Origin of the sequence: Caulobacter sp. UNC279MFTsu5.1 (genome assembly GCF_900114015.1) — a bacterium.
GTDB lineage: Bacteria > Pseudomonadota > Alphaproteobacteria > Caulobacterales > Caulobacteraceae > Caulobacter.
In genome coordinates this window covers 1-45359 of record NZ_FORN01000048.1, presented here as the reverse complement: position 1 = coordinate 45359, position 45359 = coordinate 1, and the positions used below count along the sequence as shown (strand labels likewise).

Sequence of the window (45359 nt, the reverse complement as noted above, 5' to 3'; positions counted from 1 at the left end):
TGGGAAGGGTGCGAAGCGCCCGGGCCTCGCCCGGATGGTTTGCAGTTGTAAGTACCGTTTCGACGAAGTCAGGCGCTTCGCGTGGAGCCGTTATCCGGAAGCCTTCGGATCGCGGATTTTTAACCCGCTCCGATGGAGGCCCCCGACGGGCGGGGTGTTGGCGCGCCCCGGACCGCTTGGGCGATTTCAGCCCAGGCCTGCTGGCTCGATCCGCCTATCCCGGCGCCGGAGTTTCGTCGCGACCAAGGCGAACCTGCTCCGAACCGACCTGGGACGTCTCCGCGGAGACATGACGGACAAGCCTTCCCGCTCGTCCACCCCCGAAGGCCGCATCGGTCGCCGTACGTGCGCCCTCCCCGTGCCTTCAGGTGCAAGCAGTATGCGGCCGGTCTGAGAGGGTGAGGACAGATCGGGGTCGAGAAAGTTCAAGCCTCTGAAATTGCTGAACTCTGTTGGCTATCCGCCGAGGATGGACGCCCAACCGGGGACGCGCACTCATGGACCGCCCTGCAAATCGGCTGACGCGCGGGCGTGAGCGCGCGTCCTCGGCTTCACCCCTCCAGCGTCGTCTTCATCGCCGCGCAGCCCAGGTCCATGAAGCCCGCCACCCGCTCGGCGGCGTCGTGCGGCAGGATGTCGGCGGTCCAGACGATGCGGCCGCCCTGCCCTTGCGCCAGCACCTGCATCGCGCCGTTGTGGTGGGTCAGCAGCGCGCTGCCGACCACCGACCAGACCAGGCGGCGGGTCCCGTCGTCGACGGTGACGATCAGCTCGCGGGCGACCAGGCCATTGGCGAAGGTGACGGTCCGCGCCCCCTCCTCCACCTGGCAATCGGTCAGGACCCCGGGGCAAAGCCGCTGGTGGACGTGGCCCCAGTCGCGCACGGCGTCCCAGACCGGACCCGGCGCCAGGGCGACATCGACGGACTTGGTGATCGTGGCCATGGGAAATCTCCTCTCGCGGTTTCCCCGATCCTGGCAAGTTCGCGCCGGCCTGGCTGGCGGGATCCGGACCCGGTCATCGCAGCCGCGACCGCGCCGTGGGCGCCAGGCGCAGGCGCTGGATCACCCCGCGCTTCGACGCCAGGCCGAAGCCGTCGCCCAGGCCCGCCCGCTCGGCGCGGACCAGGTGCTCGGCGTGGGCCTCGGCGTCGGCGAAGCGGCCGATCCATACCAGCACAGGCTCGCCCTCGCGCACCGGCAGCCGGGGAAAGCTGTTCTCGGCGGCCTCGGTGACCATCCAGCCCAGGACCGCGGCGCCGGCCGCCTCGAGGGCGGGCCGGACCTCGCCTTCGAACCGGGCGGCGAGGTCGGCGGGCGGCGGACCGTCCAGGGCCTGGATCGCCAGGCCGATCAGGGAGGCCGGCCCCAGGTCCGCGCCGTCGGGCCGGCGCGGCGGCAGGTCGAGGCGCGCGGCGGCGACCGGCGGCTTCAGCAGCAGGACGTCGTCATTGTCGTCCAGCGTGGCGTTGGCGGCCTGGCGATGGGCCTGCCAGACCGGCCCGCCATAGAACCCCTCCAGCGCCGCCTTGCGCGCGGGCATGCTCTCGAAGCCGCGCATCCAGACGAAGTGGCCGGGCGCGTCCAGGTCGCGGAACTGGCCCAGCAGGCTCATGCCATGGGCCTCCTGGCTCTCGACGAACTCGCGCTCGAAAAGGGCGATCAGGTCGTCGCGGCGGCCCGGTTTCATCCGGTACTGGCGCAGCTCGATCACGGTCTGGGCGGTCATGGCGGTCCCCTTCGCTGTGGCGGCGAGGATCTAAGGTCAGCCTGCTGACATCCGCTGTCAGCTACCGCCAGACCAGCCCTGGGATCACGCCGCCTTGGCCAGCGTCACCAGCTGGGCCAGGATCTTCTCGGCCGCGTCCAGCCGCTGGGCCGGGGTGTCCCACTCGCCCTTGACCACCACCTTCTGGTCGGGGCGCACCTTCCAGACGACGTTGTTCTTGGCCACGAACTGCATCAGGGCCAGGGGGTTGGCGTAGACGTCGTTGCGGAAGCTGGCCACCGCGCCCTTGGGGCCGACGTCGATCTTGGCGACATTGGCCTCGCGGCACAGGCCCTTGATGGCCACCACCTTGAGCAGGCTGTCGGTCTCGGGCGGCAGCGGGCCGAAGCGGTCGATCAGCTCGGCGGCCAGGGCCTCGCGGTCGGCGGCTTTCTCAGCCTCGGACAGGCGGCGGTAGAGGGACAAGCGCACGTTCAGGTCAGGCACGTAGTCGTCGGGGATCATCACGGCCGCGCCGGTGTTGATCTGCGGCGACCAGCCCCGGTCCTCCAGCAGGGCCTCGGCCCCCTGGCGTTCGCGCAGCTCGGCGACGGCGTCCTCTAGCATCTGCTGGTAGAGCTCCACGCCGATCTCCTTGATGTGGCCGCTCTGCTCGTCGCCCAGCAGGTTGCCGCCGCCGCGCTGGTCCAGGTCGTGGCTGGCCAGCTGGAAGCCGGCGCCGAGACTGTCCAGCGACTGCAGCACCTTCAGGCGCTTCTCGGCCGACAGGGTGATCTGCTTCTCGGCCGGCGTGGTCAGATAGGCGTAGGCCCGGGCCTTGGACCGGCCCACCCGGCCGCGGATCTGGTAAAGCTGGGCCAGGCCGAACATGTCGGCGCGGTGGACGACCAGGGTGTTGGCCGAGGGGATGTCCAGCCCGCTTTCCACGATCGTGGTCGCAAGAAGCACGTCGTACTGGCCCTCGTAGAAGGCGGTCATCACGTCTTCCAGCTGGGTCGGGGCCATCTGCCCATGCCCGACCACGTACTTGACCTCGGGCACCTGGGTGCGGAGGAACTTCTCGATGTCCTCCAGGTCCTTGATGCGCGGCACCACGTAATAGGCCTGGCCGCCGCGATACTTCTCGCGCAGCAGGGCCTCGCGCAGGGACACCGGATCGAACGGGCTGATGTAGGTGCGCACCGCCAGGCGGTCGACCGGCGGGGTGGCGATGATCGACATCTCCCGGATGCCGCTGAGCGCCATCTGCAGGGTGCGCGGGATCGGCGTGGCGGTCAGGGTCAGCATGTGCACGTCGGCGCGAAGCTCCTTCAGCTTCTCCTTGTGCTTGACCCCGAAGTGCTGCTCCTCGTCGACGATGACCAGGCCCAGGTCCTTGAACGACACCTGCTTGGACAGGATGGCGTGGGTGCCGACCACGATCTCGAACTGGCCGTTGGCCAGGCCCTCGCGGGTCTCGGCCGCCTCCTTGCCGGTGACCAGGCGCGACAGGCGGGTGACCTTGACCGGCCAGCCCTGGAAGCGGTCCTTGAAGGTCTTGTAGTGCTGGCGGGCCAGCAGCGTGGTCGGGCAGACCACGGCCACCTGCTTGCCGCTCATCGCCACCACGAAGGCGGCGCGCAGGGCCACCTCGGTCTTGCCGAAGCCGACGTCGCCGCAGATCAGCCGGTCCATCGGCTTGCCCGAGGAGAGGTCCTCCAGCACGTCGGCGATGGCCGACAGCTGGTCGTCGGTCTCCTCGTAGGGGAAGCGGGCGCAGAACTCGTCGAACACCCCGTGCGGCGGGTCGGTCTCCTCCACCGACTTCAGCTGGCGGGCGGCGGCGATCTGGATCAGGCCCTCGGCCATGACCCGCAGCCGCTCCTTCGCCTTGGCCTTGCGCCCCTGCCAGGCCGCGCCGCCCAGCTTGTCCAGCTGGACGTTCTCGCCGTCGGTCCCGTAGCGGGTCAACAGGTCGATGTTCTCGACCGGCAGGTACAGCTTGGCCTCGCCGCCGTACAGCAGGTCCAGGCAGTCGTGCGGCGCGCCCTGGACGTCCAGGGTCTTGAGGCCCTCGTAGCGGCCGATGCCGTGGTCGATATGGACGACCAGGTCGCCCGGCGTCAGGGCGCTGGCCTCGGCCAGGAAGTTGGCGGCGCGGCGCTTCTTGCGCGGCCGGGCCAGGCGGTCGCCCAGGATGTCGGTCTCGGAAATGACCGCCAGGTTCTCGGTCTCGAAACCGTGGTCCAGCGGCAGGACCACCCGCTGCGGGGTCTTGGGATCGTTGGCCTTGGCCGCCTGCCAGTAGGCGGCGTAGGGGATCTTCTTCAGGCCGTGGTCGGCCAGCATGGTCCCCAGGCGCTCGGACGAGCCCTCCGACCACGAGGCGAACAGCACGCGTTTCCCCTGCTCGGCCAGCGTCCGGGCGTGGTCGGCGGTGGCTTCGAACAGGTTGACGCTGTCCTGGGCTCGCTCGGCGGCGAAGGCGCGGCCCAGCTTGGCGCCCAGGTCGACCACGTCCAGCCCCTGCGGCTGGAACGGCGTGAACTTGCGGTTGGGACGGTCCTCGACCGCCTGGTCCCATTCCCGGGCGGTCAGGTACAGGGCGTCGGGCGCCAGCGGGCGGTAGGCCGACTTGCGGTCGGCCGAGGCGCGGGCGTCGTAGGCGTCGGCGATCATCGCCAGGCGCTCGTCGCGGCTTTCCGTGACCTGGTGATCGACGCCCAGCAGGGCGCCGTCCGGCAAATAGTCGAACAGGGTCGCCATCCGCTCGTAGAACAGCGGCAGCCAATGCTCCAGGCCGGCGCGGCGGCCGCCCTCGCTGACCGTGGCGTACAGCGGATCATCGCCGGGCGCCCCGAACTGGCGGATGTAGCCCGCGCGGAACCGCGAGACGCCGTCCTTGTCGAGCAGGGCTTCGCTGACCGGCAGCAGCTGGATCTCGCGCAGCTGCCGGGTCGAGCGCTGGGTCTCGGGATCGAAGGCGCGGATGCTCTCCAGGGTGTCGCCGAACAGGTCCAGGCGCACCGGCTCCTCGGCGGCCGGCGGGAAGACGTCGATGACGCCGCCGCGGATGGCGAACTCGCCCCGCTCGGACACCGTCGACGCGCGGCTGTAGCCGTTGATCGCGAAATAACGCTCCAGGTCCGCCACATCGACGCTGTTGCCGACCTTGGCTGAATAGCTGGCGCGCAGCAGGACCGACTTCTCCGGCACGCGCTGCAGCAGGGCCGGCGCGGCGGTGACCAGCATGGCCGGCTTGTCCTGGCCCAGGCCCTCGGCCAGGCGGTGCAGGGTGGCCATGCGGACGGCCGCCACTCCGGCCGACGGGCCGATGCGGTCGTAGGGCAGGCAGTCCCAGGACGGGAACAGCACCGCCTCGATCTCGGGCGCGAAGAACTTCAGGGCGTCGATGAAGGCGCTGGCCCGGGCGGTGTCGCGGGCGACGAAGGCGGTCAGGCCGCCGCGCGCGCGGGCGATGTCGGCCATGACCAGGGCGTCGAAGCCCTCCGGCGCGCCGGCCAGGGTCAGGCCTCCCGAGGCCTTGGCGATCTGTTTGGCGTCGTAGGCCATGGAAACTCTTCAAGGACAGGTCAGCGACAACGCCGCCGGTGTTGATGCTGTTGCTCAGGACAAGGTCCTGGGTCTCGATCGTTTTCTAGTTCCGCTCATCCCGGCGAACGCCGGGACCCAGATGGAATGACGGTGTGGCTGACGCCAAAAGCGCTGAGCCTGTCCAATCAGCCACCCAGCTTTGGGATCTGGGTCCCGGCGTTCGCCGGGATGAGCGGATTTTATGTGGCGTATCTCAGGCCCCATCCCCCACCGGCCGCGACGCATGAGCTTCGTAGCGGAAGGTCTTGATCAGGTTCAGGACATCGGTGTCGAACCGGGCCGGAGTCGGCTCCTGGCCGACGATCCAGGCGTAGATCTCGCGATCGGACTCCTCCATCAGCGTTTCGAAGGTATCGAGCTGTTCGGGAGTCAGGTTCGGGCCATGGGTGTCCGCGAACGGCCCCAGAATGAGGTCCGCTTCTCGAAATCCGCGATGCCAGGCCCGGAACTTCAGCCGCCGGAGGCGGGAGTCGTGATCGATGGTCATGTGACCGGGGATATAGAGCGCCCGGCCCCGGCGCGCTACCCGTGGATGATCGACCGGCCGTCCCGTCGAACCGGCGTCCTTCACGCCGATCGGGCTCGGGCGCGATGCGCGCCCGAGCCGACAGGGTTTCGCTCGTAAGCGGCCTTCAGCGCCAGGCGCCCGCCGCCTCGGCGGCATAGTCGGCGAACGGCCGCGCCGGACGCCCGGCCAGGCGTTGGACGGTGTCGGCGACGGCCGCGGCCGCGCCGTCGCGGATCGCCTCCTGGTCGCGCAGCAACATGGCGGCGTAGTCGGACGGAACGCCGGCCCCTTCCAGCATCGCCAGGAACTGGGGCGAGGTGGTCGGGCGGACGGCCACCGGACGGCCGGCTTCCTCGGTAATGACCCCTGCGATCTCGGCGAAGCTGATCGGCGACGGACCGGTCACGTCATGGACCTGCCCGGCGTGGCGCGCGCCGTCCGTCAGCACCGCCGCGGCGACCGCCGCGATGTCGATGGCGTCCACCATCGCCGCCTTGCCGTCGCCGGCCGGATTGGGGATCGCGCCGCCGCGCACGGCCGGCAGCAGGAACCCCTCGGAGAAGTTCTGCATGAAGCTCGACGGACGCAGGATCGTCCATCCCAGGCCGCTGTCGGCGACCAGGGCCTCCAGTTTGCGGCGCCCGCTTCCAGGCGGCTCGGAGGGAAAGCCAGCACCCATCGAGGAGACCAACACCACCCCGCGCACGCCTGCGCGGCGGGCGGCGGCGAGGAACGGCGCCACGAGGGGCGCGGGATCCTCGACCATCGCCGGAGGGACGAGATAGATGGCGTCGACGCCCTCCACCGCCGCCGCATGGGTCGACGGGTCCTGCCAATCGAAAACGAGGTGGTCCGCGGACGGGCGCCGGCTGGCGGCGCGGACATCGACGTTCTTTTCCTTCAAGGCCGCCGCCAGCCGCCGCCCTGTTTTGCCGGTCGCCCCCGTGACCAGGATAGTGTCGCTCATGATCGATCCCATATCTGTTGCATGACGCCGATATCGACCGCCCGCCCCGTCCCCTCAACGCACCGCGAGGTAACCGCATGACCGACCTGGCCATCGTTGCGGGGCCTCGTGACCCGCGGTTCGGCGTGCCCGATGCGGCCCGGGATTGTCCGCTGGAGCAGGCGATCCACACCGTCAGCGGGCGATGGAAGATGCTGCTGCTGCGCGCCCTCTTCCTGGGGGGCGAGCAGCGCTTCAACGCCCTGCTGCGCGCGGCGCCCGGGATCAGCGCCAAGGAACTGACCCGCAACCTGCGCGAACTGGAGCAATCCGGCCTGGTCGTCCGCGCTTTCGACAAGGGCGGAGCGACCTATGGGCTGTCGCCGCTGGGCGAGACCATGCTGCCGGTGTTTCGCGAGCTCGGCGCGTTCGGCGCGCGGCTGCGGGCGCGCCAGGATGAGGCGCGACGGGTTTCGCGAGCGATCGAGGCCTGAGCCACGCCGCGCATTGACCCCGGCGGGCCAGCCCTATAGGCGCGGGCCATGGCGTCGCTGATGATCCAGGGCTGCGGTTCCGACGTGGGCAAGTCGACCCTGGTGGCGGGCCTGTGCCGGCTGTTCGCCAATCGGGGACTGATCGTGCGGCCGTTCAAGCCGCAGAACATGTCCAACAACGCCGCGGTCACCGCCGACGGCGGCGAGATCGGCCGGGCCCAGGCCCTGCAGGCCATTGCCTGCCGCACGCCGCCGACGGTCCACATGAACCCGGTGCTGCTCAAGCCCCAGAGCGACGTCGGGGCCCAGGTGGTGGTGCGGGGCAAGGTGGTCGGGGCCTACAAGGCCCGGGCGTTCCAGGGTCTCAAGCCCGACCTGCTGGCGACCACGGTCGAGAGCTATCGCCTGCTGGCCGCCGAGGCCGACCTAGTGCTGGTCGAGGGGGCCGGCAGTCCGGCCGAGACCAATCTGCGGGCCGGCGACATCGCCAATATGGGTTTCGCCCACGCCGCCGACGTGCCCGTCGCCCTGGTCGGCGACATCGACCGCGGCCACGTGATCGCCGCCCTGGCCGGGGCGCACCTGGTGCTGGACTTAGGTGATCGCGACCGCATCAAGGGCTTCATCATCAACAAGTTCCGCGGCGATCCTTCGCTGTTCGACGACGGTCGCCGCGAGATCGTCGCCCGCACCGGCTGGCCGGACCTGGGCATGGCGCCGTGGCTGGCCCCGGCCCGCGCCCTGCCCGCCGAGGACGCCGTGGTGCTGGAGCGTCCGACCCGCGCCGACGGCGACAGGCGAGTGCGGATTGTCGCGCCGATGCTGTCGCGGATCGCCAATTTCGACGAGTTCGACCCGCTGCGGGCCGATCCGGACATCGACTTCGCCTTCCTGCCGCCCGGGACGCCCGTACCCGGCGACGCCGACCTGGTGATCCTGCCTGGGACCAAGGCCACCTTGGCGGATCTCGCCTTCCTGCGCGCCCAGGGCTGGGACATCGACATCCTGGCCCATGTGCGGCGCGGCGGCCGGGTGCTGGGCGTCTGCGGCGGCTACCAGATGCTGGGGCGCGTGGTGTCGGACCCGGAAGGGATCGAGGGCGCGCCGGGTTCGGCGCCGGGCCTGGGCCTGCTGGACGTCGAGACCGTGCTGCTGGGCGACAAGGTGCTGCGGGCCGTGTCGGGGCGGCTGCTGGACGGCGACGCGGCCTTCGCCGGCTACGAGATGCACATCGGCCGCACGACCGGACCCGGCGCGGCGCGGCCGATGCTGGCGCTGGACGGCGGGCCAGTCGACGGCGCGGTCTCGGCCGACGGCCGGGTGGCCGGGGCCTATGTCCACGGTCTGTTCGAGCGCGGCGAGGCGCGCGCGGCCCTGCTGGCCCCGCTGGGCCTGGCGATCACGCCGCGCGACCACGCGGCGACGGTCGACGCGGCGCTGGACGAGATCGCCGCCATGCTGGAGCGCTCGCTGGACATCGGAGCGATCGCGCGGATCGCCGGCCTATGAGCGGGACGGTTCGCCTGCGTTCCTGGCGCGCCGAGGATCGCGCGCTTGGCGAGGCGCTGTTCGACAGCAATACGCCCCGCTACTTCGCCGTGGTCGAGAAGGCCGATTTCCTGGCCTTCGTGGACGACCTGCCCGGCCCCTACTTCGTGCTGGAGACGCTGGACGGCGAGGCGCTGGGCTGCGGCGGCTACGCCCGCAAGCTCGACGCCCCGTCCGTCGCCGCCCTCTGCTGGGGCATGGTCCGCGGCGACCTGCACGGCCGCCGGCTGGGCGAACGCCTGCTGGCCGAGCGCCTGGACCGGATCGCCGCCGATCCGGTGTTCCAGACCGTGGAGATCAAGACCACCCAGCACAGCCGGGGGTTCTTCGCGCGCTACGGCTTCGTCGAGACCGCCCATACGCCGGACGGCTTCGCGCCGGGCATGGACCTGGTGGTGATGACGTCGCCGCTGGACGCTTGGCGCGCCCGCCGGGAACGCGGTTGAGATCGGGTTTCGCTGGCGCCGGGCGTTGAGCCGGTCAAGATGCGCCAGACGATTCCATCGCAAGGCCCAGCCGCATGACGACCGCCCGCCCCCGGCCGCTCTCCGCCATCCGCGACTTCCTGCGCAGCGAATCCGCCGGCGGGTTGCTGCTGATGGGCTCGGCCGCCCTGGCGCTGGTCGTCGCCAATTCGCCGCTGGCGGACGGCTACTTCCATATCCTGCACATCTACGTCGCCGGCCTCAGCATCGCCCATTGGGTCAATGACGGCCTGATGGCGGTGTTCTTCCTGCTGGTCGGGCTGGAGATCAAGCGCGAGACGGTCGACGGCGAGCTGTCCAGCTGGTCGCGGCGCGTGCTGCCCGGCGTGGCGGCCCTGGGCGGGATGATCGTCCCGGCCCTGATCTATGTGGCGGTCAATCTGCAGGCCCCGGCCAACCTGCGCGGCTGGGCCATTCCGGCGGCCACCGACATCGCCTTCGCCCTGGGCGTGCTGTCGCTGCTGGGGTCGCGCGTGCCCGGCTCGCTGAAGATCTTCCTGGCCGCCCTGGCGATCATCGACGACCTGGGCGCGATCCTGATCATCGCCGTCTTCTACACCGATCACCTGACCCTCTGGGCGCTGGGCGGCGCGGCCGTGACCCTGGCCGTCCTGGTGGCGATGAATCGCCTGAAGGTGATGAAGATCTGGCCCTATCTGCTTGTCGGTGCTGGACTTTGGTTCTTCTTCCTGAAGTCCGGCGTGCACGCCACCCTGGCGGGGGTGATCCTGGCCATGACCATTCCGATCACCAAGTCGCCCGCGCGCCCCGACGACGAGCATTCGCCGCTGCACAGGCTGGAGCACGGGCTTAATCCCTGGGTGGCCTATCTGGTCGTTCCGGTGTTCGGCTTCGCCAACGCCGGCGTCGCCCTGGGCCGGGTGGGCCTGGCCCAGCTGGTCGCGCCCGCCACCCTGGGCGCGACCCTGGGCCTGTTCCTGGGCAAGCCGATCGGCGTGGGGCTGTTCTGCCTGGCGGCGATCAAGCTGGGCTGGGCCCAGCGGCCCGGCGGCGCGTCGTGGACCCAACTGTTCGGCGTTTCGGCCCTGTGCGGCATCGGCTTCACCATGAGCCTGTTCATCAACAACCTGGCCTTCGACGCGCCCCTCCTGCAGGACGAGACCAAGATCGGCGTGCTGGCCGGCTCGCTGCTATCGGCGCTGCTGGGCTGGCTGGCCTTCAGCCTGGCGTCGCGCCAGCGGGATCCCCACATTCCAAGCCAAGCCTGATCCGGGAGCCCATCATGCGCGCCGCTCTTGTCTCCACCGTCTCCGCCCTCCTCCTGCTGGGTGCGGCCCAGTCCGCCCTCGCCGCCCCGGCCGTTTCGGAGGTCAAGGTCTCCATCGGCCCGAAACTGGCCGAGAAGGCCGACGACCTGGGCCAGCGGGACCTCGACATCCTGTCCAGCGAGCTGCAGCGCGCGGTCGAACGCCGGCTGCCGCCCAGGCCGGGCGGCGGGACTCTCGAACTGGTGATCGAGGAGGCCAAGCCCAACCACCCGACGCCGCAGCAGCTGGGCAATACGCCGGGCCTGTCCTATCAAAGCTTCGGGGTGGGCGGGGCGCGGATCAGCGGCCGCTATGTCGATCCGACCGGCAAGAGCACGCCGATCGCCTACGCCTGGTGGGAAACCGACATCCGCTGGGCCCGCTACGGCTCGACCTGGCATGACGCGGAGGACGCCTTCGACCGCCTCGCCGATCGTCTGGTCAAGGACCAGTTCAGCGACAAGCGCTGAAACCCGCGTTTCCGACGGCCCTTGCCAGCCGCCGCGACACGGCGTCTGATCACCGTTCATGAAGGCGGGGACAACCCGCGCTCGGCGAGGAACGCATGACCGGACGGCGCTCATCCTGGACCCTGGCGGCCTTCGCCGCGCCCTGCCTGCCCCTGGCGGCGCTGGGCCTGCCGCTGGTGGTCTATCTGCCGGAATACTATGTCAGCGACCTGGGCCTTTCCCTGTCGGTGGTGGGCGCGGCCTTCCTGCTGGTGCGGCTGGCCGACATCGTCCTGGACCCGATCCTGGGCGGGGTCATGGACCGCACCCGCACCCGGCTCGGCCGGTTCAGGCCCTGGCTGGCGGCCGCCGCCCCGGTGCTGATGATCGCCGCCTACGCCCTGTTCATGGCCCGCCCCGGGGTCAGTCCCGTCTATCTTTGGGCCGCGCTCGTCGTCTGCTACGCCGGCTATTCCATGGCTGTGCTGTCGCACACGGCCTGGGGCGCGGTGCTGTCGCCGGACTACCAGCAGCGCTCGCGGATCTACGGCTGGTGGCAGGCGGGCAACGTGGTCGGCATGATCCTGGTGCTGCTGCTGCCGCCGCTCCTGTCGATCGTCTTCAAGGGCGACCACGCCGCCGGCATCCACGCCATGGGCTGGTTCATCATCGTCCTGCTGCCGCTGACCTTCCTGCTGGCCATCGGCGTGGTCGGCGAGACCAATGTGCCCCCGGTCAGACACGAGGCGGGCCTCAAGCAGTATCTGGGCCTGATCCAGCGGCCCTCGGTGCAGAAGCTCCTGATCGCCGACCTGTTGATGGGCCTGGCGCCGGGCGTCGCCGGGGCGCTGTTCTTCTTCTTCTTCGAGCGCATCAAGGGCTTCGACAAGGCCTCGGCCGGCGTCCTGCTGCTGGTCTATTTCGTCGCCGCCCTGCTGGGGTCGCCGGTCTGGCCGGCCCTGGCCCGGAAGGTCGGCAAGCACAAGGCCCTGGCCATCGCCTCGGTGGTCTATGCGGCCGTCCAGATCGCCTCGGTCTTCACCCCCGGCAACCAGGGCGGATTCGGCTTCAACGCGCCGACCGTCGTCGGCATGGGCATACTGGTCCTGGCCGGCCTGCCCTATTCGGCCGCCCCGCTGCTGGTGCGCTCGATGATGGCCGACATCGGCGACGAGGAGCGGCTGGCCAGCGGCGTCGACCGCACCGGTCTGCTGTACGCCGTCGTCAACGGCACGGTGAAGCTGGGCTACGCCCTGGCGATCGGCGTCTTCCTGCTGCTGTCCTGGCTGGGGTTCGATCCCAAGGTCCCCAGCGTCCAGGGCGACACCGCCCTGATCGCCATGTACGCCGTGGCCCCGGCGGTGCTGGGCCTGCTGGTGTGCGCGGTCATCCTGCGCTATCCGCTGGACGCGACCGCCCATGCCGAGATCCGCCGTCAGCTCGACGAACGGGACGCGGCCGAGCCCCTCCCCAGCCCGACCCCGGAACCGCATGTCGCCCCCCTCGCCGCTCCAAACCCCGCCGCTGAATGATCCTCGCGAGAAGGATCAGCATCCGCTCTTCACCCTGATCGACATCATGGCCAGGTTGCGCGATCCCGACGGCGGCTGCCCGTGGGACCTGGAGCAGACCTTCGCCACCGTCGCGCCCTACACCGTCGAGGAGGCCTACGAGGTCGCCGACGCCATCGAGCGGGGCGATCTCGCGGACCTGAAGGAGGAACTGGGCGACCTGCTGCTGCAGGTGGTGTTCCATTCGCGCATGGCGGAGGAACGCGGCGTGTTCGACCTGGCCGGCGTGGCCTCGGCGATCAACGACAAGATGGTCCGCCGCCACCCGCATGTGTTCGGCGACCATTCTTACGAGAACCAGGACGCCCAGACCGCCGGCTGGGAGGCGCTGAAGGCCCAGGAGCGCCAGGCCAAGAAGAAGGGCGGCGTGCTGGACGACGTGCCCGCTGGCCTTCCGGCCATGACCCGCGCCGTCAAGCTGACCAAGCGCGCCGCCCGGGTCGGCTTCGACTGGCCCTCGACCGACGAGGTGCTGGACAAGCTGGCCGAGGAGGTCGCCGAGCTGAAGGTCGAGATCGCCGCCGGCGACAAGGCCAAGGCCCGCGAGGAGCTGGGCGACCTGCTGTTCGTGGTCGCCAACCTGGCCCGCAAGCTGGACGTCGAGCCCGAGGACGCCCTGCGCGCCACCAACGCCAAGTTCGTGCGCCGCTTCGCCTTCATCGAGGCCGAGCTGGCCAAGGACGGCCGCACGCCCGACCAATCGGACCTGGCCGAGATGGACGGCCTGTGGAACGCGGCCAAGGCGGCCGAGAAGACCGCCTAGAGCGCCTCGACCAGCGCCCTCACCCTAGCGGCGTCCTCCGCCGTCGCCGGATTGTAGACGATCATGCCCAGGTCGGGTCGGCCGTCGACCGCGAAGGCCGAATATTCGAACGCCAGCGGCCCGGCCGTCGGATGGCGCAGGCGCTTGAGGCCCTCGCCGTAGTGGCTGACGTCGTTGTCGGCCCACAGGCGCGAGAATTCCGGACTGCGGGCCCGCAGCTCCTCGACCAGGGCCGCGACCGCCGGATCGCCGTCGGCGCCGGCGCGGGCCACGTCGGCGCGGAACGCCGCCGTCACGAAGCGCGCCACGCCGTCCCAGTCGGGGTTGGCGGCGCGCACCGCCGGATCCAGGAAGATCCGCCGCAGGATGTTGCGCTCCTCCAGCGGCAAGGCGGCGTAGTCGGCCAGCACCACCGTGGCCGCGCGATTCCAGGCCACCACGTCCCATGTGGCGGTCTTGATCATGGCGGGGATCGGGTCGAGCGCGTCCAGCACCCGCTGCAGCCGAGGCGTCACGCCCTCCGACCGCCGGTAGCGGACCTCGGGCGGCCGCCCCAGGCCCAGCAGGAACAGGTGTTCGCGCTCGATGTCGGTCAGCAGCAGGGCTCGGGCGATGCGGTCCAGCACGTCGCCGGACGGCGCCCCGCCCCGCCCCTGCTCCAGCCAAGTGTACCACGTGGCGCTGATATTGGCCCGCTGGGCCACCTCCTCGCGGCGCAGGCCGGGCGTGCGGCGACGCGGCCCGCCAAAGCCCAGGGCCGAGGCGTCCAGCCGGCCGCGGCGGTCACGAAGGTAGGCGCCGAGACGCGCCTCGGCGGGCGGCGTGAGGGAGGTAGTCATTATACCGGTATAAGGTCCCAACTTTAACAGGATAACTCTAGACGCTGAAATGGGCCGATCAAAGTCCTGGAGTGTTTCCATGCGTGTTTTCGTCACCGGCGCGACCGGCTTCGTCGGATCGGCCGTCGTTCAGGAATTGGTCGCCCATGGCCATCAGGTGCTGGGATTGGTTCGGTCGCGGAGCGGCGCCCAGGCGCTGGAGGCGGCGGGCGCCCAGGCCGTGCACGGCGACCTGGAGGACCAGGACGGCCTGGCTCGCGCCGCCGCTTCGGCCGACGCGGTGATCCACACCGCCTTCAACCACGACTTCTCGCGCTTCGCCGAGAACTGCGATCTGGATCGCCGGGCCATAGAGGCCCTGGGCGCGGGGCTGGAAGGTTCGAGCAAGTCGTTGCTGGTCACCTCGGGCACGGCGCGGCTGGCGCCCGGCCGGCTGGCGCTGGAGACCGACCTGCCCAAGGAAGGCGTTGACGGCTATCCCCGCGTCTCGGAAGCGACCGCCGCGGGCCTTCTGGACAGGGGCGTCCGCGCCTCGGTCGTGCGGCTGGCGCCGTCCACCCACGGCGCGGGCGATCATGGCTTCGTGCCGCTGCTGATCGACATCGCCCGCCGGACGGGCGTGTCGGCCTATCCGGGCGACGGCCAGAACCGCTGGTCGGGCGTCCATCGCCGCGACGCCGCCAAGGTCTATCGCCTGGCCGTCGAGCGCGGAGCCGGCGGCGAGCGCTACCACGCCGTGGCCGAGGAAGGCGTGCCGTTCAGGGAGATCGCCGCCGCCATCGGCCGTGGGCTCGGCCTGCCGGTCGAAAGCCGGCCGCCCGAACACTTCGGCTGGTTCGCGATGTTCGCCGGCATGGACGCGGCCACCTCCAGCGCCTGGACGCGCCAGGTCCTGGGCTGGGAGCCCGTCGAGGCCGGCCTGATCGCCGATATCGAAGGGGCCGGCTATTTCGACCCGCCGGGCGCGGGCTAGAACGCCGGCCAGTCGTCCAGGCTGTCGATCTCGCGCCACGCCCGGACGCAGGCGTTGACCGGGTCCTTGCCGATGAAGATCGCCGCCTCGGCCCAGCGGCGGCGCAGCAGGCCGACCAGCGGCTTGCCGCCCTGGTTGATCCAGCGGCGCATCTCGTCGGGCACGGCGGTCTTCTCGCCGGCGTTCAGCTTGCGCAGCATCGTCGAGGCGCGCAGCGCCCCGTCGCCGAGATTGTAGGTCCACGAGATCAGGGCCGCGGCCTCGTGGACCAGCAACGGGGTGCGGACGCGGGTGTGCACGTCCTGGGCCGCGCGCTTCATGTCGCGCATCAGCAGCTTGACCGCCTGGGCCTCGGTGATGGCCGGGGTCGACGGAGTCACGGGCTTGCCGGCCGCGTCGCGGATCGTGCCGTAGCCGATGGTCCAGGTGCCGCCCGGCAACGCCCCGTTGTCGTCGTAGGGATGGGCGAAGAAGCCCTCCACCCGCTTGACGACGGTGGTCGCGGCGGTCGGCACCGTCGCGCCGTCCCAGAGATCGTTGGCCATGCTCGCGCTCCGCTTGTGTGGAGCAGAGTTCATCGAAAGCGCGAAGCCAGCAAGCCCGAGGATCGGTGGCGAACTCGAAAAGGCTCCACCGTTCTTCGGTTGTCATCCCGGAAGCGCGGAGCGCTGTCCGGGATCCAGGTGAGGCGCACCGCTTCTGCCCAGTCCCCTGGATCCCGGACAGCCCCGGCGGGGCTTCCGGGATGACAACGGGAGTTGAACGTAGCTTTTAGTCCCCCGTCGCCATCACCCAGACGTCGGGAAACTGCCGCTCGAACCGGCCCAGGGCCTGGGCGTCGAGGCGGGCGATCAGGCGCACGCCGCCCTCGGCCTCGTCCTCGCGGGTCTCGACCCGGCCGTTGCGATAGATCCAGGCCAGGGCCTCGCCGTCCGAGGCCGCCAGGCGCACGGCGACCGGCGGCGTGTCGTCGATCAGGCCGCCGACCCGCTTGAGCAGTTCGGCGCAGCCCTCGCCGGTGACGGCCGAGACCACTGACGCGCCCAGGCGGCGGGCCTGGCCTTCGAGGATCTCGCGGGCCTCGCCCTCGACCAGGTCGATCTTGTTCCAGACCTCGATCATCGTCTTGCCGTCGGTCTCCTCGCCGTCTTCGGAGAGGACCTTCAGCTCGGTCAGCACCTTCTGGACGTCGCGGGCCTGGGAATCGGTGTCGGGATTGGCCACGTCGCGCACGTGCAGCACCACGTCGGCCTCCTGCACCTCCTCCAAGGTGGCGCGGAAGGCCTCGACCAGCTCGTGCGGCAGGTCGGAGATGAAGCCGACGGTGTCGGACAGGATCGCCGGCCGGCCGTCGGGCAGCTTCACCGTGCGCAGGGTCGGGTCCAGCGTCGCGAACAGCATGTCCTGGGCCACGACCGTGGCGTTGGTCAGGCGGTTGAACAGGGTCGACTTGCCGGCGTTGGTGTAGCCCACCAGGGCCACGGTCGGATACGGGACCTTCTTGCGGGCGCTGCGGTGCAGGGTGCGGGTGCGCCGCACCTCCTCCAGCTCGCGCTTGAGCTTGCCGATCGTGCCGGCGATCAGGCGGCGGTCCAGTTCGATCTGGGTTTCGCCGGGACCGCCCGTATTGCCCGTGCCGCCGCGCTGGCGCTCCAAGTGGGTCCAGGTGCGGACCAGGCGCGAGCGCTCGTAGTCCAGCCGCGCCAGCTCGACCTGCAGCTTGCCCTCGCGGGTGCGGGCCCGGCGGGCGAAGATCTCCAGGATCAGCCCCGTGCGGTCGACGACCTTGACGTTCAGGGCCCGTTCCAGGTTGCGCTGCTGGACCGGGGTCAGCTGGTCGTCGAACACCGCGACGTCGATCTTCTCGACCTCGCAGAGGGCGGCGAACTCCTCGATCTTGCCCTTGCCGAACAGGGTGGCGGGCGCGACCACGCGCAGGGGCGCGATCGTGGTCTCGACGACTTCGAGATCGAGGGCCACGGCCAGGCCGACGGCCTCCTCGAGGCGCGCCTTGGGATCACGCGCCTCAAGGGCCGACTGGCCGCGCGTCGGGCGCACGGGATGGATCACGAACGCCCTGAAGATCGGCGCGGCGTGGTCGATGGACTTGGAAGTGGATTTGGTCAAACGCTAGGAATCAATCGTCTTGATCAGCGCTCGGCTCGTACAGCTGCACGGGCTGAGCCGGCATGATCGTCGAAATGGCGTGCTTGTAGACCAGCTGGGACTGGCCGTCGCGGCGGAGCAGGACGCAGAAATTGTCGAACCAGCTGACAACGCCCTGCAGCTTCACGCCGTTCACCAGGAAGATGGTCAGCGGCGTCTTCGACTTGCGCACGCTGTTCAGGAAGGTGTCCTGAAGGTTTTGTTTTTTCTCGGTCGACATGGGGATTCCCCTCTTATTGTTTCGGAGGGCCACACGCCCCCCACACAAACAAGTTCAGACTAAAGCATTTTTCGCCGGTTGGTATGACCAATCGGCAAAGAAACTGCGCCAATCTTCCGAAAGCCGGTCTTCCGACCTAGATCGCGGCGGCCTTGGCGCGCTCGATATAGAGACGCCGGAGCCGTGTCGCCACCGGTCCGGGCTTTCCATCGCCGATTTGCGCGCCGTCGACGCTGACGATCGGCAGGACCAGCGTGCCGGCGCCGGTGATGAAGGCCTCTTTCGCGGCCTTGGCCTCCTCGACCGTGAACGGCTGCTCGGCCACGGGAAGTCCGGCCTGCGCGATCACCTCCAGCAGGGACGAGCGCGTGATGCCGCGCAGGATGTTGGCCTGGGTGTCGCGGGTGCGCAGGCGGCCTTCGGCGTCGACGATCCAGGCGTTGGACGAGGCGCCTTCGGTGACCAGGCCCATCTCGTCGACGAACCAGGCCTCGACCGCGCCGCGCTCGCGGGCGATCTGCTTGGCCAGGGCGTTGGGCAGCAGGCCGATCGACTTGATGTCGCAGCGGCCCCAGCGGGTCTCCGGCACGGTGACCACGGCCTGGCCCTTGGCGGCCTTGGCCTCGGCGGCGGCCCGGTCCACCGACTTGGCGGTGATCACCACGGCGGGCGGCACGGCGGGATTGGGAAAGGCGTGGTCGCGCGGGGCGACGCCGCGGGAGACCTGCAGATAGACCAGGCCCTCGCGCACCCGGTTGCGACGGATGGCCTCGCGCAGCACCACGGTCAGGGCCTTCTCGCCCATCGGATGGGCGATCTTCAGCTCGTCCAGGCTGCGCCACAGGCGGGTGAAGTGGCCTTGCGCATCGGCCAGCTTGCCGCCGAACACCGCCCACACCTCGTACACTCCGTCGGCCAGCTGATAGCCCCGGTCCTCGATATGCACGGCGGCCTCGCCGTGGCGCACGAACCGGCCGTTGACGTAGGCGAAACGCGACATTGTTCAGATCCTCTGCGCGGTCTCTCGCGCTCTCAGTTTGATCCGCTCATCCCGGCGAACGCCGGGACCCAGATGGAATGGCTTTGAGGCTGACGCCAAGAGCGCCGAGCTCCTCCAATCAGCCACACCGCTATCGGATCTGGGTCCCGGCGTTCGCCGGGATGAGCGGATTTTGGGGTTATTCTTCCTCTTCCACCCGGGCGCCCGCGACGCCGAGGGATTTGAGTTTTCGGTGCAGGGCCGAGCGCTCCATGCCGATGAAGTTGGCCGTGCGCGAGATGTTGCCGCCGAACCTCAGGATCTGGGCGTTGAGGTACTCGCGCTCGAACAGCTCGCGGGCCTCGCGCAGCGGTAGGGCGATGATCCGCTCGGCCCCGATCGCCCCGGCGTTGCCGCCGGTCGGCTGGTCGTTGGCGTTGAGCATTTCGGCGGTGATCAGGTCGCCCGGCTCGCCCGAGGCCAGGATCAGCATGCGCTCGACGTTGTTGCGCAGCTGGCGGACATTGCCCGGCCAGGCCTGCACCTGCAGGGTCGCCAGGGCGTCCTCGCCCAGCCGCCGCCGCTGCAGGCCGGTGGCCTCGCACACGCGGTCGACGAAATAGCTGATCAGTTCGGGGATGTCCTCGCGCCGCTCGGACAGCCCCGGCACGCGGACCGGCACCACGTTCAGACGGTGGAACAGGTCCTCCCGGAACCGGCCGGCGGCGATCTCGTCGCGCAGTTCGCGCGAGGTCGACGAGATCACCCGCACGTCGACCTGGACGTCGCTGTCGCCGCCCACCCGGCGGAAGCGCTGCTCGACCAGGACCCGCAGGATGCGGCTCTGGGTCTCGCGCGGCATGTCGGCCACCTCGTCCAGATAGAGGGTGCCGCCGTGGGCCCGTTCGAACACGCCGATCTTGCGCGGGCGACCGCCCTCGCCTTCCTCGCCGAACAGCTCGACGTCCAGGCGCTCGGGGGCCATGCCCGCGGCGCTGACCGCCACGAACTCGTTGCGCGAGCGGCTGCTGGAGCCGTGGATCAGCCGGGCCACCAGCTCCTTGCCCGAGCCGGGCGGACCGGAGACCAGAACCCGGCTGTTGGCCGGGGCGACCTTGGCGATCAGCTGGCGCAGGGCCTGGGCCGCCGCCGACTTGCCCATCAGGCCGTCGGAGCTGAAGCTCTGCACCCTCAGGCGGCGGTTCTCGCGCTTGAGGTTGGCCGCCTCCAGGGCCCGCTCGACCACCAGCAGCAGCCGGTCGGACTTGAACGGCTTTTCCAGGAACTCGTAGGCCCCGCGCTTGATGGCGCTGACCGCGGTCTCGATGTTGCCGTGGCCCGAGATCATGATCACCGGCAGGTCGGGGTCCAACCCCTTGACCATGTCGAGCAGCTCCAGCCCGTCCATGCCGCCGCCCTGCATCCAGATGTCCAGCACCAGCAGGGCGGGCTTACGGGCCCGCAGGGCCGCCAGCGCCTGGTCGGAGTCGGCCGCCACCCGCACCGCATAGCCTTCATCCTCCAGGATGCCGGCCACCAGTTCGCGGATGTCGACCTCGTCGTCGACCACAAGCACGTCTGCGCTCATATCATCTCCTCTACGCCGGTCTGGGCGTTGGCGGCGGCGAGCCGCGCGGTCGTGGGGAACTTCAGGATGACCCGGGCGCCGGTTCCGTTCAGCGCGTCGGTCAGGACCAGTTCGCCTTCATGGTCCTCCATGATCCGCTTGACGATCGCCAGCCCGAGGCCGGTGCCCTTCTCGCGGGTCGTGACATAGGGTTCGGTCAGCCGGTCGCGGTCGCGGGTCGGCAGGCCCACGCCGTTGTCCTCGACCACGATGCACAGGTGCTCGTCGTCCGACACCAGGCTGGCGACGATGCGGCCCGGGGGCTCCGGCGAGACCTGGCGGCGCGCGCCGACCGCCTCGCCGGCGTTCTTGAGGACGTTGGTCAGGGCCTGGCCGACCATCTGCGCGTCGCAGCTGATCCAGACGTCCTCGGCGGGCTCTTCCAGCGCCACCTCGGTCTCGGTGTCGACGAAGCGCTGGGCGAACACCGCCTGGCGCAGCATCTCGGCCAGGTCGGCGGGGGCGAAGCGTGGGGCCGGCATGCGGGCGAAGGCCGAGAATTCGTCGACCATCCGGCCGATGTCGCCGACCTGGCGGATGATGGTCTCGGTGCAGCGGTCGAAGGTGTCCAGGTCGCCGGTGATGTCCTTGCGGTACTTGCGGCGGATCCGTTCGGCCGACAGCTGGATCGGGGTCAGCGGGTTCTTGATCTCGTGGGCGATGCGCCGGGCGACGTCCTTCCAGGCGGCGTTGCGCTGGGCGGCCATCAGGCGGGTGATGTCGTCGAAGGTCAGCACCAGGGTCTCGGCCGCCTGGCCCGCGCCGCGGAAGCGCAGCCGCCGGGTCTCGCCGCCGCGCATCACGTCGATCTCGACCTCGGCGTTGGGACGGCCGCCGCTGATCTCCTGGATCACGGTCTCCAGTTCCGGCGCCACCTCGACCAGGGGCTGGCCCACGGCGCCCTCGTCCAGGGCCAGCAGGTCGCCGGCCCGGCGGTTCAGAGCGGTGATCCGTCCCTCGACGTCCAGACCGATCACGCCGGCGCTGACGCCCGACAGCACGGTCTCGATGAACTGGCGGCGCGATTCGGCGTCGAGGCTGGCCACCCGCAGGGCCGCCTGCTGGGCCTGCAGGTCGGTGGTCATCATGTTGAAGGCGATCGACAGGGCTCGGATCTCCTCGGGCCCGATCTCGACGTCGACCCGGGCGTCCAGGTCGCCCGCCGACACCCGGCCGGCCGCCTGCACCAGGCCCGAGACCGGGGCGGCGATCGAGTTGGCGGCGGCGATGCCCACCCAGACGGCGGCGACCAGCACCAAGAGCGCGGTCTCGATGTAGCTGAGGCCGAAGATCACCTGGATCCGGGCCTGGTTCTTGGCCGCCTCGCGATACGAGATCAGCGATTCCTCGGACTCGATCAGGTGGGCCAGGATGCCCTTGTCGATCGGCCGGGCGACATAGAGATAGGCGTCGGGAAAGGCCTTCAGGCGATAGAGCGCCCGGAACAGGTCTTCGTCGACGAAGCGCTGCGAGGTGATGTCGCCGTCATCCGTCCGGCGGAAGCTCGACGGCGGCGGCGCCAGGAACGGCGGGGCCGTGTCGCTCTCGGCCCGGGCCAGGATCCGGCCGTCCCGGTCCAACACGTAGGCGGCCGAGAAGCCGTTGTCGTCGGCCAGGCTGCGCAGGAAGTGGCCGAAGGCGACCGGCGAATCGGCCAGGGTCGGAGCGGCCTGGTTCAGGGTGCCGGCCATCGGTCCGACGTGCTGGCTGATATAGGTCGTCTGCTCGCTGACATAGGACCGGGCCACGGTCGCCGAGTTCTCCACCACGGTGCGGACGCGCTCGCTGAACCAGGCGTCGACGCCGCGATTGACCAGCACGCCGAAGAACAGGGCCACGATCACGGCGGGCGCCACGGCGGCCACCGAGAACAGGCCCACGAACCGCAGGTGCAGGCGCGCGCCGGCGTCGCTGGCCCGTGCGTCGACCAAGTCCAGCAGTCGCCAGCCGACGATGCCGGCGATGCAGAGAATCAGGGCCAGATTGAAGCCCAGGACGCCGAGGATGATCGTGGTCGCCGGTCCGATCGGGCCGGTGGCCGGCGGCGACGAGGCCAGGAAGACGGCCGTGGCCGTCAGGGCGATGGCCAGGCCGTAGGCCCCGCCGAGCGTGAAGCGCGACCGCAGCAGTTCGCGCCACCAGGCCCGGCTGAACCGGGTCGGCGGTCCTTCGAGCTCCAGCACGGTTGGAACGGACGCCATCGACCAAGTTTAAGGGGGACTGTGCCCCAAACTCAACAGGTATGTGCCAATTAAGCGTCAGCGGTCGAGCCGCGTCGGGCTCAAGCGCACACGAAGCCGCTCATCCCGCGAAGGTGGCATGAGCGGCCTCCGTTCGACTAGCGCCGGCCGCGCGTCATCTCCACGCCCAGGTCCTGGATCTTCTTGCGCAGGGTGTTGCGGTTGAGGCCCAGGATCTCGGCGGCCCGCACCTGGTTGCCGCGGGTGGCCGACAGGGTCAGCTGGATCAGCGGTCGCTCGACCTCCTGCAGCACCCGGTCGTAGAGGCCGGCGGCCGGCACGCCGTCGGGCTGGTCGGCGAAGTGCGACGACAGGTGGCGCTCGACCAGGCTGGCCAGGGTGGCCGGACCTTCGTCGGCATGGGCGGCCGGGGTGTGGTCCTGCAGTTCGCGATCGACGATCCGGGCGGTGATCAGCTCCTCGGCGTAGAGGGCGCACATCCGCCGGATCAGGTTCTCCAGCTCGCGCACGTTGCCGGGCCAGGCGTGGCTCTTCATGCGGTCCAGCGCGCTCTGGTCGATGGTCTTGGCCGGCAGGCCTTCGCGGTTGGCGCGCAGCAGGAAGGTGCGGGCCAGGTCCGGGATGTCCTCGGCGCGGTCGCGCAGCGGCGGCAGGCGCACCGGGGCGACGTTGAGGCGGAAGAACAGGTCCTCGCGGAACAGGCCCTGCTGGATCAGGCCCCGCAGGTCGCGATTGGTGGCGGCGATGATCCGCACGTTGGGGCGGCGGCCGGTCTTGGGATTGAGCACCGGCTCGGTGCCGTCGATCACCCGCAGCAGGCGCGTCTGGGCGTCCAGCGGCATGTCGCCGATCTCGTCCAGGAACAGGGTGCCGCCGTCGGCCTCGATCAGGCGGCCCAGGTCGCCCTCCCCGCGCCCGAACAGCTCGGTCTCGACCCGCTCGCGCGGCACGGCGGCCAGGTTGATGACCACGAACTTGCCGTCGCGGCGGCGGCCCAGCTCGTGCAGGGCGCGGGCCACCAGCTCCTTGCCGGTGCCGCTCTCGCCCAGAATCAGCACCGTCAGGTCGGCGCCGACCAGGCGGGCGATGGTGCGATAGACCTCCTGCATCGGAGCCGAGCGGCCGATCAGCGGCAGGCGCTCGTCGCGCATGGCCCGGGCCTGGGCCTTGGAGGCCTCGGCGTCGGCCGGCCGCGACAGGGCCCGCCGCGCGGCGGCGGTGACGTCGTCGAGATCGAAGGGCTTGGAGACGTATTCGAACGCGCCCGCGTCGGCGGCGTTGACCGCCGTCAGCAGGGTGTTCTGGGCGCTCATCACGATGATCGGCAGCTTGGGCCGCTCCTTGCGGATGCGCGGCAGCACGTCGAAGACGTTCTCGTCGGGCATCATCACATCGGTGACCACCAGGTCGCCCTCGCCGTCCATCACCCACTTCAGCAGGGTGGTGGCGTTGCCCGTCGCCCGCACCTGATACCCTAGCCGGGTGAAGGCCTGGCTGAGCACCAGCCGCACCGAGCTGTCGTCGTCGGCGATCAGGATCTTCTTGCTGGCGGCGTTCATGCGTGGGCGTCTCCAGTAGAGGGGGCAAGCTTTTCCGTGGCCATCGGCAGCAGCACGCGGAACACCGTGCGGCCGGGCTCGGAGTCGAAGTCGATCAGGCCGCCGTGGCTGGTCACCAGCTTGGTGACCAGGGCCAGGCCCAGGCCCGTGCCGTTGGCCTTGGTGGTGACGAACGGCTGGAACAGGTGGTCGCGCAGGCTGGGCGGCACGCCGGGGCCGTTGTCCTGCACGCGGATCTCGATCGGCGCGCCGGCGGAGGCCTTGCCGTCGGCGCCCCGCACCCGGACGCCGGGGCGCCAGGCGGTGTGGATCGACAGGATGCCCTGACCGTCGCCGCGCGCATGGGCGGCCTCGGCGGCGTTCTTGACCAGGTTCAGGAACACCTGGATCAGGTGGTCCTCGTCGCCCCAGACGTCCGGCAGCGACGGGTCGTAATGCTCCTGCAGCGCCAGGCCGTCGGCGACGCCGTTGACCACCAGGGCTCGGACGCGGTCCAGCACCTGGTGGATGTTGACCGCCTCGCGCGGCCCCGGAACGTCGTCGGAAAAGGCCTCCATGCGGTCGACCAGGCGACGGATGCGGTCGGTCTCGTCGACGATCAGCTGGGCCAGGGGCTGGTCGGCGGCGCTGGCGCCGGTCTTCAGCAGCTGGGCCGCGCCGCGGATGCCGGCCAGCGGGTTCTTGATCTCGTGGGCCAGCATGCGGCCCAGGCCGACCACCGAGCGCAGGCCGGCGGCGTCCGAGGCCCGCTCGACGCCCAGCACGCCCTTGACATGCAGGGTCAGCAGCACCGAGCCGTCGCCCAGCGGCGCGGCGGCGCCGTCGGCCTCGAACGGCGGCTGGCCGAACAGATTGACCTCGACCCCGTGCTCGCGGACCAGGGCCCCCTCGAACAGGGCGCGGTCCATCATCGAGACCAGCACCGAGCCCGGCGGCAAGGCGGCGCGGAACCTGCCGCGGGCCAGCAGCGACAGGCCCTGGCCGAACAGGGCCTCGGCCGCCTCGTTGACCGCCACCAGCGCGCCCTCGCGATCGACCACCAGGGCCGGCTCGGGGCTGAGGTCGAAGGCCGCGATCTTCAGGCTGTCGGCGATCTTGGCCGGTGAAATGCGGGCGTGATCGCTCATGCGGCCAGTCTCCGGTCGTCCAGCCACAGGGCGGCCAGGCCGTCCTCGATGGCGGCGGGATCCTCCAGCCGGCACAGGGCCGCGCGGGCGGCGCGCCGCGCGGCCTCGTCGGCCGGCCATGGCGCGGCCTCGATGTAGGACGCCAGGTGCTTGCGGAACATCTTCAGGCCCAGGTTTCGGCCGTAGAAGTCCAGGCTGCGGCGGAAATGGGTGACGGCGATGGCCAGGCGCTCCCGGGCGTCCGGCTCGTGGAAGCCTTCGCCCTGCAGGGCCGCCTCGATGGCCTGGGCGATCCACGGGCGGCCATAGACGCCGCGCCCGATCATCACCCCGTCGGCGCCGGACTGCTCCAGGGCCGTCCGGGCGGTGTCGCCGTCGACGATGTCGCCATTGACCAGCACCGGCACGCCGACCGCGGCCTTGACGGCGGCGACGGCCTCCCAGTCGGCCTGGCCCTTGTAGAACTGGCAGCGGGTGCGGCCGTGGACGGTGATCGCCTGCGCGCCGGCGTCGACGGCCCGGCGGGCGATCTCGGCGGCGTTGCGGCTGTCGTCGTCCCAGCCCAGGCGCATCTTGACGGTGACGGGCGCGTCCACGGCCTGGACGGCGGCGGCGACCAGGGCCTCGGCCAGGTCGGGCTCGCGCATCAGGGCCGAGCCGGAGGCCGCGCCCTTGGTGACTTCCTTGGCGGGACAGCCGAAGTTCAGGTCGATGATCTGGGCCCCGGCGTCGGCGGCCATCCGCGCGCCCTGGGCCATGAAGCCGGGATCGCGGCCGACCAGCTGGACGACCATCAGCGGCAGGCCGTCGCCCACCGCGGCGCGGCGCACCACGTCGGGACGACCGCGCGCGAACTCGGCGCAGGCCACCATCTCGGTCGCCACATAGGCCGCGCCCAGGCGGGTGGCGGTTTCCCTGAAGGGCAGGTCCGAAACGCCGGTCATCGGCGCGATCCATACGCGTCCTGGCACTTCGACCTTACCGATAGCGAGACTGTTGCTCATTTTCTATGCATCCCCACCGCACTGTTTTTAGGCAATTTGTGCGGCGCCGTAAACCCTCTTCTCTAGACAAGTTATGTCGGGCGGCTAAACAGCCCCCATGACCTTCTCCGCCGTCATCGTCGCCGCCGGCTCCGGAACCCGGGCCGGCCCCGGCCAGGCCAAGCAATGGCGGCTGTTGGCCGGCAAGCCGGTGCTGCGCTGGTCGGCCGAAGCGCTGCTGGCCGGCGGCGCGCAAAAGCTCGTGATCGTTGCGGAATCGCAAGCACAACCGCTCCTGGATGCGGCGCTGAACGGCCTTGCCGGCTGGACGACGACCCCGGGCGGCGCGACTCGCGCCCTCTCCGTCCAGGCCGGCTTGGCCGCCCTCGCCGACCGTCCGGCCGACGAGCCCGTCCTGATCCACGACGCCGCCAGGCCCTTTCTCGGCGCCGCAACAATCCAGGCGGTATTGAAGGCCCTCGAAGTCGCCGATGGCGCGATTCCGGGCTTGCCGGTGGCCGATACGCTGAAAAGCGGGGCGCTGGAGTCCAACGTTGTCACGAAACCGCGAACCGATCTGTGGCGGGCCCAGACCCCCCAGGCCTTCCGCCGCGACCGCCTGCTGGCCGCCTACGCCGCCTGGGCGGGTCCGGACGAGCCGACCGACGACGGCCAGGTGGTCGAGCGTCATGGCGGCCGCGTGGTCGTCACGCCCGGCGACCCGATGCTGATGAAACTGACCTATCCGGAGGACTTCGCCATGGCCGAAAAGCTGGGGGCCGAGACTTTGGCGGGCCGCGCGCGGATCACCCGCATGGGCCAGGGCTTCGACGCCCACCGTTGGGGACCCGGCGAGTCGGTCTGGCTGTGCGGCGTCGAGATCGCTCACGACGAAACCTTGATCGGCCACTCCGACGCCGACGCCGGCCTGCACGCCCTGACCGACGCCATCCTCGGCGCGATCGGCGAAGGCGACATCGGCGACCACTTCCCTCCCACCGACCCGCAATGGAAGGGCGCGGCCTCGGACAGGTTCCTGGCTCACGCCGTCGACCTGGTCCGTCGGCGGGGCGGAACCCTGGTCAATGTCGACGTGACGCTGATCTGCGAGCGGCCGAAGATCAAGCCGCACCGGGCGGCGATGCGCGAGCGTCTGGCCCAGATTCTCGACCTGCCGCTGGACCGGGTCAGCGTCAAGGCCACCACCACCGAGGGCATGGGTTTCACCGGCCGCGGCGAAGGCCTGGCCGCCCAGGCGATCGCCGTGGTCGAGACGCCAGCCTAGGCGGGCGATAGATCCAACCGGCCAACGGCGTTGGTCAGCCGCGCTTGCTGACGTCGCGAACGACGTCCAGGAACGCCCGCAGGGCCAGCGGCGCCGCGCGGCGCCCCGGATAATATACCGCGACAGCTTCCGTCGCGCGCAGCCACGGCGCCAGGACTTCGCGCACCAGTCCCGCCGCGAGCGCGGCGGCGGCGGCCGGCTCGGCCACATAGGCCAAGCCCAACCCCCCGATGGCGGCGTCGACCATCAGGTCCTCGTCGTCGAGGATGATCGATCCGGCCGTTTCGATCGTCATGGCCTGGCCATCCCGCTCGAACTCCCACCGATAGAGCCTGCCGCTCGGCAGGCGATGGCCGATGCAACGATGCGTCCTGAGGTCGTCGGGCGTAGTTGGTGCGCCGGCGCGATCCAGATAGGCGGGCGAGGCCACGCACACGAACCGCAGCGGACGCGTCAGCGGAACGGCGATCATGTCTCGCGGGATCGAGTCGGCAAGCCTCACCCCGGCGTCGAATCCGCCGGCCACGATGTCGACCAGCTCGCCTTCGACGACGATGTCCACGGTCACGTCGGGATGACGTTGCGACAGAAGCGGGATGACTTCCCGGACGATAAGCGCCGCCGCCACGCGCGGCGCGTTGATGCGGACCGCCCCAGCCACCCCGCCGCGGAACCCCGCGACGCTTTCCAGGGCTTCATCCAGCGAGGCGAGCGCCGGCTGCAGGCGCGCCAGCAGCTGAAAGCCGGCCTCGGTCGGTGAAACACTCCGGGTCGTACGGTTGAGCAGGCGCATGCCCATGCGCGCCTCGAGGGCGCGCATCGTGTGGCTCAAGGTGGAAGGCGCCACGCCCAGCTCGTCGGCCGCGCGGCGGAAGCTGCGGTGGGTGGCGACCACCACGAAAGCCGTCAAGTCGTTGAGCGAGGGGCGCGACATTGATGGTGATTTTACATCAGCTCATGCGCATTTCAAATCCTAGCCCAGCAATCGCCGGCGTCCTATCTCGCGTCCATCGGCAGGTCCGCCCTGCCTTGTCACGAAAGAGGAACGAGACATGACCCAGCGCGACGCCGTCTTCCCCGCCAACCGCCACGCCCTTTACGATATCCACCAATATTCGCCGGCCATCCGCTCCGGGGACCTTCTGTTCGTTTCGGGACAGGTCGGGAGCCGCGAGGACGGCTCGCCCGAACCCGTGTTCGAGGACCAGGTCCGCCGGGCGTTCGCCAATCTTCGCGCGGTCCTGGCCGCCGCGGGCTGCGATCTCGGCGACGTGGTGGACGTCACCACCTTCCATACCGATCCGGAAGCGCAGATCGAGACGGTGCTGGCGGTTCGCGCCAAGGAAATTGGCGATCCGCCCTACCCCAACTGGACGGCCGTCGGCGTGACCTGGCTCGCCGGCTTCGACTTCGAGATCAAGGCCATCGCCCGCATTCCGCAGTGACCATAGCCGGTGCGGCGCGCGGTTACGCGCTGCGCCGGTTGGGAAAGAGCTCACACGTTCGGCGAAGCTCCTAGCTGAGCCAGGGCGGCGACCGCCATTCGAGCTTTCGTGACCACGATTCTCCGCCGACTCCCTCTAGGCGCGAACAATTTGGCAGGTGATTTCAGAGCCCTTGGCCGTGATTTTGGCCCTGCCCAGAGGGGGAACCTTGAAGCGCTTGACGGTCCCGCCGGATGAGATGGTGACCCGGCCCGGGTCATTGAGCAGGCAGGACAGTCCTTCGGCCGAGGTCCTGCAGGCGCTGGCGCCGCGCTGCTTGTCGAGCCGCACGCCGTTCGACTGGTAGCGGGACGCCAACCGCGAGGCGTGCACGCCGCCGGCGACCTCCTGGCAGGCGCGTCCGACCGGCGCTGGCTCGGCGAAGGCGGCGGATCCGAAAGCCAGAACGACGGCGGCGCCAGCCGCCAAACGCATCTTCATGTAACCTGCCCTCCAGACTCGGTGCATGAACAGATCATGCGCCCGGCACGCTGCATAGTTGCATTTCGCGAGGCTCGATGTTCCCGCTCGAAATTCAGACCCTGGCCCGCCTGCTGATCGACGAGGCGCGCGGGAAGTCCCTGCGGCTGGTCACGGCCGAGAGCTGCACCGGCGGGCTGGTCGCCGGGGCGATCTGCAATATCGCCGGGGCGTCGGACGTCTTCGAGCGCGGCTTCGTCACCTACACCAACCGCGCCAAGTCCGAGATGCTGGGCGTGCCGGGCGACCTGATCGCCGACCACGGGGCGGTGTCGGAAGTGGTGGCGCGGATGATGGCCGAGGGCGCGCTGCAGGCCAGCAACGGCCATGTCGCCGTCGCGATCACCGGCGTGGCCGGCCCCGGCGGCGGCTCGCCGTTGAAGCCGGTGGGCACGGTGCATTTCGCGGTGGCCCGGGCCAACCGTTCGGTCGTCCATCGCCACGAGCTGTTCGACGGCGAGACCCGTGAGGGCGTGCAACTGGCCGCGGTGCGCACGGCGCTGGAAATGCTGCGCGACGCGGTGGCCTAGATGCCCGAGGCCGCGCCCAGCGACTGGCGGCGGTTCGTCGGCCTGGAGCTTTCCCGGGCCGCCCTGGCCAAGGCGGCGGCGCGCAAGACCGAGCTGCGTCACGCCGTCCGGGTGTCGGCGGCGGTCGTGGCGGCCTACGCCCTGGCCACCCTGCTGCGCCTGCCCCAGGGCTATTGGGCGGTGTTCACCGCCGTGATCATCGTCCAGTCCAGCCTCGGCGCGACCATCACCGCCTCGATCGAGCGCCTGATGGGCACGGTCGTCGGCGCCGCCGTCGGGGCCGGGGCGGCCATGCTGCACGCCCGCTGGCCCGAGGCTGGCGGTCCGATCCTGGCCGTCACCGCCGCCCTGCTGGCCTTCCTGGCCGCCGTACGCCCGGCGTTCAAGGTCGCCCCGGTCACCGCCGTGATCATGCTGATCGGCAGGACCACCCACATGGACCCCCTGGTCGCCGCCTTCCTGCGAGTGGCCGAGATCACGGTCGGCAGCGTCGTGGGCATCGCCGCCACCCTGCTGATCTTCCCCGCCCGGGCCCACGCCTCGGTGGTCGACAGCACCGAGGCGGTTGCGAGCCTGCTGGCCGACCTGCTGGAGCACTACGCCCTGAAGCTGAAGGGCGGCGCGACCGATCTGGAGGCCCGCGGCCACTACGACGATACGCTGAAGGCCTTGTCCAAGCTGCAGACCGCCATGACCGAGGCCGAGCGCGAGAGCGCCAGCCGGCTGAGCGACCATTCGGTCACCGAAGCCCTGCCCCGCACCCTGTGGCGGCTGCGCAACGACAGCGTGATGGTCGGCCGGGCGCTGCGCGAAGCCTTCCCCTCGCCCGGCTTGGCCCTGCCCTCGGCGGCCATGCTGAACGCCAGCGCCGCCTTCCTGCGGGCCTGCGCGGCGTTGCTGTCGGGCGGCCCGCGCCCCGACCGCCTGGCCTTCGCCGAGGCGCATCAGGCCTTCCAGTCCGCCGTCGAGACCCTGCGAGCCGGCGGCGGCACGCGGGCCCTGGCCTTCGACGACGCGGCCCGGGTGTTTGGCCTGGTGTTCGCGATCGAGAACCTGTTCGGCAACCTCGGCGACTTCGAGGAACGGGTCGAGGAGACCGTCGGCAAGCAGGCCTAGGGTAGGCAGCGCGCGCTTCCGCCGCTAGCTAGGGTCCATGTCCTCCCTGGCCCTCACCATCTTCCAAGGTCGCGCCGGCGATCGCAATCCGCGCGGCGCGGCCGGCGCCCTGGCGGTCGGCGCGGCGCTCGAAACCCGCCTGGGGCTGGTTGGCGAGCGCGTGGGCGTCCAGGCTCCGCCGCTGGCGGCCGGCTGGTCGGAGGAACTGGAGGCCGCGCGGCCTGGCCTGGAAGCCCTGGCCGGGCGGCTGGACACCGTGCTGGCCAGCGACCAGGCCTCGCTGGTGACCCAAGGGCGTTGCGCGGCCTCGATCGCCACCCTGCCCGTCGTGCGGCGCCATCATCCCGACGCCCTGGTCGTCTGGTTCGACGCGCATGGCGACTGCAACCAGCCGGCCCACTCGACCACCGGCTATCTCGGCGGCATGGTGCTGACGGCCGCCGCCGGCGTCTGGGACAGCGGCCTGGGCCAGGGACTGGACCTAGCCGACGTCGTCCTGGTCGGGACGCGGGACCTGGATCCGTGCGAGACCGCCCTGATCGCCGGCGGCGGGCCCCGCCTGGTGGCGCCCGGCCCAGGGATCGCCCATCGCCTGGCCGCCGCGATCGGCGACCGGCCGGTCTATGTGCACCTCGACTGCGATGTGCTGGAGCCGGGCCTCGCGCCGACCGAATACAGCGTCGAAGGCGGCCTCAGCTTTGTTGATCTGCGCGAAGCCTGCTTGGTCCTGGCCCGCAACCGGGTGGTCGGCTTGGAGATCGCCGAGTTCGAGGACGTGTTCGCGGAAACGGGCCTGCCTGGCGACGTCGGCGACCTGCTCGACGCGCTTTCGCCGCTGCTGGAACGGCTGTTCGTCTGACGGCCTATTTGGCCAGGTACGGCTTGTAGCTCTTTTCCTCGACGATGTCCGAGCCCGCCAGCAGATTGATCTGGCGCTTCACGGCGGCGCGGCGGTCGTTGTCGATATAGACCCGGCGGGCCAGCTCGACGAACTTGGGACCGAAGTCCTGCCGGCGCTCGCAGTCGCGCTTGCCGTCCTCGATGTCCCAGAGGGCGGCGTTGATCTCGATCAACTGAGCGATCAGGTCCTCCAGCTCCGGCGAAGGCCGCAGCTCGCGGGCCGCGGTCTCCTCCAGCAGGGCCAGCTCGGCCTTGACGTTGGCCTCCTTGGCCGAATCGGCGATCCGCAGGGCCTTGACCCGCAGGATGGTGATCTTGTCGATCAGTTCGCCGGCCGAGACGGGCGCGAGGATGGGCATCTAGGAAACTCCGGCGATCAGGCGCTGCAGGGCGGCGTCCACCACGTCCAGCGGCAGGGCGGCCATATCCTGTCCGTAGTCTTCCGCGACCAGCAGCTCAAGGCGTTGGGCGGCGGGGCGGAACTTGACGGCCTTGCGATGGTCTTTCTGCAGCGACAGCAGGGGCGCGCCGCCGGCCGCCAGCATGTGGCCGGGGCCGGCGTCATTGGCGACCGCGGCGGTCAGGCGGCCGGCCAGGGCGATGGCCAGCAGCGGACCCTTCACGCCGGTGAAGCCGTCGGTGCGGTCCTTCTCCGGGAACAGGGCCGCCGGAACCGCGTCGCGGGCTGTCTGGGCGTCGGCGGCCTCGTCGGGGCCGAAGAAGAACACCGCCTTGCGGCCGGAGGCCTCGATGCGGCGGGCCAGGTCCAGATAGCGTTCCAGCGGCCAGCGCTTGTCCTGGCCGCCGGCGCCCGGGGCTAGGCCGACATAGACCGGCCCACCATGCCGGGCGGTCGGCAGCAGGGCGCGGGCGGCGTCGACCGCGTCGGGATGGGTCAGGGCCAGGGGGCGCGGCGCGCCGGCGCCGTCCGTCGCCAGGGTCAGCAACCGGGCCAGGCGCTCGACCACGGCGACCGGCCAGCCCGGTCTGCGGGCCTGGGCGGCGGCCGAGACGAAGCGCCCCTTCGCGGCGCGGCGGGCCACCAGGCTGCGGCGGGCGTTCTCCTGGGTGTCGATCACCAGGTCGAAGGTCCGGCCGCCGAAGGGCCTGACCCACGGCAGGACGTCCAGGGCCGCGTCGCCCGTCGGGCCCTCGGTCAGGATCTCGTCGATATAGCCGGCCACCACGGCCTTCAGCGGCCCGGCGTAGACGGTCTCGCCCTTGGCCGCGCACCAGGTGATCCGGGCTTGCGGGAAGGCGGCGCGCAGGCCGGCGATGAACGGCAGCTTGATCAGGCCGTCGCCGATCACCTCGCCCATGGAATAGATCAGGATCGACTGGACCATGGCCCGGCTTAGGCCGCCGCCCGCGCCCCGGTCAACGCCGGAAGAATGATGTGAGTAATCACTTGCATGCATGGAAAGCGGTGCTAGAGTTGCCGCCATGAACGCCAAGCCCCGGATCGAACGCGCCGCCCTTGAGGTCTTCGTCGACCGGGGCGTCGACGCGGCCACCACCAAGCTGATCGCCGCCAAGGCCGGGGTGTCGGAGGGCGCGATCTATCGCCATTGGAAGAGCAAGGACGAACTGGCCCTGGGCCTGTTCATGGCCACCCATCGCCGCCTCTCGGACCTGATCGCGGTCAACGCCGAGATGGCGACCGGCATCCAGGCCAAGGCCGCCGCCGTGGTTCGCGCCTACTGCACGGTGGCCGACGAGGACTGGCTGCTGTTCGCCTTCCACCTGCTGCAGCTGCACCATTTCCTGCCCTACTATCAGGAAGACGGCCGCGATCCGGTGTCCGTGGTCGAGGCGCTGATCAAGCGGGCGATGATCGATATGGAGCTGCCGCCGGGCGATCCCCGCGTCATCGCCGCCATGGCCATCGGCGTGATCACCCAGACCGCCCAGAACAAGGCCTATGGCCGGCTGGGCGACGACGCCCTTTCCGCCCACGCGTCCCTGATGACCGCGGCCGTCCAGGCCGTGCTTTCCGCCCGCTAGACCTTTCAAACCCTCCAAGGACCTCGAACCATGCGCAGCGCGCTGTTCAACGCCTACTACTGGGTTCTGTCGATCTTCTACGGCCTGTCGGCCGCCCTCTCCGCCCTGCTCCCGGGCCGCAAGCCCATCGCCTTCGCCCTGCGGCTCTACAGCCAGCGGATGATCTGGGCGCTGCGCGTGCTGGCCGGCGTCAAGGTTGAGCTGAAGGGCCAGGAAAACCTGCCCCAGGGCGCCTTCATCATCGCCGCCAAGCACCACAGCTGGGGCGACGGCTTCGTGATGTTCGCCAATGTCGACAACCTCAGCTTCGTGACCGGCGACCACCTGGAGAAGTTCCCGCTGGTCGGGGCGATCCTCAAGAAGTTCGGGGCCATCGTGGTCGACAGCTGCGGCGGGCCCGAAGCGCGCAAGGCGCTGTCGGCCAGCGCCGCCCAGGTGGCCGCCGAAGGCCGCCGCATCTTGATCTATCCGGAGGGCCACCTGGCCGCGCCGGGCGAGCGGTTCCGCTACCGCACCGGCGTCTACCACATGAGCCGCGACTTCGGCCTGCCGGTCGTGCCGGTGGCGACCAACCTGGGCTGCTTCTGGCGGCAGACGGACAAGAAGAAGACGCCGGGCCAGGCCACGGTCGAGTTCCTGCCGCCCCTGCCCCAGGGTCTGTCCAAGGCCCAGTTCATGGCCCGCATGGAAGAGGTCATCGAGACCCGCACCAACCAGCTGATCGCCCAGGCGCGCGGCGAGCCGGTCAAGCCGTCGGTGCTGGTCGAGTGGAACGGACGGAAGAACGTGGCGGCGGACGCACCGCAAGCCGCTTGAGCCCGCCGGGCATGGTCGCCAACCTCGTCACCCTCGTGCGCATCCTGCTGCTGCCGGTGCTGGGGGCGGCGATCCTGACGGGGCACGGCTGGACGGCCCTGGCGCTGTTTCTCGCGGCGGGGGCCACCGACATCCTGGATGGTCAGCTGGCGCGGCGGCTCGGCCAGACCTCGGCTTTCGGCGCCATGCTCGACCTGCTGGCCGACCGGCTGCTGACCCTGGTGAGCCTGGGCGCCCTGATCGCGACCGGTGCGTTCGCAGGTGTCTGGGTTGTCGCGCCCCTGGTCCTGGTCGCCCGCAACTTCGCCGTCGCCGGACTGCAGCAGGCGCTTCCGAAGGGCGACTTCGACGTGGCTGCGGTCGAATATCCGAAGATCGCCTTGAATTTCCTGGGCGTGTCGCTGCTTTTGGCGCCGGTTGGCGCGACGAACGCCGGTCTGTGGGCGGTCGCGGCCAGCGCCGCGCTGTCGGGAGCCAGCGTGGCGGTCTATGTCCATCGGGCCCTGCCCGCCTTCCGCGACTGATGCGGCCAGCGGCGGCTCAGAGTTCGACCGGGCACTCCGCCGGCACGGGCACGAACGTCCCGTCCTCGCGGCGCTGATTGAAATGCTTCGTCGCGCAGCCCGTCGAGCAGAGGATCCCGGTGTCCGACCAGTACAGCGGAGCATGGTCCTGGTGGCGGAAGAACGGCGCGCCCCAGGCCAGGCCGCATTCGACGCAGGACGGCGTCCGCGCCAGCATCAGTCCAGCGCCTCGGGCGCCGGCTGGATCGTCACGCTCTCGCCGCAGCCGCAGGCGTCGGTTTCGTTGGGATTGTTGAACACGAATTTCGACGACAGCTTGGTGGTCTCGTAGTCGATCGTGGTGCCGATCAGGAACAGCACGGCCTTGGGATCGATCAGGATGGTCACGCCCTGGTCCTCGACCACCTCGTCGATCGGCCCCTTCTCGGCCGCGTATTCGAAGATGTACTCCGAGCCCGCGCAGCCGCCGTTCTTCACGCCCACCCGCAGGCCGGCATAGGGCTTATCGGCCCGGTCCATGATCTCCTTCACGCGCGCGGCGGCGGCCGGGGTCAGGGTGACGACCTTGGGGCGCGGGCGGCGCGGACGGGGGGTGACGGCGACTTCCATGGGGATTCAACCAGTCTAGAACATGTTCAGTTGCAGCTTGGCCTCGTCGCTCATCCGCGAGGGATCCCACGGCGGCTCGAACACCAGGTCGACGTGACAGGACTTGATGTCCTTGATCTCCATCACCGCGTCGCGCACCCAGCCCGGCATTTCCCCGGCCACCGGGCAGCCCGGCGCGGTCAGGGTCATGTCGATGGCCACGTCCTTGTCGTCGCTGACGTCGACCTTGTAGATCAGGCCCAGCTCGTAGATGTCGACCGGGATTTCCGGATCGAACACCGTCTTCAGCTTCTCGATCAGCTGATCGGTCAGCTTGTCGAGTTCGGCCTGGGGGATCTTGGAGACGGCTTGCTCGGTCATGTCGCTCAACTGAAGAAACTGCGGGCCTTGGCCAGCGCGCTCACGAACGCGTCGGCCTCGTCCAGGGTGTTATATAGGGCGAAGGAGGCGCGGGCGCTCGAGGTGAGGCCGAACCGCTTCATCAGGGGCTCGGCGCAATGGGTGCCGGCGCGGACGGCCACGCCGTAGCGGTCCAGCACCTGGGCCACGTCGTGGGCGTGAGCGCCCTCGACCACGAAGCTCAGCACCGCGCCCTTGCCCGGGACCGTGCCCAGGATCCGCACGCCGTTGACGCCCGCCAGCTGGTCGACGACCCGCTGGTAGAGCGCGTGCTCGTGGGCCAGGGCCGCGTCGCGGTCGATGGTGTTCAGCCATTCGATGGCCGCCCCCAGGCCGACGGCCTCGAGGATCGCCGGGGTGCCGGCCTCGAACCGGTGCGGCGGGTCGGCATAGGTGACGGCCTCCATCGACACCGAGCCGATCATCTCGCCGCCGCCCTGGTACGGCGGCAGGGCGGCCAGGCGCTCGGCCTTGCCGTACAGCACGCCGATGCCGGTGGGGCCATACAGCTTGTGGCCGGAGAACACGTAGAAATCGACGTCCAGGGCCTTCACGTCGACCTTCGAATGGACGATGGCCTGGCAGCCGTCCAGCAGCGTCAGGGCGCCGGCCGCGTGGGCCAGACGGACGATCTGGGCGGCGTCGTTGATGGTGCCCAGCACGTTCGACATGTGGCTGATGGCCACCATCTTGGTGCGTTCGTTCAGCAGGCCCCGATAGGCCTCCATGTCCAGCCGGCCTTCGTCGGTGACGGGCACGAACCTCAGGACGACGCCATAGCGCTCGCGCAGGAAATGCCACGGCACGATGTTGGCGTGGTGCTCCATCTGCGAGAGGACGATCTCGTCGCCGGCCTTCAGCGAGCGGCCGAAGGTGTCGGCCACCAGGTTGACCGCTTCGGTGGCGCTCTTGGTCCAGACGATTTCCGACGGCTCGGCGTTGATGAACTTCGCGACGGTTTCCCGCGCGTTTTCATAGGCCTGCGTCGTTTCGTTGGCCAGGGTGTGCAGGCCGCGGTGGACGTTGGCGTAGCTGGTGCGGGCCAGGCCGGTCATCGCGTTGAGCACCGCTTCCGGCTTCTGGGCGCTGGCGGCGCTGTCCAGATAGACCAGCGGCTTGCCATGCACCTGGCGGGCCAGGATCGGGAACTGGGCGCGGATCGCCTCGACGTCGAAGGGCGCGTCGTAAGCCATTACTCCGCCCTCCCCAACCTGGCGGCCACCCAGGCGGTCGCGACCGCGCGCGCGCCCTCGTGCTCGATGCGCTCGACCACCTCGCCCAGGAAGGCCTGGGTCAGCATCGCCCTGGCTTCCGCTTCGGGGATGCCGCGCTGGCGGGCGTAGAAGATCTGCTCGTCGTCCAGGGCGCCGATGGTGTTGCCGTGGGCGCAGGCGACGTCGTCGGCGAAGATCAGCAGCTCGGGCTTGGCGTCGACCTCGGCCTTGTCCGACAGGATCAGGGCGTGGTGGCCCATGCGCGCGTCGGTCTGGTCGGCGCCGGGCTGGACGACGATCCGCCCCTGGAACACGCCGCGCGCCTGGTCGTCGACCACGCCCTTGGTCAATTGGCTGGTGACCCCGTCGACGCCGCCATGGGTGACGATGGTGGTCTGGTCGGCGTGGCGCTGGGCGGCCAGCGCGTAGACGCCGTCCAGGCGGACATTGGCGTGGGCGCCAGGATGGTTGACGCGGGTCTCGATCCGCTGGCGGCGGGCGCCGGCGGTCAGGACGGTCTGGTTGAAGGTCGCGCCGGGGGCCAGGTCGACCTCGGCGGTGACCACGTCGATGGCCTCGGCGTCGTCGTCGACCAGCACGATGCGCTCGACGCGGGCGCCCTCGCCCACCGCGATGTCCAGGGTCACGTCCGAGAAATAGCCGCCGGCCTGGCCCTCGTGGCTTTCCAGCAGGACCAGGGTCGTGTCGGGCTCGACCACGATGGCGTAGGCGGCCGCGTGGGCCGTTCCCTCGGTGGCCGAGACGAAGCGCAGGGCCACCACCTCGCCCGCGCCGCTGGCGGCGGCGTGGCGCTGGCGGCCGTTGACGAACAGGATCTCGTCGGCGGCCAAGCCGTCGAAGGGGCCCGCCGCGACGTCGTCGTCGAAGGCGGGCGAGGCCGGCGGAACCTGGCGGATCAGCCCGCGCAGGTCGGTCCAGCGCCAGTCCTCGTCGCGGCGCGACGGCAGCTGGGTCAGGTCGCCGGTCTTGAGGGCGGTGGCGAGGGTCATTGGAAGATGCTCCCCCTCTGGGGGAGCTGTCGCGGAGCGACTGAGGGGGTCAGCGCGGCGGTCCCCCTCCGGCCCTCCGGGCCACCTCCCCCAGAGGGGGAGGATCTAACGAGCGATGCGCCGCGCATCATGCCGCCACCGTGTACTTGTCGTAGCCCTCGGCCTCCAGCTGGTGGGCCAGCTCCGGGCCGCCCGAGGCGACGATGCGGCCGGCGGCCAGCACGTGGACGCGGTCGGGTTTGATGTAGTCCAGCAGGCGCTGGTAGTGGGTGATGACCAGCATGCCGCGATCGGGGGCGCGCAGGGCGTTGACGCCTTCCGACACGATCTTCAGGGCGTCGATGTCCAGGCCGCTGTCGGTCTCGTCCAGGATCAGGAATTTGGGCGACAGCATCGCCATCTGCAGGATTTCCATCCGCTTCTTCTCGCCGCCCGAGAAGCCGACGTTCAGGCCGCGCTTGAGCATGTCGAAGTCGATCTTCAGCGCCGCGGCCTTCTCCTTGGCCAGCTTCAGGAAGGCCGGGGCGGCGATCTCGTCCTCGCCGCGCGCCCGGCGCTGGGCGTTGAGGGCGGTGCGGATGAAGGTCAGGGCCGGCACGCCGGGGATCTCCAGCGGATACTGGAACGACAGGAACACGCCCTTGGCGGCCCGCTCGTTGGGCTCCAGGGCCAGCAGGTCCTCGCCGTTCAGCGTGGCCGAGCCTTCGGTGACCTCATAGCCGCCGCGACCGCTCAGCACATAGGACAGCGTCGACTTGCCCGCCCCGTTCGGCCCCATGATGGCGTGCACCTGCCCGGCCGGCACGTCGAGCGTGACGCCCTTGAGGATCGGCTTGTCGGCGACGGTGGCGTGGAGGTTTTGGATGGAGAGCATTGAAGTCACTTCATGATCTCCTTCTCCCCTTGCGGGAGAAGGTGGCCGCCGAAGGCGGTCGGATGAGGGGTCGAAAGTCGGTTCAGCAGCGAACGGCGGAAAGGTCGGCGCGACCCCTCATCCGTCGGCTGCGCCGACACCTTCTCCCGCAAGGGGAGAAGGAAGGAGGCAAGCGGCTTCATCCCACCGAACCTTCCAGCGAGATCGCCACCAGCTTCTGGGCCTCGACGGCGAATTCCATCGGCAGTTGCTGCAGCACGTCCTTGACGAAGCCGTTGACCAGCAGGGCCACGGCCTCCTCCTGCGACAGCCCGCGCTGCTGGCAGTAGAACAGCTGGTCGTCCGACAGCCGGGTGGTGGTGGCCTCGTGCTCGAACACCGAATGGCCGTTGCGGGCCTCGATGTACGGGACCGTGTGGGCCGCGCAGGTCTTGCCGATCAGCAGGCTGTCGCACTGGGTGAAGTTGCGCGCGCCCTTGGCCTTGGGGTGGGCCGAGACCAGGCCGCGATAGGTGCTGCTCGACTTGCCGGCGCTGATGCCCTTGGCGACGATCCGCGAGCGGGTGTTGGCCCCCAGGTGGATCATCTTGGTGCCGGTGTCGGCCTGCTGGTGGCCGTTGGTCACGGCGATCGAGTAGAACTCGCCCGACGAGCCTTCGCCGCGCAGCACGCAGGACGGATATTTCCAGGTGATGGCCGAGCCGGTCTCGACCTGGGTCCACGACACCTTGGAGCGGTCGCCGCGGCAGTCGGCGCGCTTGGTGACGAAGTTGTAGATGCCGCCCTTCCCCGTTTCCGGATCGCCCGGATACCAGTTCTGGACGGTGGAGTACTTGATCTCGGCGTCGTCCAGCAGCACCAGCTCGACCACGGCTGCGTGCAGCTGGTTTTCATCGCGCATCGGGGCCGTGCAGCCTTCAAGATAGGAGCAATAGGCGCCCTTGTCGGCGATGATCAGGGTGCGCTCGAATTGGCCGCTGTCCTTGGCGTTGATGCGGAAATAGGTCGACAGCTCCATCGGGCAGCGCACGCCCGGCGGGATGTAGACGAACGACCCGTCGCTGAAGACCGCGCTGTTGAGGCAGGCGAAATAGTTGTCCGAGGTCGGCACCACGCTGCCCAGGTACTGGCGCACCAGCTCCGGGTGCTCGCGGATCGCCTCGCTCATCGAGCAGAAGATCACCCCGACCGCCGCCAGCTCCTTCTTGAAGGTGGTGACGACGCTGACGCTGTCGAACACCGCGTCCACGGCGTAGCGCGGCGCGCCCTCGACCCCGGCCAGCACCGCCTGCTCCTTCAGCGGGATGCCCAGCTTGGCGTAGACGGCCAGGATCTCCGGATCCACCTCGTCCAGGCTCTTGGGGCCGGTCTTCTCCTTGGGGGCGGCGTAGTAATAGGTGTCCTGGTAGTCGATCGGCGGGTGGCTGACCTTGGCCCAGGTCGGCTCTTCCAGCTCAAGCCAGCGGCGATAGGCGTCCAGGCGCCAGTCCAGCATCCACTGGGGCTCGCCCTTCTTGGCGGAGATGAAGCGCACGATGTCCTCGGAGAGGCCCTTGGGGGCGAACTCCTGGTCGATCTGCGACGTGAAGCCGTGCTCGTACTTCTCGAGCGCGGCGACGGTTTCGATGGTCTGCTTGACCGCGGCCACTACGCCACCTCCCGGCGCCGGGCGCCGATACGCGAATAGGCGGCGAGCCAGGCGTCGCCGCAGGAAATCCAGTCTTGCTCGCTCGAGGCCCAGCCGCCGCTGACGCGCAGGGCGAACGGGGCCAGGTCCGCCCGGCCCATGGCGTCCACCACGCGGCTGGCCTTGACCTTGCCCGACGAGCAGGCGCTGCCGGCGCTGACCATCACCCCGGCCAGGTCCAGGCTCATCACCTGGATCTGCGAAGCGAAGCCCTCGGCCGCCAGGCACAGGGTTTGCGGCAGGCGTTGCGCGCCCTCCCCGAGCACGACCGCGCCGACGGCCTTGACCCGCTGGGCCAAGGCGTCGCGCCATGTGCCTTGATTGGCCATCGAGGGCAAGTCGCGGATCGCCGCCTCGGCCGCCGCGCCGAAGCCGGCGATCCCGGCGACGTTCTCGGTGCCGGCCCGGCGGCCGCGTTCCTGGCCGCCGCCTTGCTGTTGGCGGACGATGGTGGCGCGCGTGCCGGCGACCAGGGCGCCGACGCCCTGCGGTCCGCCCAGCTTGTGGGCCGACAGCGCCATGGTGTCGGCGCCCAGGGCGGAGAAGTCGACGGCGATCTTGCCGGCCGCCTGGACGGCGTCGACGTGCAGCCAGCCGTCGGCGGCGCGGACCAGGGCGGCGGCCTCGGCGACGGGCTGGATCACGCCGGTCTCGTTGTTGGCCAGCATCAGGCAGACCAGGGCCCGGCCCTCGTCGCTCAAGGCTTCTTCGAGCCAGTCCAGGCGCGCGACGCCGTCGGCGTCCAGCGGCATTTTCAGGACCTGCAGGCCGGATGCGGCGGCGGTTTCCAGCACCGCGTCGTGCTCGCCCTCGCTGACGATGACGCGGTTGAAGCCGGCGAAGGCGGCGCTGCCGATGGCCAGGGCGTTGGCCTCGGTGCCGCCGCTGACGAAGGTGACCGAGCCGGGAACCACCCCGACCAGGGCGGCGACCTGGGCCCGGGCGGTCTCGACCAGGTCGCGGGCGGCGCGGCCGCTGGCGTGCACCGACGAGGGGTTGCCGGCGGTCTCGAAGGCGCGCAGCACCGCGTCCCGCGCCTCGAGGCGGATCGGGGCCGTGGCGTTGTAGTCGAGATAGATCGAGGGCTGGGTCACGCCGCCGCCATCTCCCCTGACTTCTGGTCCGCCTTGGCCTTCTGGGCCCGGGCCTTGAGCGTGCCGTCCAGCACGTCGGCCACCGACACGCTGGCCAGGTAGCCGTGGATCTGGCGGCCCATCTCTTCCCACAGGTCGTGGGTCAGGCATTGGGCGCCGCCCGCCATGCAGCCCTTGGGCGCGCCCTTGCCCGCGCCGGCTTTCGAGAGGCCGCAGCGGGTGGCGCGCAGGGGCTCGTCCACGGCCAGGACGATGTCGGCAATGGCGGTGTCGCGGGCCTCGCGGGCCAGGCGATAGCCGCCGCCGGGGCCGCGGGCGCTGACCACCAGCCCCTTGCGCCGCAGGCGGGCGAACAGCTGCTCGAGATAGGAAAGCGAGATCTGCTGGCGGGCGGCGATCTCGGCCAGGGCCACGGCGCGGCCCTCCGCCTCGTCCTGGCGGCGGGCCAGGTCGGTCATGGCCATCACCGCGTAGCGTCCCTTGGTGCTCAGGCGCATGCGCCTTATCTCCTTGCGGATTCGCCGCGCATTGGCTTAGGCGTGTGCTACAAGCCGCGACTTCGCGCCCGGGGCTCTTGAAAAAGACCAAGGCGCGCGGTGCGGATTTAGGAAGACCAAGCGCAGCGGTCAAGTATTCCTTCGCCTGTTCCGGCGCGAGGAGACGGCCCCGTCGCCCCTTTTTGGATAGGGACCTTGAATGCCTGACGTGATTTTGACCGGAGCTTCGGGCCGCATCGAGGGCCGCTATTCGCCGGGCAAGACCGACAACGCGCCGATCGCGCTGATCCTGCACCCGCACCCCAAGGCGGGCGGGCACATGAACCACCCGGTCTCGGTGCAGCTGTACCACCTGTTCATGAAGCGCGGTTTCGCGACCCTGCGTTTCAACTTCCGCGGCGTGGGCCGCAGCCAGGGCGAGTTCGACAGCGGCATCGGCGAGCTGGCCGACGCGGCCACGGCCCTGGACTGGCTGCAGTCCAACAACCCCGCCGCCGCCCAGACCTGGGTCGCCGGCTACAGCTTCGGCGCCTATATCGGCATGCAGCTGTTGATGCGCCGTCCGGAGACCGACGGCTTCATCTCGGTGTCGCCCCCGACCAACATGTACGATTTCAGCTTCCTGGCCCCCTGCCCGGCCTCGGGCCTGATCCTGACCGGCGCGGCCGACACCGTCGTGCCGCCGGTCGAGGTCGAGCGCGTGGTCAGCAAGCTGCGCACCCAGAAAGGCATCGTCATCGACTACGAGGTCGTCGACAAGGCCACCCACTTCTGGGCCGAGCACCTGCCGTCGGTCGAGAAGAGCGTCGGCGACTATCTGGACAAGCGCCTGGAAGCCAACCCGATCCCCTAGGGATCTCGCCGCGGGTCGGTACCGGTACCATTAAGCTTGCGATCCTGGACAACTCACCATCATTCTCGGTCGAACGACGTTCGCGAAGGAATGACGGTGAGCCAGACCCTACGACCGTTGCCGATGCTTCAGGCGCGGGCCGCCCTGGCGGCGACGGCGTTTCACGTCCCGCCTTTCCCCGACAACGACGTCTTCCGTGCTTCGCCTGGGTCGATGACCGATTCGGCGTCGCCTGGCGGTTCGGCCCGGCCTGACATCGTTCGGCGAACCTCCTATATATTCACCATCTGAGGAATTATCGGGATGGCGGGCATGCACTACGACATCGTGATCGTCGGCGGCGGGGCCGGCGGGCTGGAGCTGGCCGCGCGGCTGGGGCGCAAGCTGGGCCCCAAGGCCGGCAAGGAACGGGTGCTGCTGATCGACCGCTCGACCTTCCACATCTGGAAGCCGACCCTGCACGAGGTGGCGGCCGGCACGCTGGACACCCACCAGGAGGGCCTGTCCTATTCGATCCTGGGCCGCGCCAACCATTTCAGCTTCCTGCTGGGCGATCTCGACAGCTTCGATCCCGTCGCCAAGCGGCTGAGCCTCAAGCCGATCCTGGGCGAAGGCGGCAAGGTGCTGGTCCCCGAGCGCGGCGTCACCTTCAGCTGGGGCGTGCTGGCGATCGGCAGCGGCTCCAACCTGTTCGGCACGCCCGGCGCCGACCAGGCCCACCTGCTGGAGCGCACCGAGGACGCCGAGGCCTTCCACACCCGCCTGCTGGCCGCCTTCATGAAGGCCTCGTTCTCGACCGAGAAGACCATGAGCGTGGCCATCGTCGGCGGCGGGGCCACGGGCGTGGAGCTGTCGGCCGAACTGATCGAGGCCCACCGCGAGCTGCTGGGCAGCCTGGGCTCGGAACAGCGCTTCCGCCTGGACATCGCCATCGTCGAGGCCGCGCCGCGCATCCTGGGCGGCCTGCCGGAGAAGATCTCCGACCAGGCCACCGTCGCCCTGGAGCGCAAGGGTGTGCGGGTCCACACCGGGGCCAAGGTGGCGGCCGTCCATCCCGACCGGCTGGAGACCAGCCAGGGCGACATCCCGGCCGACCTGATCGTCTGGGCCGCCGGGGTCAAGGCCGCGCCGACCAACGCCGGCTACGGCCTGGAGACCAACAAGACCCACCAGTTCGTGGTCAATGAGCGGCTCGAGACCTCGGCGCCCGACGTCTGGGCCCTGGGCGACTGCGCCGCCGCGCCCTGGATCGGCACGGCGGGCAAGGAGGGCCGGATCATACCCGCCCGCGCCCAGGCCGCCCACCAGCAGGCCAGCTACCTGGCCAAGGCCCTGACCGCCCGCCTGGGCCAGCGCCGGGTCGAGGCGCCGTTCGTCTATCGCGACTTCGGCTCGCTGCTGTCCCTGGGCGAGAACAAGGGCGTCGGGGCCCTGATGGGCGGGCTGGGCGGGCCGAACTTCTTCGTCGAGGGCCTGATCGCCAAGTGGGCCTACATCTCGCTGCACCTGGACCACCACCGGGCGATCATGGGCACCCCCAAGACCATCGTCCTGGCCCTGGCCCGGCTGCTGCAACAGCGGGTGGCGGGACGGCTGAAGCTGCACTGAGGGGGCGCTGGGGGCGTGTCCCCGTCACTGCGGCGACCAAGCCGCTGAAATCCCTGGTCTAAAACTTTATGCCCCGCACCCTCTCGGACCGGCCGTATCCTGGTCTCACCTCGACGCGGGGAAAGGGCGCATGGCCAGCGACCGATGCGGCGGCGGGGGGCGATCGAGCGGGACTGGGCTGGAGGGGGTTACTTCAGCGTGTCCGGGGCCTTCCATCGTTGGGAAGCCCGCCCGCCGTCGGCGTCGACCGGGGACAAAGCGCGTGAATTGCCCATAGGCCCGCGCCCCCGGCGTCTGGTTTCTCCCGAAAGGGATCGAGACCGGGTCCGGCTAAGCCTCAACAGGGC

46 protein-coding genes are annotated in these 45359 nt (G+C 70.1%); 18 read left to right on the top strand and 28 right to left on the bottom strand.

Going from position 1 to position 45359, the window contains the following annotated elements; genetic code table 11:
* Positions 1 to 551: 551 nt before the first annotated feature.
* The 5 genes from BM066_RS21445 to BM066_RS21425 form a co-directional block, all read right to left on the bottom strand.
* Positions 552 to 944, bottom strand: a complete 393-nt coding sequence (locus BM066_RS21445; RefSeq protein WP_089930231.1) for an SRPBCC family protein — start codon at positions 942 to 944, stop codon at positions 552 to 554.
* Between the two features lie 73 nt (positions 945 to 1017).
* Entirely contained in the window at positions 1018 to 1728 is a 711-nt protein-coding gene (locus tag BM066_RS21440) for an NIPSNAP family protein (RefSeq protein WP_089930230.1), read from the bottom strand.
* Positions 1729 to 1812: 84 nt separating this feature from the next.
* Positions 1813 to 5280 (bottom strand): transcription-repair coupling factor, encoded by a 3468-nt coding sequence (mfd, locus tag BM066_RS21435; protein ID WP_089930229.1) that lies wholly within the window; start codon positions 5278 to 5280, stop codon positions 1813 to 1815.
* 235 nt (positions 5281 to 5515) lie between these two features.
* Complete coding sequence (locus BM066_RS21430; protein WP_089930228.1) at positions 5516 to 5809, bottom strand: FAD assembly factor SdhE; 294 nt, start codon at positions 5807 to 5809, stop codon at positions 5516 to 5518.
* Between the two features lie 145 nt (positions 5810 to 5954).
* Complete coding sequence (locus BM066_RS21425) at positions 5955 to 6797, bottom strand: NAD(P)H-binding protein (RefSeq protein WP_177218522.1); 843 nt, start codon at positions 6795 to 6797, stop codon at positions 5955 to 5957.
* Positions 6798 to 6874: 77 nt separating this feature from the next.
* Here BM066_RS21425 and BM066_RS21420 point away from each other — a divergent pair, with 77 nt between their 5' ends.
* The 7 genes from BM066_RS21420 (at position 6875) to mazG (ending at position 13354) form a co-directional block, all read left to right on the top strand.
* Entirely contained in the window at positions 6875 to 7270 is a 396-nt protein-coding gene (locus BM066_RS21420; protein WP_089930226.1) for a winged helix-turn-helix transcriptional regulator, read from the top strand.
* Positions 7271 to 7318: 48 nt separating this feature from the next.
* A complete protein-coding gene (locus BM066_RS21415) occupies positions 7319 to 8779 on the top strand; it encodes a cobyric acid synthase (protein WP_089930225.1) in 1461 nt (486 codons plus the stop codon).
* Positions 8776 to 9264 (top strand): GNAT family N-acetyltransferase, encoded by a 489-nt coding sequence (locus tag BM066_RS21410; RefSeq protein ID WP_089930224.1) that lies wholly within the window; start codon positions 8776 to 8778, stop codon positions 9262 to 9264. Before BM066_RS21415 ends, BM066_RS21410 begins: the two co-directional genes overlap by 4 nt.
* Before the next feature lie 74 nt (positions 9265 to 9338).
* Entirely contained in the window at positions 9339 to 10532 is a 1194-nt protein-coding gene (gene nhaA, locus BM066_RS21405; protein ID WP_089930223.1) for a Na+/H+ antiporter NhaA, read from the top strand.
* A 14-nt stretch (positions 10533 to 10546) separates the two neighbouring features.
* Positions 10547 to 11041: a DUF3313 domain-containing protein gene (locus tag BM066_RS21400; protein ID WP_089930222.1), complete on the top strand. Its 495-nt coding sequence runs from the start codon at positions 10547 to 10549 to the stop codon at positions 11039 to 11041.
* Positions 11042 to 11136: 95 nt separating this feature from the next.
* Positions 11137 to 12552 carry an MFS transporter gene (locus tag BM066_RS21395; protein ID WP_089930221.1) on the top strand — a complete coding sequence of 472 codons (1416 nt, stop codon included), beginning with the start codon at positions 11137 to 11139 and terminating at the stop codon, positions 12550 to 12552.
* Positions 12512 to 13354, top strand: coding sequence for a nucleoside triphosphate pyrophosphohydrolase (gene mazG, locus BM066_RS21390; protein WP_089930220.1), 843 nt, complete (start codon positions 12512 to 12514; stop codon positions 13352 to 13354). The genes BM066_RS21395 and mazG overlap by 41 nt, the downstream gene beginning before the upstream one ends.
* Here the strand turns inward: mazG and BM066_RS21385 are convergent.
* On the bottom strand, positions 13351 to 14193 hold the full coding sequence (locus BM066_RS21385; RefSeq protein ID WP_089930219.1) for a helix-turn-helix transcriptional regulator: 843 nt from the start codon (positions 14191 to 14193) through the stop codon (positions 13351 to 13353). The two genes, mazG and BM066_RS21385, sit on opposite strands and share 4 nt — an antisense overlap.
* Positions 14194 to 14272: 79 nt before the next feature.
* Here BM066_RS21385 and BM066_RS21380 point away from each other — a divergent pair, with 79 nt between their 5' ends.
* Positions 14273 to 15166, top strand: a complete 894-nt coding sequence (locus BM066_RS21380) for an SDR family oxidoreductase (protein ID WP_089930218.1) — start codon at positions 14273 to 14275, stop codon at positions 15164 to 15166.
* Here BM066_RS21380 and BM066_RS21375 read toward each other — a convergent pair.
* The 9 genes from BM066_RS21375 to dusB all read right to left on the bottom strand — a co-directional run bounded on the left by BM066_RS21375 (position 15163) and on the right by dusB (position 26049).
* Positions 15163 to 15711, bottom strand: coding sequence for a lysozyme (locus BM066_RS21375; RefSeq protein ID WP_177218521.1), 549 nt, complete (start codon positions 15709 to 15711; stop codon positions 15163 to 15165). The two genes, BM066_RS21380 and BM066_RS21375, sit on opposite strands and share 4 nt — an antisense overlap.
* Before the next feature lie 226 nt (positions 15712 to 15937).
* On the bottom strand, positions 15938 to 17293 hold the full coding sequence (hflX, locus tag BM066_RS21370) for a GTPase HflX (protein ID WP_089930216.1): 1356 nt from the start codon (positions 17291 to 17293) through the stop codon (positions 15938 to 15940).
* A gap of 10 nt (positions 17294 to 17303) precedes the next feature.
* The gene (hfq, locus tag BM066_RS21365; RefSeq protein ID WP_012286640.1) at positions 17304 to 17552 is read right to left on the bottom strand and encodes an RNA chaperone Hfq; all 249 of its coding nucleotides are present in this window, start codon (positions 17550 to 17552) and stop codon (positions 17304 to 17306) included.
* A 136-nt stretch (positions 17553 to 17688) separates the two neighbouring features.
* The gene (locus tag BM066_RS21360; protein ID WP_089930215.1) at positions 17689 to 18552 is read right to left on the bottom strand and encodes a D-amino-acid transaminase; all 864 of its coding nucleotides are present in this window, start codon (positions 18550 to 18552) and stop codon (positions 17689 to 17691) included.
* 178 nt (positions 18553 to 18730) lie between these two features.
* On the bottom strand, positions 18731 to 20119 hold the full coding sequence (locus tag BM066_RS21355; protein ID WP_089930214.1) for a nitrogen assimilation response regulator NtrX: 1389 nt from the start codon (positions 20117 to 20119) through the stop codon (positions 18731 to 18733).
* Positions 20116 to 22359 (bottom strand): sensor histidine kinase NtrY-like, encoded by a 2244-nt coding sequence (locus BM066_RS21350; protein ID WP_089930213.1) that lies wholly within the window; start codon positions 22357 to 22359, stop codon positions 20116 to 20118. The genes BM066_RS21355 and BM066_RS21350 overlap by 4 nt, the downstream gene beginning before the upstream one ends.
* Positions 22360 to 22496: 137 nt before the next feature.
* Positions 22497 to 23918 (bottom strand): sigma 54-interacting transcriptional regulator, encoded by a 1422-nt coding sequence (locus tag BM066_RS21345; RefSeq protein ID WP_089930212.1) that lies wholly within the window; start codon positions 23916 to 23918, stop codon positions 22497 to 22499.
* On the bottom strand, positions 23915 to 25045 hold the full coding sequence (locus BM066_RS21340; protein WP_089930211.1) for a two-component system sensor histidine kinase NtrB: 1131 nt from the start codon (positions 25043 to 25045) through the stop codon (positions 23915 to 23917). The genes BM066_RS21345 and BM066_RS21340 overlap by 4 nt, the downstream gene beginning before the upstream one ends.
* Positions 25042 to 26049, bottom strand: a complete 1008-nt coding sequence (dusB, locus tag BM066_RS21335; protein ID WP_089930210.1) for a tRNA dihydrouridine synthase DusB — start codon at positions 26047 to 26049, stop codon at positions 25042 to 25044. Before dusB ends, BM066_RS21340 begins: the two co-directional genes overlap by 4 nt.
* 97 nt (positions 26050 to 26146) lie before the next feature.
* Between dusB and BM066_RS21330 the strand changes: the two genes are divergently transcribed.
* A complete protein-coding gene (locus BM066_RS21330; protein ID WP_089930209.1) occupies positions 26147 to 27313 on the top strand; it encodes a bifunctional 2-C-methyl-D-erythritol 4-phosphate cytidylyltransferase/2-C-methyl-D-erythritol 2,4-cyclodiphosphate synthase in 1167 nt (388 codons plus the stop codon).
* Between the two features lie 34 nt (positions 27314 to 27347).
* Here the strand turns inward: BM066_RS21330 and BM066_RS21325 are convergent, their stop codons facing one another.
* Entirely contained in the window at positions 27348 to 28247 is a 900-nt protein-coding gene (locus tag BM066_RS21325; protein WP_089930208.1) for a LysR family transcriptional regulator, read from the bottom strand.
* 118 nt (positions 28248 to 28365) lie between these two features.
* On the opposite strand from BM066_RS21325, the gene BM066_RS21320 reads away from it, so the two are divergent.
* Positions 28366 to 28758: a RidA family protein gene (locus BM066_RS21320; protein ID WP_089930207.1), complete on the top strand. Its 393-nt coding sequence runs from the start codon at positions 28366 to 28368 to the stop codon at positions 28756 to 28758.
* Positions 28759 to 28893: 135 nt separating this feature from the next.
* Here BM066_RS21320 and BM066_RS21315 read toward each other — a convergent pair whose 3' ends face one another.
* Complete coding sequence (locus tag BM066_RS21315; protein WP_089930206.1) at positions 28894 to 29238, bottom strand: hypothetical protein; 345 nt, start codon at positions 29236 to 29238, stop codon at positions 28894 to 28896.
* A 77-nt stretch (positions 29239 to 29315) separates the two neighbouring features.
* Here BM066_RS21315 and BM066_RS21310 point away from each other — a divergent pair, with 77 nt between their 5' ends.
* From BM066_RS21310 to BM066_RS21300, 3 genes are read left to right on the top strand one after another with little or no spacing between them, the layout of a single operon-like run.
* On the top strand, positions 29316 to 29807 hold the full coding sequence (locus BM066_RS21310) for a CinA family protein (protein ID WP_089930205.1): 492 nt from the start codon (positions 29316 to 29318) through the stop codon (positions 29805 to 29807).
* Entirely contained in the window at positions 29808 to 30923 is a 1116-nt protein-coding gene (locus BM066_RS21305; RefSeq protein WP_089930204.1) for an FUSC family protein, read from the top strand.
* Between the two features lie 37 nt (positions 30924 to 30960).
* Positions 30961 to 31782, top strand: a complete 822-nt coding sequence (locus tag BM066_RS21300) for an arginase family protein (RefSeq protein ID WP_089930203.1) — start codon at positions 30961 to 30963, stop codon at positions 31780 to 31782.
* Between the two features lie 4 nt (positions 31783 to 31786).
* Here the strand turns inward: BM066_RS21300 and BM066_RS21295 are convergent, their stop codons facing one another.
* Both BM066_RS21295 and BM066_RS21290 read right to left on the bottom strand, forming a co-directional pair.
* On the bottom strand, positions 31787 to 32182 hold the full coding sequence (locus BM066_RS21295) for a hypothetical protein (protein ID WP_089930202.1): 396 nt from the start codon (positions 32180 to 32182) through the stop codon (positions 31787 to 31789).
* Positions 32183 to 33169 carry a glycosyltransferase family 9 protein gene (locus BM066_RS21290; protein ID WP_089930201.1) on the bottom strand — a complete coding sequence of 329 codons (987 nt, stop codon included), beginning with the start codon at positions 33167 to 33169 and terminating at the stop codon, positions 32183 to 32185.
* Between the two features lie 97 nt (positions 33170 to 33266).
* On the opposite strand from BM066_RS21290, the gene BM066_RS21285 reads away from it, so the two are divergent.
* Genes BM066_RS21285 through BM066_RS21275 form a run of 3 tightly spaced genes read left to right on the top strand, consistent with a single transcriptional unit; the run spans position 33267 to position 35167 of the window.
* On the top strand, positions 33267 to 33827 hold the full coding sequence (locus BM066_RS21285; protein ID WP_089930200.1) for a TetR/AcrR family transcriptional regulator: 561 nt from the start codon (positions 33267 to 33269) through the stop codon (positions 33825 to 33827).
* Between the two features lie 30 nt (positions 33828 to 33857).
* Positions 33858 to 34643, top strand: coding sequence for a lysophospholipid acyltransferase family protein (locus tag BM066_RS21280; RefSeq protein WP_089930199.1), 786 nt, complete (start codon positions 33858 to 33860; stop codon positions 34641 to 34643).
* Between the two features lie 11 nt (positions 34644 to 34654).
* On the top strand, positions 34655 to 35167 hold the full coding sequence (locus tag BM066_RS21275) for a CDP-alcohol phosphatidyltransferase family protein (RefSeq protein WP_089930198.1): 513 nt from the start codon (positions 34655 to 34657) through the stop codon (positions 35165 to 35167).
* A 16-nt stretch (positions 35168 to 35183) separates the two neighbouring features.
* Here the strand turns inward: BM066_RS21275 and BM066_RS21270 are convergent, their stop codons facing one another.
* From BM066_RS21270 to BM066_RS21230, 9 genes are all read right to left on the bottom strand, one after another.
* Entirely contained in the window at positions 35184 to 35384 is a 201-nt protein-coding gene (locus tag BM066_RS21270) for a hypothetical protein (protein WP_089930197.1), read from the bottom strand.
* Complete coding sequence (locus tag BM066_RS21265) at positions 35384 to 35776, bottom strand: HesB/IscA family protein (RefSeq protein WP_089930196.1); 393 nt, start codon at positions 35774 to 35776, stop codon at positions 35384 to 35386. The genes BM066_RS21270 and BM066_RS21265 overlap by 1 nt, the downstream gene beginning before the upstream one ends.
* Positions 35777 to 35791: 15 nt before the next feature.
* A complete protein-coding gene (locus tag BM066_RS21260) occupies positions 35792 to 36136 on the bottom strand; it encodes an SUF system Fe-S cluster assembly protein (RefSeq protein WP_369823256.1) in 345 nt (114 codons plus the stop codon).
* Between the two features lie 5 nt (positions 36137 to 36141).
* On the bottom strand, positions 36142 to 37368 hold the full coding sequence (locus BM066_RS21255; protein ID WP_089930194.1) for an aminotransferase class V-fold PLP-dependent enzyme: 1227 nt from the start codon (positions 37366 to 37368) through the stop codon (positions 36142 to 36144).
* Positions 37368 to 38399 (bottom strand): Fe-S cluster assembly protein SufD, encoded by a 1032-nt coding sequence (gene sufD, locus BM066_RS21250; protein WP_089930193.1) that lies wholly within the window; start codon positions 38397 to 38399, stop codon positions 37368 to 37370. The genes BM066_RS21255 and sufD overlap by 1 nt, the downstream gene beginning before the upstream one ends.
* A gap of 127 nt (positions 38400 to 38526) precedes the next feature.
* Positions 38527 to 39273 (bottom strand): Fe-S cluster assembly ATPase SufC, encoded by a 747-nt coding sequence (sufC, locus tag BM066_RS21245; RefSeq protein ID WP_089930192.1) that lies wholly within the window; start codon positions 39271 to 39273, stop codon positions 38527 to 38529.
* Positions 39274 to 39451: 178 nt separating this feature from the next.
* Positions 39452 to 40921: a Fe-S cluster assembly protein SufB gene (sufB, locus tag BM066_RS21240; RefSeq protein ID WP_089930191.1), complete on the bottom strand. Its 1470-nt coding sequence runs from the start codon at positions 40919 to 40921 to the stop codon at positions 39452 to 39454.
* On the bottom strand, positions 40921 to 42054 hold the full coding sequence (locus tag BM066_RS21235; RefSeq protein ID WP_089930190.1) for a cysteine desulfurase family protein: 1134 nt from the start codon (positions 42052 to 42054) through the stop codon (positions 40921 to 40923). The genes sufB and BM066_RS21235 overlap by 1 nt, the downstream gene beginning before the upstream one ends.
* The gene (locus tag BM066_RS21230; RefSeq protein WP_089930189.1) at positions 42051 to 42551 is read right to left on the bottom strand and encodes an Rrf2 family transcriptional regulator; all 501 of its coding nucleotides are present in this window, start codon (positions 42549 to 42551) and stop codon (positions 42051 to 42053) included. The genes BM066_RS21235 and BM066_RS21230 overlap by 4 nt, the downstream gene beginning before the upstream one ends.
* A 199-nt stretch (positions 42552 to 42750) precedes the next feature.
* Between BM066_RS21230 and BM066_RS21225 the strand changes: the two genes are divergently transcribed.
* Together BM066_RS21225 and BM066_RS21220 are read left to right on the top strand one after the other, a co-directional pair.
* Positions 42751 to 43404 (top strand): alpha/beta hydrolase, encoded by a 654-nt coding sequence (locus tag BM066_RS21225; protein ID WP_029917296.1) that lies wholly within the window; start codon positions 42751 to 42753, stop codon positions 43402 to 43404.
* Between the two features lie 312 nt (positions 43405 to 43716).
* A complete protein-coding gene (locus BM066_RS21220; protein WP_089930232.1) occupies positions 43717 to 45012 on the top strand; it encodes an NAD(P)/FAD-dependent oxidoreductase in 1296 nt (431 codons plus the stop codon).
* Positions 45013 to 45359: the final 347 nt, after the last annotated feature.

Excerpts from the sequence above, each read along its gene's own strand:
- BM066_RS21445 (WP_089930231.1), bottom strand. The coding sequence starts at position 944 with ATGGCCACGATCACCAAGTCCGTCGATGTCGCCCTGGCGCCGGGTCCG.
- BM066_RS21440 (WP_089930230.1), bottom strand. The coding sequence starts at position 1,728 with ATGACCGCCCAGACCGTGATCGAGCTGCGCCAGTACCGGATGAAACCG.
- mfd (WP_089930229.1), bottom strand. The coding sequence starts at position 5,280 with ATGGCCTACGACGCCAAACAGATCGCCAAGGCCTCGGGAGGCCTGACC.
- BM066_RS21430 (WP_089930228.1), bottom strand. The coding sequence starts at position 5,809 with ATGACCATCGATCACGACTCCCGCCTCCGGCGGCTGAAGTTCCGGGCC.
- BM066_RS21425 (WP_177218522.1), bottom strand. The coding sequence starts at position 6,797 with ATGAGCGACACTATCCTGGTCACGGGGGCGACCGGCAAAACAGGGCGG.
- BM066_RS21420 (WP_089930226.1), top strand. The coding sequence starts at position 6,875 with ATGACCGACCTGGCCATCGTTGCGGGGCCTCGTGACCCGCGGTTCGGC.
- BM066_RS21415 (WP_089930225.1), top strand. The coding sequence starts at position 7,319 with ATGGCGTCGCTGATGATCCAGGGCTGCGGTTCCGACGTGGGCAAGTCG.
- BM066_RS21410 (WP_089930224.1), top strand. The coding sequence starts at position 8,776 with ATGAGCGGGACGGTTCGCCTGCGTTCCTGGCGCGCCGAGGATCGCGCG.
- nhaA (WP_089930223.1), top strand. The coding sequence starts at position 9,339 with ATGACGACCGCCCGCCCCCGGCCGCTCTCCGCCATCCGCGACTTCCTG.
- BM066_RS21400 (WP_089930222.1), top strand. The coding sequence starts at position 10,547 with ATGCGCGCCGCTCTTGTCTCCACCGTCTCCGCCCTCCTCCTGCTGGGT.
- BM066_RS21395 (WP_089930221.1), top strand. The coding sequence starts at position 11,137 with ATGACCGGACGGCGCTCATCCTGGACCCTGGCGGCCTTCGCCGCGCCC.
- mazG (WP_089930220.1), top strand. The coding sequence starts at position 12,512 with ATGTCGCCCCCCTCGCCGCTCCAAACCCCGCCGCTGAATGATCCTCGC.
- BM066_RS21385 (WP_089930219.1), bottom strand. The coding sequence starts at position 14,193 with ATGACTACCTCCCTCACGCCGCCCGCCGAGGCGCGTCTCGGCGCCTAC.
- BM066_RS21380 (WP_089930218.1), top strand. The coding sequence starts at position 14,273 with ATGCGTGTTTTCGTCACCGGCGCGACCGGCTTCGTCGGATCGGCCGTC.
- BM066_RS21375 (WP_177218521.1), bottom strand. The coding sequence starts at position 15,711 with ATGGCCAACGATCTCTGGGACGGCGCGACGGTGCCGACCGCCGCGACC.
- hfq (WP_012286640.1), bottom strand. The coding sequence starts at position 17,552 with ATGTCGACCGAGAAAAAACAAAACCTTCAGGACACCTTCCTGAACAGC.
- BM066_RS21360 (WP_089930215.1), bottom strand. The coding sequence starts at position 18,552 with ATGTCGCGTTTCGCCTACGTCAACGGCCGGTTCGTGCGCCACGGCGAG.
- BM066_RS21355 (WP_089930214.1), bottom strand. The coding sequence starts at position 20,119 with ATGAGCGCAGACGTGCTTGTGGTCGACGACGAGGTCGACATCCGCGAA.
- BM066_RS21350 (WP_089930213.1), bottom strand. The coding sequence starts at position 22,359 with ATGGCGTCCGTTCCAACCGTGCTGGAGCTCGAAGGACCGCCGACCCGG.
- BM066_RS21345 (WP_089930212.1), bottom strand. The coding sequence starts at position 23,918 with ATGAACGCCGCCAGCAAGAAGATCCTGATCGCCGACGACGACAGCTCG.
- BM066_RS21340 (WP_089930211.1), bottom strand. The coding sequence starts at position 25,045 with ATGAGCGATCACGCCCGCATTTCACCGGCCAAGATCGCCGACAGCCTG.
- dusB (WP_089930210.1), bottom strand. The coding sequence starts at position 26,049 with ATGAGCAACAGTCTCGCTATCGGTAAGGTCGAAGTGCCAGGACGCGTA.
- BM066_RS21330 (WP_089930209.1), top strand. The coding sequence starts at position 26,147 with ATGACCTTCTCCGCCGTCATCGTCGCCGCCGGCTCCGGAACCCGGGCC.
- BM066_RS21325 (WP_089930208.1), bottom strand. The coding sequence starts at position 28,247 with ATGTCGCGCCCCTCGCTCAACGACTTGACGGCTTTCGTGGTGGTCGCC.
- BM066_RS21320 (WP_089930207.1), top strand. The coding sequence starts at position 28,366 with ATGACCCAGCGCGACGCCGTCTTCCCCGCCAACCGCCACGCCCTTTAC.
- BM066_RS21315 (WP_089930206.1), bottom strand. The coding sequence starts at position 29,238 with ATGAAGATGCGTTTGGCGGCTGGCGCCGCCGTCGTTCTGGCTTTCGGA.
- BM066_RS21310 (WP_089930205.1), top strand. The coding sequence starts at position 29,316 with ATGTTCCCGCTCGAAATTCAGACCCTGGCCCGCCTGCTGATCGACGAG.
- BM066_RS21305 (WP_089930204.1), top strand. The coding sequence starts at position 29,808 with ATGCCCGAGGCCGCGCCCAGCGACTGGCGGCGGTTCGTCGGCCTGGAG.
- BM066_RS21300 (WP_089930203.1), top strand. The coding sequence starts at position 30,961 with ATGTCCTCCCTGGCCCTCACCATCTTCCAAGGTCGCGCCGGCGATCGC.
- BM066_RS21295 (WP_089930202.1), bottom strand. The coding sequence starts at position 32,182 with ATGCCCATCCTCGCGCCCGTCTCGGCCGGCGAACTGATCGACAAGATC.
- BM066_RS21290 (WP_089930201.1), bottom strand. The coding sequence starts at position 33,169 with ATGGTCCAGTCGATCCTGATCTATTCCATGGGCGAGGTGATCGGCGAC.
- BM066_RS21285 (WP_089930200.1), top strand. The coding sequence starts at position 33,267 with ATGAACGCCAAGCCCCGGATCGAACGCGCCGCCCTTGAGGTCTTCGTC.
- BM066_RS21280 (WP_089930199.1), top strand. The coding sequence starts at position 33,858 with ATGCGCAGCGCGCTGTTCAACGCCTACTACTGGGTTCTGTCGATCTTC.
- BM066_RS21275 (WP_089930198.1), top strand. The coding sequence starts at position 34,655 with ATGGTCGCCAACCTCGTCACCCTCGTGCGCATCCTGCTGCTGCCGGTG.
- BM066_RS21270 (WP_089930197.1), bottom strand. The coding sequence starts at position 35,384 with ATGCTGGCGCGGACGCCGTCCTGCGTCGAATGCGGCCTGGCCTGGGGC.
- BM066_RS21265 (WP_089930196.1), bottom strand. The coding sequence starts at position 35,776 with ATGGAAGTCGCCGTCACCCCCCGTCCGCGCCGCCCGCGCCCCAAGGTC.
- BM066_RS21260 (WP_369823256.1), bottom strand. The coding sequence starts at position 36,136 with ATGACCGAGCAAGCCGTCTCCAAGATCCCCCAGGCCGAACTCGACAAG.
- BM066_RS21255 (WP_089930194.1), bottom strand. The coding sequence starts at position 37,368 with ATGGCTTACGACGCGCCCTTCGACGTCGAGGCGATCCGCGCCCAGTTC.
- sufD (WP_089930193.1), bottom strand. The coding sequence starts at position 38,399 with ATGACCCTCGCCACCGCCCTCAAGACCGGCGACCTGACCCAGCTGCCG.
- sufC (WP_089930192.1), bottom strand. The coding sequence starts at position 39,273 with ATGCTCTCCATCCAAAACCTCCACGCCACCGTCGCCGACAAGCCGATC.
- BM066_RS21230 (WP_089930189.1), bottom strand. The coding sequence starts at position 42,551 with ATGCGCCTGAGCACCAAGGGACGCTACGCGGTGATGGCCATGACCGAC.
- BM066_RS21225 (WP_029917296.1), top strand. The coding sequence starts at position 42,751 with ATGCCTGACGTGATTTTGACCGGAGCTTCGGGCCGCATCGAGGGCCGC.
- BM066_RS21220 (WP_089930232.1), top strand. The coding sequence starts at position 43,717 with ATGCACTACGACATCGTGATCGTCGGCGGCGGGGCCGGCGGGCTGGAG.